The sequence below is a fragment of the Paraburkholderia caffeinitolerans genome, from assembly GCF_902859945.1.
GTDB classification, from domain to species: Bacteria; Pseudomonadota; Gammaproteobacteria; order Burkholderiales; family Burkholderiaceae; genus Paraburkholderia; species Paraburkholderia caffeinitolerans.
The window spans coordinates 57672-100063 of the sequence record NZ_CADIKL010000029.1 but is presented as its reverse complement, the minus strand read 5'-3'; the positions used below and the strand labels follow the sequence as shown (position 1 = coordinate 100063).

The 42392-nt window shown below is 65.6% G+C and carries 38 protein-coding genes and 1 tRNA gene (1 of these 39 only partly in view); 16 read left to right on the top strand and 23 right to left on the bottom strand.

Annotation, left to right across the window (positions count from 1 at the left end):
* Positions 1-261 precede the first annotated feature (261 nt).
* Positions 262-435, bottom strand: a complete 174-nt coding sequence (locus HV773_RS24805; protein WP_174220040.1) for a hypothetical protein — start codon at positions 433-435, stop codon at positions 262-264.
* A 143-nt stretch (positions 436-578) separates the two neighbouring features.
* Here HV773_RS24805 and HV773_RS24800 point away from each other — a divergent pair, with 143 nt between their 5' ends.
* Positions 579-746, top strand: a complete 168-nt coding sequence (locus tag HV773_RS24800) for a hypothetical protein (RefSeq protein ID WP_174220041.1) — start codon at positions 579-581, stop codon at positions 744-746.
* A gap of 27 nt (positions 747-773) precedes the next feature.
* Here the strand turns inward: HV773_RS24800 and HV773_RS24795 are convergent, their stop codons facing one another.
* The 4 genes from HV773_RS24795 to HV773_RS24780 form a co-directional block, all read right to left on the bottom strand.
* Positions 774-2129, bottom strand: a complete 1356-nt coding sequence (locus tag HV773_RS24795; RefSeq protein WP_227875373.1) for an MATE family efflux transporter — start codon at positions 2127-2129, stop codon at positions 774-776.
* Complete coding sequence (locus tag HV773_RS24790) at positions 2126-2449, bottom strand: DUF2288 domain-containing protein (RefSeq protein WP_129561631.1); 324 nt, start codon at positions 2447-2449, stop codon at positions 2126-2128. Before HV773_RS24790 ends, HV773_RS24795 begins: the two co-directional genes overlap by 4 nt.
* Positions 2450-3154: 705 nt before the next feature.
* Entirely contained in the window at positions 3155-3829 is a 675-nt protein-coding gene (locus HV773_RS24785) for a peptidoglycan DD-metalloendopeptidase family protein (RefSeq protein WP_343052378.1), read from the bottom strand.
* A 170-nt stretch (positions 3830-3999) separates the two neighbouring features.
* Positions 4000-4911: an aldose epimerase family protein gene (locus tag HV773_RS24780; protein ID WP_129561633.1), complete on the bottom strand. Its 912-nt coding sequence runs from the start codon at positions 4909-4911 to the stop codon at positions 4000-4002.
* 136 nt (positions 4912-5047) lie between these two features.
* On the opposite strand from HV773_RS24780, the gene HV773_RS24775 reads away from it, so the two are divergent.
* The 3 genes from HV773_RS24775 to HV773_RS24765 all read left to right on the top strand — a co-directional run bounded on the left by HV773_RS24775 (position 5048) and on the right by HV773_RS24765 (position 6582).
* Entirely contained in the window at positions 5048-5224 is a 177-nt protein-coding gene (locus HV773_RS24775; RefSeq protein WP_160113446.1) for a hypothetical protein, read from the top strand.
* Between the two features lie 313 nt (positions 5225-5537).
* Positions 5538-6368, top strand: coding sequence for an undecaprenyl-diphosphate phosphatase (locus HV773_RS24770; protein WP_129561635.1), 831 nt, complete (start codon positions 5538-5540; stop codon positions 6366-6368).
* A 137-nt stretch (positions 6369-6505) separates the two neighbouring features.
* A tRNA-Arg gene (locus HV773_RS24765) sits at positions 6506-6582 on the top strand.
* A 226-nt stretch (positions 6583-6808) separates the two neighbouring features.
* Here the strand turns inward: HV773_RS24765 and HV773_RS24760 are convergent.
* A complete protein-coding gene (locus tag HV773_RS24760) occupies positions 6809-8392 on the bottom strand; it encodes an acid phosphatase (RefSeq protein ID WP_129561636.1) in 1584 nt (527 codons plus the stop codon).
* Positions 8393-8664: 272 nt separating this feature from the next.
* Between HV773_RS24760 and HV773_RS24755 the strand changes: the two genes are divergently transcribed.
* Complete coding sequence (locus tag HV773_RS24755) at positions 8665-10077, top strand: cytochrome-c peroxidase (protein WP_129561637.1); 1413 nt, start codon at positions 8665-8667, stop codon at positions 10075-10077.
* Positions 10078-10096: 19 nt separating this feature from the next.
* On the opposite strand, the gene HV773_RS24750 is transcribed toward HV773_RS24755, so the two are convergent.
* Positions 10097-10336: a hypothetical protein gene (locus tag HV773_RS24750; protein WP_160113447.1), complete on the bottom strand. Its 240-nt coding sequence runs from the start codon at positions 10334-10336 to the stop codon at positions 10097-10099.
* Positions 10337-10382: 46 nt separating this feature from the next.
* Between HV773_RS24750 and HV773_RS24745 the strand changes: the two genes are divergently transcribed.
* Together HV773_RS24745 and HV773_RS24740 are read left to right on the top strand one after the other, a co-directional pair.
* Positions 10383-10958, top strand: a complete 576-nt coding sequence (locus HV773_RS24745; RefSeq protein WP_227875374.1) for a hypothetical protein — start codon at positions 10383-10385, stop codon at positions 10956-10958.
* Between the two features lie 7 nt (positions 10959-10965).
* Complete coding sequence (locus HV773_RS24740) at positions 10966-11415, top strand: NUDIX hydrolase (protein WP_129561639.1); 450 nt, start codon at positions 10966-10968, stop codon at positions 11413-11415.
* Between the two features lie 177 nt (positions 11416-11592).
* Here the strand turns inward: HV773_RS24740 and HV773_RS24735 are convergent, their stop codons facing one another.
* Positions 11593-13317: a glutamine--tRNA ligase/YqeY domain fusion protein gene (locus HV773_RS24735; protein WP_129561640.1), complete on the bottom strand. Its 1725-nt coding sequence runs from the start codon at positions 13315-13317 to the stop codon at positions 11593-11595.
* 177 nt (positions 13318-13494) lie between these two features.
* Between HV773_RS24735 and HV773_RS24730 the strand changes: the two genes are divergently transcribed.
* Entirely contained in the window at positions 13495-14073 is a 579-nt protein-coding gene (locus tag HV773_RS24730; RefSeq protein WP_129561641.1) for an RBBP9/YdeN family alpha/beta hydrolase, read from the top strand.
* 33 nt (positions 14074-14106) lie between these two features.
* Here the strand turns inward: HV773_RS24730 and HV773_RS24725 are convergent, their stop codons facing one another.
* Positions 14107-15327 carry a CaiB/BaiF CoA transferase family protein gene (locus HV773_RS24725; protein ID WP_129561642.1) on the bottom strand — a complete coding sequence of 407 codons (1221 nt, stop codon included), beginning with the start codon at positions 15325-15327 and terminating at the stop codon, positions 14107-14109.
* A 356-nt stretch (positions 15328-15683) separates the two neighbouring features.
* On the opposite strand from HV773_RS24725, the gene alaS reads away from it, so the two are divergent.
* Entirely contained in the window at positions 15684-18308 is a 2625-nt protein-coding gene (gene alaS / locus HV773_RS24720) for an alanine--tRNA ligase (protein WP_175197019.1), read from the top strand.
* A 123-nt stretch (positions 18309-18431) separates the two neighbouring features.
* Here alaS and HV773_RS24715 read toward each other — a convergent pair whose 3' ends face one another.
* A complete protein-coding gene (locus tag HV773_RS24715; RefSeq protein ID WP_129561643.1) occupies positions 18432-19361 on the bottom strand; it encodes a LysR substrate-binding domain-containing protein in 930 nt (309 codons plus the stop codon).
* 117 nt (positions 19362-19478) lie between these two features.
* On the opposite strand from HV773_RS24715, the gene HV773_RS24710 reads away from it, so the two are divergent.
* From HV773_RS24710 to HV773_RS24680, 7 genes are all read left to right on the top strand, one after another.
* The gene (locus HV773_RS24710) at positions 19479-20711 is read left to right on the top strand and encodes a YbfB/YjiJ family MFS transporter (protein WP_129561644.1); all 1233 of its coding nucleotides are present in this window, start codon (positions 19479-19481) and stop codon (positions 20709-20711) included.
* A gap of 165 nt (positions 20712-20876) precedes the next feature.
* Positions 20877-21407, top strand: coding sequence for an NUDIX domain-containing protein (locus HV773_RS24705; protein ID WP_129561645.1), 531 nt, complete (start codon positions 20877-20879; stop codon positions 21405-21407).
* Positions 21408-21480: 73 nt separating this feature from the next.
* Complete coding sequence (locus tag HV773_RS24700) at positions 21481-21942, top strand: acyl-CoA thioesterase (protein WP_129561646.1); 462 nt, start codon at positions 21481-21483, stop codon at positions 21940-21942.
* Positions 21943-21987: 45 nt separating this feature from the next.
* On the top strand, positions 21988-22962 hold the full coding sequence (locus tag HV773_RS24695; protein WP_129561647.1) for a branched-chain amino acid ABC transporter permease: 975 nt from the start codon (positions 21988-21990) through the stop codon (positions 22960-22962).
* A 6-nt stretch (positions 22963-22968) separates the two neighbouring features.
* A complete protein-coding gene (locus tag HV773_RS24690; RefSeq protein ID WP_129561648.1) occupies positions 22969-24297 on the top strand; it encodes a branched-chain amino acid ABC transporter permease in 1329 nt (442 codons plus the stop codon).
* On the top strand, positions 24294-25082 hold the full coding sequence (locus HV773_RS24685) for an ABC transporter ATP-binding protein (protein ID WP_129561649.1): 789 nt from the start codon (positions 24294-24296) through the stop codon (positions 25080-25082). The genes HV773_RS24690 and HV773_RS24685 overlap by 4 nt, the downstream gene beginning before the upstream one ends.
* Positions 25079-25783, top strand: coding sequence for an ABC transporter ATP-binding protein (locus HV773_RS24680; protein ID WP_129561650.1), 705 nt, complete (start codon positions 25079-25081; stop codon positions 25781-25783). Before HV773_RS24685 ends, HV773_RS24680 begins: the two co-directional genes overlap by 4 nt.
* On the opposite strand, the gene HV773_RS24675 is transcribed toward HV773_RS24680, so the two are convergent.
* The 13 genes from HV773_RS24675 to HV773_RS24615 form a co-directional block, all read right to left on the bottom strand.
* The gene (locus tag HV773_RS24675) at positions 25769-26722 is read right to left on the bottom strand and encodes an ATP adenylyltransferase family protein (protein WP_129561651.1); all 954 of its coding nucleotides are present in this window, start codon (positions 26720-26722) and stop codon (positions 25769-25771) included. The two genes, HV773_RS24680 and HV773_RS24675, sit on opposite strands and share 15 nt — an antisense overlap.
* 6 nt (positions 26723-26728) lie before the next feature.
* Positions 26729-27214 carry an adenosine-specific kinase gene (locus HV773_RS24670; protein ID WP_129561652.1) on the bottom strand — a complete coding sequence of 162 codons (486 nt, stop codon included), beginning with the start codon at positions 27212-27214 and terminating at the stop codon, positions 26729-26731.
* A 177-nt stretch (positions 27215-27391) separates the two neighbouring features.
* Positions 27392-28636: an MFS transporter gene (locus HV773_RS24665; RefSeq protein WP_129561653.1), complete on the bottom strand. Its 1245-nt coding sequence runs from the start codon at positions 28634-28636 to the stop codon at positions 27392-27394.
* A 247-nt stretch (positions 28637-28883) separates the two neighbouring features.
* On the bottom strand, positions 28884-30479 hold the full coding sequence (locus HV773_RS24660; RefSeq protein ID WP_129561654.1) for an FHA domain-containing protein: 1596 nt from the start codon (positions 30477-30479) through the stop codon (positions 28884-28886).
* Between the two features lie 57 nt (positions 30480-30536).
* Entirely contained in the window at positions 30537-34184 is a 3648-nt protein-coding gene (tssM, locus tag HV773_RS24655; protein ID WP_129561655.1) for a type VI secretion system membrane subunit TssM, read from the bottom strand.
* Complete coding sequence (gene icmH / locus HV773_RS24650) at positions 34181-35443, bottom strand: type IVB secretion system protein IcmH/DotU (protein ID WP_129561656.1); 1263 nt, start codon at positions 35441-35443, stop codon at positions 34181-34183. The genes tssM and icmH overlap by 4 nt, the downstream gene beginning before the upstream one ends.
* 51 nt (positions 35444-35494) lie before the next feature.
* Positions 35495-36889: a type VI secretion system baseplate subunit TssK gene (tssK, locus tag HV773_RS24645; protein WP_129561657.1), complete on the bottom strand. Its 1395-nt coding sequence runs from the start codon at positions 36887-36889 to the stop codon at positions 35495-35497.
* Positions 36886-37452, bottom strand: a complete 567-nt coding sequence (tssJ, locus tag HV773_RS24640) for a type VI secretion system lipoprotein TssJ (protein ID WP_129561658.1) — start codon at positions 37450-37452, stop codon at positions 36886-36888. Before tssJ ends, tssK begins: the two co-directional genes overlap by 4 nt.
* Entirely contained in the window at positions 37452-37838 is a 387-nt protein-coding gene (locus HV773_RS24635) for a PAAR-like domain-containing protein (protein WP_129563304.1), read from the bottom strand. The genes tssJ and HV773_RS24635 overlap by 1 nt, the downstream gene beginning before the upstream one ends.
* A gap of 5 nt (positions 37839-37843) precedes the next feature.
* Positions 37844-38509 (bottom strand): DUF3540 domain-containing protein, encoded by a 666-nt coding sequence (locus HV773_RS24630; protein WP_160113448.1) that lies wholly within the window; start codon positions 38507-38509, stop codon positions 37844-37846.
* Complete coding sequence (locus tag HV773_RS24625) at positions 38506-39591, bottom strand: pentapeptide repeat-containing protein (RefSeq protein WP_129561660.1); 1086 nt, start codon at positions 39589-39591, stop codon at positions 38506-38508. The genes HV773_RS24630 and HV773_RS24625 overlap by 4 nt, the downstream gene beginning before the upstream one ends.
* On the bottom strand, positions 39588-41972 hold the full coding sequence (locus HV773_RS24620) for a DUF2169 family type VI secretion system accessory protein (RefSeq protein ID WP_129561661.1): 2385 nt from the start codon (positions 41970-41972) through the stop codon (positions 39588-39590). The genes HV773_RS24625 and HV773_RS24620 overlap by 4 nt, the downstream gene beginning before the upstream one ends.
* Before the next feature lie 15 nt (positions 41973-41987).
* A protein-coding gene (locus HV773_RS24615) for a type VI secretion system Vgr family protein (protein WP_129561662.1) crosses the window boundary here: on the bottom strand, positions 41988-42392 show its end. The gene runs 1632 nt beyond the window's last position; only the last 405 of its 2037 coding nucleotides appear in the window; the start codon falls outside the window, past its right edge — the gene reads right to left on this strand; its stop codon occupies positions 41988-41990.

Genomic DNA, 42392 nt, shown 5'->3' with positions numbered 1-42392 from the left:
CCGATGATAGTGCGGATTGCCCGTGTGAAAGTAGGTAATCGTCAGGCTCCCTATGCAGTACGTCCAGAACCCCGGTGGCTCCGAAAGAGCGCCGGGGTTCTGGCGTTTACGTGCGTGGAAAATGCAACGCGCGCTTAGTCTTCCCAGACTAAGCGTCAGAGCGTGACAACAAAAAGACCCTCCCGGCTGGAAAGTCCAGCCGCGCCAAGAGAAAGCTCACTGCGACGTATGGAGACCGTTCGGCGGCCCCGATATGTCAGTTCAGTGCCTGCGACGCATGCGGTCGAGCACATGATGCTCGGCCAGCCAGTGGTGCATCATGCCTTCGCCGTCGTGCTCCTGCTTGTAGGCGCGCGATTCAAAAATCGATAGCCCGAGCAGAACCAGCAGACCGACAGCAAGGCCGATCAGACCCGCAATAGTTTCGGCATCCATGGCAGCCTCCTTCGGTTGCAGCCATGTGAGTATCTTAGGACAGAGACAGGCAGGAAAAAAATAGCAATGTTCGCGAGCCGTCAAATGCGTCTCGCACGCGTTAGACTGCTGCACAGCAACATTATTTGAAGGAGTTTGCGTTGATGTCACGTGCCTGGCTGGCCATAGCGATGATTGCACTGCTTTCTGCATGCGCCGACGATGCAACCACCAAGCATCATGGGCCGCCGCCCCACGATCCGGCCGATTATCACGGCGTTCCGACCGATGATCGTCCCCCGATGATGAGCGAAACGCCGCCGGCGCAGTAAGCGCGCCAGCGGACGAAAGCAGGCGCCTCAGGGCGCCTGCTTCACTTTGGCGGCTTGAATGGCGCCAGTGATCCGGGGTAGGAGCGGGGACAGGGTCAAGCCGCGCGCTGCCATGAAGATCAGCAACGCCATCCAGAGACCGTGATTGCCGAATGGGCCAACAAGCGCCCACGAGGCGACGAGGAAAACAAGCAGCGAGGCAGCCATGGCCTGCATCAATTCGCGGGTGCGGGTGGCGCCGATGAAAACTCCGTCGAGCAGGAAACCCCACACGGAAATGAGTGGCGAGAGTGCCGCCCATGGCAGAAAGGTTTGCGCGGCTGCGCGCACGGCAGGCTGGTCGGTCAATTGTGTGATGATCCACGTACCGGCGCCCCAGTAGACCACTGAAAACCCGAGCGCACCCAGCACCGCCCAGAACAGGTTCACCTTGACCGCTTGCCGAAAAGCGTCGCGGTCGCGTGCGCCAATCGCCGCACCCACGAGTGCTTCGGTGGCGTGAGCGAAGCCATCGAGCCCGTATGCCATGAAAGTCTGGAAATTGAGCAGCAACGCATTGGCTGCAAGGATCGCATCGCCTTGTCTTGCGCCTACGTGCGCGAACCAGCCGAACGAACCCAGCAGGCACATCGTGCGCAGAAAGATGTCACGATTGATTGCCACGAGACGCTTGAGCGCGGCCGGCTCGACGATCGTGCGCCACGCTAGCGGCGCGAGATTGCGCGGCCGCAGGTGCCACAGCACGGCAGCGCCGAACGCGAAGCCCATCGTGTCGGCGGTTGCCGTCGCTGCGCCAATCCCCGCAATGCCCCAGCCGAATCCATAAACGTAGGCGAGCACGGCAATCACATTGACGACGTTGATGAGCACCTGCGAGATCAGTGCGATACGTACGCGTTGTGTGCCGAGCAGGTAGCCGAGCACGACATAGTTCGCCAGCGCAAACGGCGCTGAACCAATGCGGGCATGGCAATAGATACGCGCATTGCGCTGGACTTCGTCGCTGCCACCGATCAGTTCGAGGACATAGTGGATCAGCGGGGACTGCATCAGCAAGATCAACGCGCCTATGCCGAAAGCGAGCAGCAAGGCTCGCACGACGTTTGCTCGCAAGCTGGGTTGATCGTCAGCGCCGAATGCTTGTGCGACGAGCCCGGTGGTGCCCATGCGCAGAAAGCCGAAGCCCCAGAACACACAGTTGAAAAAAAGGCCTCCCAGCGCGACGCCGCCGAGATCTGCGGCACTGCCCAGATGGCCAGCGACAGCCGTATCGACGGCGCCCAGAATGGGCTGGGTGAGATTCGCGAGGACGATCGGAAAAGCCAGCACCAACACGCGCCGATGCCAGCCACCGCGCGTCGGAAGTGCCAGATTCTCGCTCAACTGCGTTCCTGCACGCAGATCCACGGAGAAACTACAACGGCCCAGAGTTCGGGCTTGCGTTCGGCGTAGTCGGCGGCAGTCGAAGCCTGCATGCGTTCAATGAGGCCGGCGGAGAGCCATTGCGTCACTTGCTCGCCGTTGTCGCTTGCAATGGCTTCGGCGATGCTCACGAGGTCGAGGTCGCGTGCGACCGCGAGCAGCTTGCCTTGGGCGAAAAATCGTTCGAGGTCCTGCCAATCGATCTTGGCGGTCTCGCCAAGCAACTTTGCGTAAAGCGGGCTAGGGGCGTCGTCGTGGGGAGTCGTGGCGTCGGTAGTCATGGTCTTAGGTATTGAGTTGCGGGCGTTACTATAAACGATAGGTTGCGGATGGGCGGCCTGCCGCCCGACATGGTGCCGAGTATCGAGCGGAAGATCGGGCCCACTCGCGATTCATGCAAGCGGACTAGTCGGATGCGTGAATGCGCAGTAGAAAGAACGCATAGGAAATTCGACTTTCGATGATTAATCGGACAAAAAGCGCCAACAGCCGGATGAGCAAAAAGTCTGATAAAAGATGGCAATCTCGAAGCCGAAATTCGGTGTTTCAAAAATTCCACTCTCGCGGATAATTGCATTTATTTGTGCGCTTGCACACCAAATAGAAAGGTGAGCGAACGGCTTCGACATGCAGTATTGCGGTGCGGGATAATGCAGCGTGCAATGCTTCTTCGGGCGCACTTGTTAACACGCCGCTACGCCCGTCCCACAAGCCTTTTCGGCATTTTCAGCCGACTATGCATAGCGCGCTGCAATGCGCACATTTATGCTCGAATGCTGTAACGCCGGCGGGTCGATTCGTCATCGGAAATTGATGCGACACATAATCCGTGCGCCGCGACACATTTTCGATCTAATTAAGTGATTGCGCCGTCAGAGGCGCGTTGATAGATTGCCACTCGGCGCATGGTAAACCGGTCCTTTGCCGATATGCGCCAAACCCCCGTTAGCCCGGCATCATGCCGGGCTTTTTTTTGCCGAAACCAGTTAGCGCGGCGGCAAGTCTCGAGCCGGATCGATCGAGCGTCCTTGATAGCGCAGTTCGAAATGCAGCATGACGCGATCACTGTCGCTGCTGCCCATTTCGGCGATCTTTTGCCCCTGCGTCACGGTCTCGCCTTCCTTCACGAGCAACGCCTGATTGTGCGCGTAGGCAGTCAGGTATTCGCTGTCGTGTTTGATGATCAGCAGGTTGCCGTAGCCGCGCAGGCCATTGCCGGCATACACGACCGTGCCCGGTGCAGCGGCGACGATAGGCGTGCCGGCGCTGTTGACCATGTCGATGCCCTTGGAGTCGCGTCCATCAAAGTTGCGGACGACTTGGCCCGTGGTCGGCCAGATGAGCGAAATGGACGAAGCGGGCGCGGCGGCCGTGCTCGCGCTGTCCGCAGTGTCCTGGCGCGGGGCGGTGCGCTGGGCGCTGGCCGACGAGCCGCCCGGCGGCGCGACGCGCAGCACCTGGCCGACTTCGATCGAGTCGGGGTTCGGCAGATTGTTCCAGCGCACGATATTCGAAACCGACTGGCGGTTGCTGCGTGCGATTTTGCTGACCGTGTCGCCGCGCTCCACGCGGTAGAACCCGGGGCCGACCGGTGCCGATCCGCACGCCGCGAGCAGCGCGACGAGCGCCGCGCATGCAAAACGTCTAAATCCCTTTGCCAACGTTGATCCTCGCAAGACGCTGCCGGCGGTTCGCCTCGGGGAGGGGCACCGTTCCGGCAAAACAAAACGTTCAATTCTAGCGAATTTGGCGCCACGCCTGCGTTTTTCCCCTGACGAATCGGCTGGCGCAATCACCCATCAGAGGCTGTAGGGCGGCAACGCGCCGCATATCAGGCGAGCGCTTCGAAGCGCAAGCGCAAGGCCGCGGCTTCGGTGGTGCCTGGGGCGAGCCAGCGCAGGCCGAGGCCGTTGTGAATGGCATCGGGCAGGCCGAGCCATGGTTCGACGCAGTAAAAGTCAGAGTCGGCCGCTTCGGTCCAAGTCGTCACCGCGTACCAGGGGAGCGAGCCCGGCCGGTCGAGGTCGAATGTGACCGCATGCTCGAGCCCAGGCGCAACCAATCGTACCGGCCCCACCGGCGCTGATCGTTCGAGCACGTGAAAGCGGTCCTGAATGCGCGCATCGTCGAGGCAATACTGCTGCTCGCCAGACTCCGGCGCGCTGATCGAACCATCGGGCAACTGATGGCGACGCTGTGTCGGTGGCAGGTCGAGCGTGCTCTGCGCGCGCTGCTCATGCGGCAACTCGAAGTAGAAGTGATGGCCCGCATACCAGGGCATGGGCGCGTCGCCGGTATTCGTCGCGGTGAGTACGACATCGAGTGTGTGATCGTCGGCGAGCCGGTAGGCCGCTTCGAAGCGAAATGCGAATGGGTAGCCACTGTGAGTGGCCGCGGAGTCCACCAGTGTCATGCTCACGCCGCGCCCATCGGCATCGACTTTGGCGGTGAACGGGAGATCTCGCGCGAGGCCGTGCGTCGGCAGATCGTGCACGACGCCCTGAACATCGCGCCAGCGGCCGATCTGGCCATCGACGAAATGGCGCCCAAGAAACGGGAAGAGCAGGGGATTGCCGCCGCGCACGCGTGCTGGCTGATCCCAGTTCGCGTTGTCGGGCCAGCGGATGACCGGCCTGCCGTCAACGTGCCACGACAGCAGCCGCGCGCCGGCCCGCGGTGCCAGACGCAAGGTCGAGGCGCCGCGGGTAAGTTCGAGAATATCGTGTTGAGGGCTTGATTCCATGGGCGGGCGTTGAGTCGAAAGGAAGGAGAGGGCAACGGCGAGATGGGTTCAAAGCCGGGACTGCGTCGGTGTTCGATGCGCCCAGGGATTGTGCGCCGCTTTCGGATGCGTGGAAACCCTTGTCGGGAAATCGTGGGTGTTGCGCAAGCTTCTGCAAGCCCATAATCGCCCTGAATCGTGCGATTGCGCACGTGGCAACGAAGAAACGAAGAAGGAGGGCGCCAAAATGGATCTCGCCATGGCGATGGGAATGGGACTGTTCAGTTTGTTTATCGGCAGCAGCGCGTACTTCTTCTATAAGGTCGCCCGCTGATCGATCATTCACCTGAGCAACAGGTCACAACGCTTTCATTATTCTTTCGTGTTTCTTCGCTCCGACTTTCGGTTCACATCTTCCATCTTGCGAACAGGTTACCCATAGGGTTTGTTCGCGCTCGAATTTTCCATTCCTTTGTTACGCGAATTCGATTTTTCTCCGCACAATTTTGTTGCGACGCGGTAACTTTTCAGACAAATGAGTCTCGATGCTTGGCGCTGTAATACGGCCCCGGCATAATCGGTGCGCCTTGCCGCACCGTCCCCCGTGATGGTCCGGCACTCTGTCCAACCATCTCGAGGATCCCCGCGTGAGTCTCTCGTTTCTATTCTTCCTGAGCGTGCTGCAGGGTGTCACGGAGCTTTTCCCGGTCAGCAGTCTTGGCCATACCTTGCTCGTACCGGCGCTCTTCGGCATGCATATCGACAAGCATGCTCCGCAGCTCCTGCCGTTCCTCGTTGCGCTGCACCTGGGTACGGCGGTCGCGCTGCTCTGGTATTTCCGTGCGCGCTGGGTCGCGCTCATCAGCGGCTTTTTCGCTTCACTCGGCGGGCGCAAGAATGACGACGGTCACATGATGTGGGCGCTCATCATCGGCACGATTCCGACGGGTCTTGTTGGTCTCTTGCTCGAAAAGCGCATCGAGGCGATCTTCCATGATCTGCGGATCGTTGCCGCGGCGCTGATGGTGAACGGCGTGCTGCTGTGGTTCGGCGACCGCTTGCAGCGTGCGCGCACACATCGTCCGCCCGAGAAACTCACGTTCCGCCAGGCATTTCTCGTTGGCCTCGCGCAGATTGGTGCGCTGATTCCTGGCTTCTCGCGTAGCGGCCTGACGATGATCGCGGGCAACGCCGCGGGTCTCACCGCAGAGAAGGCCGCTGAGTTCTCGTTCCTGCTCGGCACGCCTATCATCTTCGCGGCAGGCGTGCTCGAACTGCCGAAGCTCTTTCATGCGCACGACCAACTCATGACCGCCCTGGTGGGGGGCGTGCTGACCGGCATCGCTGCGTGGCTGAGCGTGAAATTCCTGATGCGATATTTCGAAGGGCGCGGCCGTCTCGCATCGTTCGGGTTGTACTGCGTGATCGCGGGCGCGGTCTTTCTCGGTTGGTTCGTGACGCATCAGCAGCCGGTTTGATGATTTGACTGTGTTGGTGCCGCGTTGCTGTAGACGCCGTGGGACCACAATCGGGCAGGGCCGGTGCGGGCCGGACGAGGTATAATCCACGCCCGTCTGCGCCGTGCCTGCGGCGCATAGCCTTGCAGACCACTCACGCGACAGTAGCTCAGCTGGATAGAGCATCGGCCTTCTAAGCCGAGGGTCGGGGGTTCGAGCCCCTCCTGTCGCGCCAATGAATTCAAGCACTTAGCCCGGTTTCTAAAGCCGGGCTTTTTGCTTTCTGGACTCCGTGTAAGCGCTGGTGTAAGCATTTTTCAGCAATGCTGGAGCGCCAGCGCGGTCGATGGACTGGCTGCGAGATATCGTCTACAGATCTTGATCCAAAAAAACGGGCAGCCAACGCTGCCCGAGAAAAAAGCCGAACGCTCTCGACGCCCAGCCATCGTGGTCACAATGGCTTAAAGCTTCAAATCAAGCGAATTGGTCAAATCGCCCATCGCCGGCGCGCCGTTGGTCTTGAGCGCGACGTCGCGCGCGGTGAGGCCCGGCAGCGCGGGCAGCGCAAAGCGTCGCGTGATGAGGCGCAGGATCGAAGTCGTGTCGTACTGCGTATGATCGACGTAACCCTTCTTCGCATACGGCGAGATGACCAGCGCCGGAATGCGCGAGCCCGGGCCCCAGCGGTCGCCCTTGGGCGGCGCGACGTGATCCCAGAAGCCGCCGTTCTCGTCATACGTGACGATCACGACCATGTTGTTCCACTGCGGGCTCTTTTGCAGATGCGCAATGACGTCGGCGATGTGCTGATCGCCGCTCGTCACGTCGGTGTAGCCCGCGTGCTCGTTGAGGTTGCCCTGGGGCTTGTAGAACGCCACTTGCGGCAGCGTGCCCGCGTCGATCGCCTTGATGAACTCGCTGCCGTCCATGCCGCCGTCGAGCAGGTGTTTCGCGCGCGCGTCGGTGCCCGGCGCGTAGTTCGCGAAGTAGTTGAACGGCTGATGGTGCGGCTGAAAGTTCGGCGCCGTCATGTTTGCGCCGTAGATCACGTTCGACGTGCTGTTTTGCGCTGCGCTCAAGGCCGCGCCCCATGCGCCGCCGTACCACGCCCACGAGACGCCCGCGTTCGAGAGCAGGTCGCCGATGGTTTGCGAGGTTTGCGGTGGCAGCGTCGATGCCGCATTCGGGTCGGCCAGATTTGTGTCGCCGCCGGAAGCGGCCTTGTTGCCGCTCGGCTGGTACGGCGGCTGCATTGTGTTGATCGCGTAGAAGTCGGGCGTGAGGTTGCCCGACTTCACGAATTTCGGTGCGCCGCCGAGCGCCGACGCCGGCGAGTTCGAGGCGAGCGTGAGCGAAACGCCATCGGCGTTGACGGCCGAGATCGAACTGGCTGCCGGGCTCTTGTCCGCGCTCGCGTAATAGGGCGTGCACGCGCACACGAGCCACTGGTGATTCAGGAACGAGCCGCCGAACGCGCCCATGAAGAAATTGTCGGCAAGCGTGTATTGCTGCGCGATTTTCCAGAGCGGCAGCGTTTGCGCGTTCGTCGTGTAGTGGCCCATCACGAGGCCGCCTGAGTCGGCCCACGCGGCGAACATGTCGTTCTTGCCGCCGTGGATCTGCATCTGGTTTTCGTAGAAGCGGTGATAGAGGTCGCGGGTCGTCACCGAGAGCGGCACGTTGAAGCCCTTCGGATCGTCGATGGCGAACGGCGCGTTCGGCATGTTCTCGGTCATCGCCGCCGTCACCACGGGCGTGACGCCCGTTTGCGTGAGGCCATTCCAGACGGTCGGCAGCGTGGCGAGCGCCGAGCCGTCACGGTCGAGCTGCTGCGCGCTTTGCGCGCTCACGTTCTGCAGGCCGTTGGCGCCGGGGAAGTTGCCGTACAGATTGTCGAAGCTGCGGTTTTCCGCGTAGATCACGACGATGTTCTTGACCGACGACAGGTCGGCCTTCTTGTCGTCACTGCCGCCGCATGCCACTACGCTCAGCGTCGCCGCTGCGATCGCAATCGGCGTTGCGTAGAACCATTTTTTCTTGAGCATTCTTTTCTCTCTCGCGTTGGGGGCCTCATGGCGGCCAGCGCGCGGACATTGTCGCGAAGCCGGCCATCGGGCGACGCGCAGTGTCTCAGCGTAATTTGACAGTCGTATGTAAATAATTACGTTTTGCTTTTTTGATCCCTGTGATTGCATGACTTCGTGCTTACGTGGAGTCATCTGTTCGTCATGTGATTGACATACGCTTTCGCGATTTCGATGCGCGATGGCGTTTGGCCATACGCGTGCCGCAGCGAGCGAGTTTTGGGGATCCCTTCATGTTGCAAAGATTGGCGCGTCAGTCGACGCAGACACAGTTTCAGACGCACGCCCCGGCAGGGCGCTCAAGCCGTTATGGCCGTCTGTTGCTGGTAGTGGGTGTGCTGGCGTCGCTGACAGCGTGCGATGGCGGCACGCCCCGGACGGAGAACACCGGTGGCGTCGATCAAGGCGTGAGCGGAGCGAATGAAGGGCGCGGCGCGAAGCCAATGAAGATCGCCATGTCCGTGCCTGGTTCGACGGCAGCGTCCACCGGCCAGCCGCACGGCCAGTCACGCGCCGAGGTCTACGCCCAGGTGCGCCGCATGACGGCGCTCGGCAAGCAGATGTTCTTTGATCCCTCGCTCTCGGGCTCGGGCAAGATGTCGTGCGCGACCTGTCATAACCCGGATCGCGCCTTCACGCCAGCCAACGCGCTCGACGTGCAGATCGGCGGTGCGGATATGCACCGCCCCGGCATGCGCGCCGTGCCGACGCTCAGGTATTTGCAGGCGGTGCCGCCGTTTGCGGAGCACTATCACGACTCCGACGACGAAGGCGACGAGAGCGTCGACGCCGGTCCAACGGGCGGTCTCACCTGGGATGGCCGGGTCGATCGTGGCGCGGACCAGGCACGTATCCCGCTGCTTTCCTCGTTCGAGATGGCCAGCACGCCGCGCAAGGTGGCCGATGCGGTGCGCGCGGCGCCTTACGCGAACGCGTTTCGCGAGGCATTCGGCGAGCAGGTCCTCGACGACGAGGAGGCCACCTTCAAGGCCGTACTGAAGTCGCTGGAAACCTTCGAGCAGACGCCGGAGGTGTTCTATCCGTACACGAGCAAGTACGACGCGTACCTCGCGGGCAGGACGACGCTCACAGCGGCGGAGTTGCGCGGCCTGCAGTTATTCAACGACGAGACGAAGGGCAATTGTGCGAGCTGCCACATCAGCCAGCGCGCGAAAGATGGCTCGCCGCCGCAGTTCAGCGACTTTGGGCTGATTGCGGTTGGCGTGCCGCGCAACCGCGCGCTCGCGGTGAATCGCGATCCGCGCTTCTTCGATCTGGGCGCGTGCGGGCCGGAACGCACCGATCTGGGCGGCCGCGCCGAATTTTGCGGACTGTTCCGCACGCCGACGCTGCGCAACGTCGCGCTCAAGAAGACGTTCTTCCACAACGGCATCTATCACTCGCTGGAGGACGTGATGCGTTTTTACGCGCGGCGCGACACGAATCCGGACGAGTTCTATCCGGTGGTGAAGGGCAAGGTGAAAAAGTTCGATGATCTGCCGCGCCAGTATTGGGCGAACCTCAATACCGAGGCGCCGTTCGATCGTAAGCCAGGCGATGCGCCGGTATTTACCGACGCGGAGATCAAGGACGTGGTGGCGTTTCTAGGTACGCTCACCGATGGCTGGCAGCCTTCGGCCCATTGAGCGTGTAACGAGTGCCAGGTCAGTTGCCCGCAATCAGGATGCAGGTGGCCGTGAGCACGACGAACGAGGCGAGCAGGCACAGGACGCCGCCGCGCAACATGGTTTCGGGCCAGCGCGGCCCGCTCTCGAAGTGAATGGCGAACGGCACATTCGCCTCGGGCCGAGGCTTGTGTGTGTGCTGGGCGATCATGGCCATGAGCCCAATGGCCAGTAGAGACAGCATCACGGCAAAGATCCGTAGGGCGATGGCGTAAGTCATGACGGGAAATGCCTAGCGGTGCGTAAGTGATTGATAGGCAAAGCTTATGGACCGCCTGCCTGAATCGCTATCGGATCAATCCGAAACGCTTGCGGAATTCAGTCGAAAATTCACCCTTGTGATGGGTGAGGCGCACCGTGGCCTCGCCGCGCTGGGGCAGGTAAAAATTGGGGTGCGTGTTATTCTTTTCGGCAATTTCACATCCCATTTAACACTCCATCAGGGAGAACGCTCAATGCTGAAGTCGCCCCGTATTCTGTCCGGCCTTGCTGCCGCATTCCTGCTGTCGGCGGGTTCGGCCGCTCAGGCTGCCAATCTGGGTTTCCTCAATGACACGCCGGCTAGCTGGATGACGCCGGCGGACTACAAGTCGCTCGCCAGCGCGGTGCGGGATTCGATTGCGAACAAGTCGGATGGCGAAACCTCCAACTGGAATAACGATGGTCTTCGCAACCCCGTGAAGATGGAAGCCACCATTACGCCGAATAAGACCCAGAAGGACGGCGACAAAACCTGCCGCGATTCGGAAGTGGTCGTGACCGCGAAGGGGCAGTCGATGACGCTGCGTCCGCAGTTCTGCCGTGTCGGCAGCGGCGCCTGGGTCTATCAGAAGAAGCACTGAGCACGCAGTGAACGGCAAGACCGTCTCGTGCGGCATCGTGCTGCTCGACCCGATCGGTCGCGTGCTGCTCGCGCACGCGACCGGCACCGGTCACTGGGACATTCCGAAGGGGCAGGGCGAGCCCGGCGAAACCGAGGCGCAAAGCGCATTGCGTGAAATGGTCGAGGAGACCGGTATCGCGATCGACGCGGCGCGGCTTGTCGATCTTGGGCGCTTCGTGTATCGGCGCGATAAGGATCTGCATCTGTTCGCGGTGCGTGCCGAAGCAGGGGAGCTCGATCTGTCGCAATGCCACTGCGTGTCGCTTTTCCCGCGTCGTTACGACGGCGTGATGATTCCCGAGATGGACGCCTGGGCATGGGTCGCGCCCGCCGACGTGGACCAGTACGCAAGCCGCAGTCTCGCGCGGCTCTTCGGCACAACGCTCTCGCTCGCCGGGCTGCACGGCCAGCTTTGACTGACGCATACGGCTGCCGCGCTGGCGGACCCGGACAAATAAAAAAAACCGCACGTGTTGAACTGACCTGCACCCCAAAGGTTGGATCGGTGTCCAACTTAAGGGGTTCAGTTCAGAACGTGCGGGTTTTTTGCATCTGGAGCTGAAGCGGCAATACCTTCTGCCGCTTTTGCTTGCTTACTTGCCCCAACTGTCGCGCAGGCCGACGATGCGGTTGAACACCGGTGCACCCGGCTTTGAGTCGTAGCGGTCGGCGACGAAGTAGCCATGGCGCTCGAACTGATAGCGGTCTTCCGGCGCCGCGTCGCGCGCGCCCGGCTCCAGATACGCCTGCGTCACGCGCTTGGAATCCGGGTTGAGCGCTTCGAGGTAGTCGCGACCGCCCGCGTCGGGCTGCTCTTCGCGGAACAAACGGTCGTAGAGGCGCACTTCCGCCGGGCACGCATGCGGCGCGCTCACCCAGTGGATGTTGCCCTTGACCTTGTAGTTGTTCGCGCCTTCCGTGCCAGACTTGCTGTCCGGGAAGTAATTGCAGTGCACGGCGATCACGTTGCCGTTCTCGTCCTTGTCCGCGCCCGTGCATTCGATCACGAAGCCATAGCGCAAACGCACCTTGTTGCCCGGGAACAGGCGGAAATAGCCCTTGGGCGGCGTCTCATTGAAGTCCTCGCGCTCGATCCACAACTCGCGCGAGATCGGGAACGTGCGCAGGCCGCGTTCCGGGTGATGCGGATGCACGGGCGCAGTGCAGTCTTCGCTTTGACCTTCGGGATAGTTGTCGATGATGAGCTTGAGCGGGTCGAGCACGGCGGCCGTGCGCGGCGCCTTGTCGTCGAGATCGTCGCGCAGCGCGCCTTCGAGGATGCTCATGTCGATCCACGAATCGACCTTGGTTACGCCGATGCGATCGCAGAACAGGTGAATCGCTTCAGGCGTGAAGCCGCGCCGGCGCACGCCGACGATGGTGGGCATGCGCGGGTCGTCCCAGCCGTCCACATGGCCTTCGGTCACGAGCTGCAGCAGCTTGCGCTTGCTGGTGATCGCGTAGGTGAGGTTCAGGCGCGAGAACTCGATTTGCTGCGGCAGCGGGCGCGTGAAGACGCCGGCGTCGGCGAGTTCGTTGAGCACCCAGTCGTAGAGCGGACGATGGTCTTCGAACTCCAGCGTGCACAGCGAGTGCGTGATGTTCTCGAGCGCGTCCGAGATGCAGTGCGTGTAGTCGTACATCGGATACACGCACCATTTGTCGCCGGTGCGGTAGTGATGTGCGAAGCGGATCCGGTAGATCACCGGGTCGCGCATGTTGAAGTTCGGCGACGCCATGTCGATCTTCGCGCGCAGCACGTGCGCGCCTTCCTCGAACTCGCCAGCCCTCATGCGGCGGAACAGGTCGAGGTTTTCATCGACGGAGCGGTCGCGGAACGGCGAGTTCTTGCCGGCTTCCGTGGCCGAGCCGCGGTTCGCGCGCATCTCTTCCGGCGACTGGCTGTCCACGTAGGCTTTGCCGCGTTGGATCAGCAACTCGGCGAACTCGTAGAGCTTGTCGTAGTAGTCGCTCGCGTAGAAGAGGTAGTCGCGGTCGTCGTTGTCCTTCTTCCACTCGAAGCCGAGCCAGGTGACGGCGTCGATGATCGAATTGACGTACTCGACGCTTTCCTTTTCAGGATTGGTGTCGTCGAAACGCAGATGGCACACGCCACCATAGCTCTTCGCCACGCCGAAGTTCAGGCAGATGCTCTTCGCGTGGCCGATGTGCAGATAGCCATTCGGCTCCGGCGGGAAGCGCGTTTCCACGCGCTGCGCCCACTTGCCCGAGCGGTTGTCGTCGTCGATGATGTTGCGGATGAAATTGGATGCCGCAGGCGCGTCCGTGCGGTCGGCGTCTTTACGTTCGGTATTCATGCGAAAAGGGAAGTCGTTCGAGGGCGCGGTACATAAGGAAAGGCTCAATCCGGCGCCCAGTGGTGTCTTCCATTCTACCTGACGAGGTGGGGCCTGCCAGTCCCGGCTCGCGGGCGTTGCGCCGGCGCGTTGCGCGGGCTGCTGCGTGGCCTGGAAAGAACCGAAGGAAAAACGACGATGAACAAACCACGGATGCTGGTGTTGCCGGGCTATATGAACTCGGGGCCGGGGCATTGGCAAACGCGCTGGGAAGCCACACACGCGGGGTTCGAGCGAGTGCGCATGCCCGACTGGATGCATCCGGATTGCAACGCATGGTGTCGCACGCTCGAAGCCACATTGAATGCCGATGCGGCGGGCGAGGGCGGCGTACTGCTGGCGGCGCACAGTCTCGGCTGTCTCACAATCGCGCACTGGGCGGCGCATCACGCGAGCGCGGCGACGCTCGCGAAGGTCGCGGGCGCGCTGCTGGTGGCGGTGCCCGACCCGGACGGTCCCGAATTTCCGCGCGATGCGAGCGGCTTCGATCCGGTGCCGCTCGAACCGGCGCCGGTGCTGCCGTTCGCGAGCATTGTCGTGGCGAGCAGCGACGATCCTTATGGCGGGCTCGCATTTGCCGAGCGCTGCGCGCGCGCGTGGGACAGCCGCTGGATCGAGATCGGCGCGCGCGGGCACATCAATGCGGAAAGCGGTTTGGGGGACTGGCCGCAGGGCTTCGAATGGCTAATGTCGATGCGCAAGGGCGGGGTGGGTTGACGCCCACCTCACGCCCACCTCGTTACCCGCGCTTCAGGCCACGCCCTGGCCGCGCAACGCCGCCACCTGCTCCTCGCTATAACCGAGCACGTCGCGCAGTACCTCCACGGTGTGCTCGCCCAGCGTCGGCGGATGGCTCGTCACGGTGGGCGGCGTCTCGCTCATGCGGATGGGGTTGCGCACGAGCCGCGCCGTCGCGCCCGAGGGGTGCGGCACATCGACCTGCATGCCGCGTGACACTACCTGCTCGTTCTCGAACACTTCCGCGAGGTTGTTGATCGGCCCGCACGGCACGCCCGCGCCTTCGAGCGCGCCGATCCAGTCGGCCTTGCTGCGCGTGCGGATCAGCTCGGCGACGATCGGCACCAGCGTGTCGCGATTGCGCACGCGCGCGGGATTGGTGGCGAAGCGCTCGTCGTCGGCGAGTTCGGGGCGGCCCGCGACCTCGACGAACTTGCGGAACTGCCCGTCGTTGCCCACCGCGAGAATGATCCAGCTGTCGGTCGTCTGGAACGCCTGATAGGGCACGATGTTCGGATGCGCATTACCCCAGCGCGCGGGCGGCGTGCCGCTCGCGAGGTAATTCGTGTTCATGTTCGCGAGCATGGCCACCTGCACGTCGAGCAGCGCCATGTCGATGTACTGGCCGGCGCCCGTGCGGTCGCGGTGCGCCAGCGCCGTGAGCACGGCGATGGTCGAGTACATGCCGGTCATGAGGTCGGCGATCGCCACGCCGGCCTTCTGCGGGCCGCCGCCCGGCAGGCTGTCGCGCTCGCCCGTGATGCTCATGAAGCCGCCCATGCCTTGCACGATGAAGTCGTAGCCCGCGCGCGGCGCGTAGGGCCCGGTCTGGCCGAATCCGGTCACCGAGCAGTAGATGAGATCGGGCTTCACGGCGCGCAGCGACTCGTAGTCGAGCCCGTACTTCTTGAGCTGCCCGACCTTGTAGTTCTCCAGCACGACGTCGCTTTGCGCCGCGAGCTCGCGCACGATGCGCTGGCCCTCGGGCGTCGCGATGTCGAGCGTCACCGAGCGCTTGTTGCGGTTCGGCGCGAGATAGTAGGCGGCTTCGGCTGTGTCCTGGCCGTCCGGGGTCTTCAGGTACGGAGGCCCCCAGTGGCGCGTGTCGTCGCCGGCGCCCGGGCGTTCCACCTTGATCACGTCAGCGCCGAAGTCGGCGAGGGTCTGCGCGCACCACGGTCCGGCAAGGACGCGGGTGAGGTCGAGTACGCGGATATGACTGAGAGCGCCCATGCTTGTGTCTTCCAGTGTCGTTCTGTGGCCTGTAGCCGCCCATGCGGGCAGCGCGGCGGCCGATCCAGGCATCTTAAGCGATCTGTCCGCAGCGATGTTATTTTTCGGTACAAAGTTTCGCTGTGCGGAACTCGGAAGGCGAGGTGGACTGGCATGCCGGCGCGCTGTCGCGCCCGCGCACACTATGGAGCAGGCTGCCTGAGCGCGCTGCCGCGAGCGCGCGGCGATCCCGTATAATCGTTCGATTCAGCATCGCCGATTCCGCGCGCATCCGGGAGTAATCCAGGCCCATGCGCGGGCTTCGACGACCTCACAAGATTCAGCACTGAACGCCCCGAAGGTAAATACAGTACGCCATGAAAGCCGCCGAAATCCGCGAGAAATTCCTCAAGTTCTTCGAGTCGAAGGGCCACACGATCGTGCGCTCGTCGAGCCTTGTGCCGGGCAACGACCCCACGTTGCTGTTCACCAACTCGGGCATGGTGCAGTTCAAGGACGTGTTCCTCGGCACCGAATCGCGCCCGTACTCGCGCGCCACGACGGCGCAGCGCAGCGTGCGCGCGGGCGGCAAGCACAACGACCTCGAAAACGTCGGCTACACCGCGCGCCACCACACGTTCTTCGAGATGCTCGGCAACTTCTCGTTCGGCGACTACTTCAAGCGTGATGCGATCCACTACTGCTGGGAACTGCTGACCAAGGTCTACGGCCTGCCGGCCGACAAGCTCACGGTCACTGTCTACAAGGAAGACGACGAAGCCTTCGACATCTGGGCGAAGGAAGTGGGCGTGCCGGCGGAGCGCATCATCCGCATCGGCGACAACAAGGGCGCGCGCTACGCATCGGACAACTTCTGGCAGATGGCCGACACCGGCCCCTGCGGCCCGTGCTCGGAAGTGTTCTACGACCACGGTCCGGAAGTGTGGGGCGGCCCCCCGGGGTCTCCTGAAGAAGACGGCGACCGCTTCATCGAGATCTGGAATCTCGTGTTCATGCAGTTCAACCGCGACGCCCAGGGCAACATGACGCCGCTGCCCAAGCAGTGCGTCGACACGGGCATGGGCCTGGAACGCCTCGCCGCCGTGCTGCAGCACGTGCACAGCAACTATGAGATCGACCTGTTCCAGAACCTGATCAAGGCCGCTGGGCGCGAGACCGGCACCGCCGACCTCACGAACAATTCGCTGAAGGTGATCGCGGACCACATCCGCGCGTGCTCGTTCCTGATCGTCGACGGCGTGATTCCGGGCAACGAAGGCCGCGGCTACGTGCTGCGCCGTATCGTGCGCCGTGCAATCCGCCATGGCTACAAGCTCGGCCGCAAGAACGGCTTCTTCCACAAACTCGTGGACGACCTCGTCACGGAAATGGGCGCGGCCTATCCCGAACTGAAGGAAGCGCAGCAGCGCGTGACTGATGTGCTGCGTCAGGAAGAAGAGCGCTTCTTCGAGACCATCGAGCACGGCATGTCGATTCTCGATGCCGCCTTGGCTGACCTCGACGCCAGGGGCGGCAAGACGCTCGACGGCGAACTCGCATTCAAGCTGCACGACACCTACGGCTTCCCGCTCGACTTGACGGCGGACGTCTGCCGCGAGCGCAACGTCACGGTCGACGAACCGGCCTTCGACGACGCCATGGCGCGCCAGCGCGAGCAGGCGCGCGCGGCGGGCAAGTTCAAGATGGCGCAGGGCCTCGAATACGCGGGCGCGAAGACCACGTTCCACGGCTATGAGGAAATCGTCTTCGACGACGCGAAGATCGTCGCGCTCTATGTGGATGGCGCATCGGTCAATGAAGTGAAGACCGGGCAGGACGCCGTGGTCGTGCTCGACCACACGCCGTTCTACGCGGAGTCGGGCGGCCAGGTGGGCGACCAGGGCGTGATCTCGAACGCAAGCGTGCGCTTCGCCGTGGCCGACACCCTCAAGGTTCAAGCCGACGTGAGCGGCCACCACGGCACGCTCGAGCAGGGCACGCTCAAGGTGGGCGATACCGTGAAGGCGGAAATCGACGCCATCCGTCGTGCCCGCACCGCGCGCAACCACTCGGCCACGCACTTGATGCACAAGGCGCTGCGCGAAGTGCTGGGCCAGCACGTGCAGCAGAAGGGTTCGCTCGTCGATGCCGACAAGACGCGTTTCGACTTCGCCCACAACGCGCCGATGACCGATGAGCAGATTCGTCGCGTCGAAGAAATCGTCAATGCGCAAGTGCTGGCGAACGCGCCCGGCATCGTGCGCGTGCTGCCGTACGACGAAGCCGTGAAGGGCGGCGCGATGGCGCTGTTCGGCGAGAAGTACGGCGACGAAGTGCGTGTGCTCGACCTTGGCTTCTCGCGCGAGCTGTGCGGTGGCACGCACGTGAACCGCAGCGGCGACATTGGCCTGTTCAAGATCGTGGTGGAAGGCGGCGTGGCCGCAGGCATCCGCCGCGTGGAAGCGATCACGGGCGATAACGCCGTGCGCTTCGTGCAGGAACTCGACGCGCGGGTGAATGCGGCGGCGGCGGCTCTGAAGGCGCAGCCTTCGGAACTCACGCAGCGTATCGCGCAGGTGCAGGATCAGGTGAAGTCGCTCGAGAAGGAGCTGGGCGCGCTCAAGTCGAAGCTGGCATCGAGCCAGGGCGATGAGCTCGCGGGCCAGGCCATCGAGGTGAATGGCGTGCACGTGCTGGCCGCCACGCTCGAAGGCGCGGACTCGAAGACGCTGCGCGAAACGGTGGACAAGCTCAAGGACAAGCTCAAGAGCGCGGCGATCGTGCTGGCGGCCGTCGACGGCGGCAAGGTCAGCCTGATCGCGGGCGTGACGGCCGAGGCCAGCAAGAAGGTCAAGGCTGGCGAGCTCGTGAACTTCGTGGCCCAGCAGGTGGGCGGCAAGGGCGGTGGCCGTCCGGACATGGCGCAGGCGGGCGGCACCGAGCCGGCCAACCTGCCGGCCGCGCTCGCGGGCGTGAAGGGCTGGGTCGAAGCGAAGCTGTAAGGCTCAAACGCGGCTGAGAAGCCGCTGCGATCGATGTGATCAATGCAAAAGGGCTGTCCGAGAGGGCAGCCCTTTTTGTTTGGGCGCGCGCCGCGGGCGTGGTTTGGTCGCCCTCGGCTGCGCTCAGGCATTCGTCGACAAACGCACCGCCTTGGCCGTCTCCTCACGAGCGCGTGCTTCGCTTTGCGCATGCTCCAGCAGCGCCGTTTTCAACGCGTCCAGCGCGGGTGAAAAGTGCCCACGCCGCCATACGAGCAGCGTGTCGACCTGGCCGAGTTTTCCGAACGAGTGAATGGCCACTTCGTCGGTGTTGCGCTGCAGCTCGAGCACGGCGCGAGGCGCAACGGCCACGCCGGCGCCCGCCGCCACGCACGCGACGATCGCGTGATACGAGCCGAGCTCCAGCACGCGCGTGGGCCGGATGCCGTGCTCCAGATACCAGGCCTCCACATAGTTGCGGTAGGCGCAGCCGCGCTCGAACGCCACGAGCGTCGAGAGCGCGACGTCGCCGGGCTGGCGGATCGGCCGGTGGCCGCGCGGCGTGATCATCACCAGTTCCTCGCGGTACACCTTCACGTAGTCGAACGTTTCGGCGTCGGGCGGGCCGGCGAGCGGTGTAGCGATCAGCGCGGCGTCCACTTCGAATTCGCGCAGACGTTCGATCAGGCGGCCCGTGGTGCCGGTCTCCAGTTCGAGCGTGACCTCGGGCCAATTCTGGTGGTAGCGCGCGAGAACGCTTGGCAGACGGGTGGCCGCCATGCTTTCCATGGTGCCCAAGCGCAGACGTCCGCTCGGCGTGCCCGCCTTGACGGCGTGGCGCGCCTCGTCGGCTAGGGCGAGCAGGCGCTCGGCGTAGGGCAGCAGCGTCTCGCCCGCGGGCGTGAGCACGAGGCGGCGGCCGTCGCGCGTGAAGAGCGGCGTGCCGAGCTGGTCTTCGAGCTGCTTGATGCGCGTGGTGACGTTCGATTGCACCCGGTTGAGCTTGGCGGCGGCCCGCGTCACGCCGTTTTCGCGGACGACGGCGCGAAAGATCGCGAGTGCGGCGAGATCCATAATTCTCTCCTCGGGATGGATTCATTCATCATAATTCATTTTTAGTGAACGTTTGCGGCGACTACCATGCTCACACCGGCGTCCTGTGCGACGCCTTCCACGGAATCGCAGCCGATCATGAACGACATTGCTTCCCGCGCCGACGTCTCACGCGTGCTTCCCACCCATCCGGCCCATCGCCCGCACGCGGCGCGGCGCGCCGCGCTCGCCTGCATGGCGGTGCTGGCGGTGGCGCTCGGCGTCGGGCGCTTCGCGTTCACGCCGCTGCTGCCGTTGATGCTGCATGGCGGCGCGCTCGATTTGCGCCATGGCGGCTGGCTGGCGTCGCTCAACTACGCGGGCTATTTTGTCGGCGCGGTGGGATGCGTGGCGCTGCGCTTCGCACCCGCGCGCATCGTGCGCGCCGGGCTGGCGGCAACGGCGCTCCTGATCGTGGCGATGGGCCTGACGCATTCGTTCTGGATCTGGGCCGTGGTGCGCTTCGCGGCGGGCGCGGTGAGCGCGGCGACTTTCGTGTTCGCTTCGCAGTGGGGCCTGCGGCGCCTCGCGCAGCTCGACGCGAACGCGTGGGGCGGGGTGATCTTCACGGGGCCGGGCGTCGGCATCGTCGCGACGGGGGTGATGGTGAGCGCGGCGGGCGGCCTGGGCGCGCGGGCGGGCTGGATCGGCTTCGGGCTGATCTGCGCGCTGATCACGGTGCTCGTGTGGCCGGTGTTCGACGACGAGGCCAGCGATTCTCCTGTTGCAGCAACAACGCCATCGGCCCAAACCGCCACGCTGGCGACGCCCGCAGATGGGTCGCGCGCCGACGCCTTCTGGCTCGTGCTGCTGTACGGCGTGCCGGGCTTCGGCTACATCATTACCGCGACTTTCTTGCCCGTGATCGCACGCCACGCGCTGCCGGGCTCCGTGTGGCCCGACCTGTTCTGGCCGATGTTCGGCGTTGCGCTGATCGTGGGCGCGCTCTCGGCGGCGCGCGTGCCGCTGCACTGGGACAACCGGCTCATTCTTGCCGCGTGTTATGTGCTGCAGGCGCTGGGCATCGCGCTCGGCATCGTCTGGCCGAACGCCGTGGGTTTCTCGCTCGGCAGCGTGCTGATCGGCCTGCCGTTCACGGCGATCACGTTGTTCGCCATGCGCGAGGCGCGCCTGCTGCGCGGCGATCACGCGGCCGCGCTCATGGGCTATGCGACCGGCGCGTATGGGATCGGCCAGATTGCGGGACCGCTCGTGGCCGCGCCGCTGGCGGCTTCGACGGGCTCGTTCTCGCCGTCGCTCGGGCTCGCGGCGCTGGCGCTGCTTTCAGGCGCGGCGGGACTGGTGTGGCGCGCCATGCGAGCGCGTGGCTGAGGGAACCATCCCTTGCCGGGATGCCAGAGATAGAGATCGGCGCTGCACGCCGCCCGCGATGGCGCACTAAAATAGCCGTTTCGTGCCGTTTTTTGCCATTGCACGCCGTTGCGGAGTACTCGCGCAACGGCCGCCGTGCCCCCTGCCTGCGATCCCTACCGATTCATGAGCGAATACCAGTTTTGCCCGCGTTGCGCGTCGCGTCTCACCGAACGCGCCGATCCCGAACATGAGGGCGGCCGCGTGCGCCTCGCCTGTCCCGACCTCGCCTGCGGCTATGTCCATTGGAACAACCCGTTGCCCGTCGTGGCCGCCATCGTCGAGTACGAGGGGCGCATTCTGCTCGCGCGCAACGCGGCCTGGCCCGAGGGCATGTTCGCGCTCATCACCGGCTTCCTCGAAAACGGCGAAACGCCGGAAGAGGGCATCGCGCGCGAGGTGTTCGAAGAGACCGCGTTGCGCGCGCAAAGCGTCGAACTCGTGGGCGTGTACGAATTCGTCCGCAAGAACGAGCTCATCATCGCGTATCACGTGAAGGCGGCGGGCACCATCGCGCTTTCGCCGGAGTTGCTCGAATACCAGCTCGTCGAGCCCGCGAAGCTGCGGCCATGGCGTGCGGGCACGGGCCCGGCGCTCGGCGACTGGATGCGCCGGCGCGGCCTGCCGTTCGAGTTCGTCGAGCGGCCCGGACAGTGAGCGCGCATCGCGACGTTACCCGAATCCCGGTTGTTATCTCGAACCCCGCCTATTCGTTGAATCGACTCCCCAGATGAACCGACCCGTTGCCATTGCGCGTTCCGACTATCGCCATTTCCTGTCCATCACCACACGCTGGATGGACAACGACGTCTACGGCCACGTCAACAATGTCGTCTACTACAGCTACTTCGACACGGTCGTGAACGAGTATCTGATTCGCGCGCAGGCACTCGATATCGAGCACGGCACGACCATCGGGCTCGTGGTCGAAACGCAGTGCAACTACTTCGCGCCGCTCGTATTTCCCGATCGCGTGGAGGCGGGGTTGCGCGTGGCGCGGCTCGGTTCGTCGAGTGTGCGCTATGAAGTTGGGCTGTTTCGCGAAGGCGAGTCCACGCCCGCGGCGCAGGGGCATTTCGTGCACGTCTACGTCGATCGCGTCACGCGCCGCCCCGTGAGCGCGCTGCCTGGCGCCCTGCATGCCGCGCTGGCGCCACTCGTGGTTGCAGGCGCCGGCGTGCCGCCGGCCTGAACGCGCGCGTTCACCCGACACAACCACACCGCACAGGGCGCCTCCGTGCAGGCTTTCTTGATCGACATGCTCAACGGCGCAAGCTACGGCCTGCTGCTGTTCATGTTGTCCGCCGGACTCACGCTGATCTTCAGCATGCTCGGCGTGCTCAACTTCGCGCATGCGAGCTTCTACATGCTCGGCGCGTATCTGGGCGTCACGCTTGGGGCGACGCTGGGCTTCGGCTGGGCGCTTGTGCTCGCGCCGCTCGCCGCCGGCCTCGCGGGCGCCGCGTTCGAATGCACGCTGCTGCGCCGCGCGCACTCGGCCAATCCAGGTACGACGCACACGGCAGGCAATCCGCTCAATGCGCTTTTGCTGACCTTCGGCGCGGCGCTCGCGATCGGCGAACTGGTCAAGCTCGTGTGGGGATTACAACCGCTCGCGGTGAGCGTGCCCGCCTGGCTCGACGGCGCGCTCTTCCGGTTCGGCGGCGCGGCGTTCTCTCGCTATCGCGCGTTCGCGATGCTCGTGGCCATTGCGATGCTCGGCGCGATCCATGCGGCGCTGCGCGTCTCGCGCACGGGCCTCGTGGTGCGTGCGGCGCTTACGCATCGCGAGGCGGTGGAAGCGCTCGGCCACAATGTGCCGCGCGTGCAGACGATGGTGTTCGCGCTAGGCACGGCGCTCGCCGCGCTGGCGGGCGTGGTTGCCGCGCCGCTCTTCGTGGTCGAGCCGGCGATGGCCGAATCGATGGGCTCGATCGTGTTCGTGGTGGTCGTCACGGGCGGCCTTGGGTCGCTCTCCGGCGCGTTCGTCGCCGCGCTCGCGGTGGGCTTGCTGCAAACCTTCGCGGTGTCGAGCGACGTATCGTTGGGCGGTGTGGCCGCGCAGTTCGGCGTGACGCTCGCGCCAGCGTGGCGTGCGCTCACGCTGGCGCAGATTGCGCCGCTGCTGCCGTATCTGCTGCTGGTCGCGATGCTCGCGGTGCGCCCGCAGGGCCTGTTCGGCCAACGCGGCCAGCGTGGCGGGGACGCGTGACGCGACATGAGAGCCGATAAATCCAGTACACAGTTGAATATGACGCGCCTGCAGCCGGCGCGCTGGGTCCGCTGGGCGCCCTGGCTTGCGCTGGCAGCGTTGCTTGGCCTGCCGCCGCTCGTTTCCGCGTGGCTTTCGCCTGCTGGCGTGCCGCAGGGCTGGCTGCTCGCGTGTCTCGCCCAGGCGGCAACGATGATCGTCTTCGCGCTCTCATACAACCTCCTGCTAGGCGAAACCGGGCTGCTGTCGTTCGGCCACGCGGCGCCCGCGGGGCTCGGGGCGCTCGCCGCTGCACACGTCTTCAATCACTACGCGATTCCACTGCCGCTGCTGCCGCTCGCGGGCGGCGTGGCGGGCGCGGCGGTCGGCGCGGTCATCGCGCTGGTTGCCGCGCGCCGCGCCGGCACCGCGTTCGCCATGATCACGCTCGGGCTGGGCGAACTCGTTGCCGCTGCCGCGTGGGCGCTGCCCGACTGGTTCGGCGGCGAGGCGGGCGTGGCCATCGATCGCGCGAGCGGACCGACCCTGTCAATGGTGGCAACCGCGGCGCCCTGGACCTTCGGACCGGATCGTCAGGCGTACTGGGTAATTGCTGCGTGGTGTCTGGTTGCGAGCGCCACGATTCGCGTGCTGTCGCGCGCGCCGTTCGTGCGCCTCGCCAATGCGGTACGCGACAACCCGGTGCGCGCCGCGTCGCTGGGCGCGTCGCCGGCGCGCGTGCGGACCGCGATGATCGTGCTCGCGGCGAGTTTCGCCGGTGTTGCCGGCACGCTCACGCTCATCAATGTGGAACTGGCCGCCGCCGAAAGCGTCGGCATGATGCGCTCGGCCGCCGTGCTGATCGCGACCGTGACGGGCGGGACCGCGTCGTTCTTCGGGCCGGTGCTCGGCGCGCTGGTGTGGGTCGCGTTCAGCGTGGGCGTGGCAAGCGTGTCGCGGGCCTGGATGCTCTACGTGGGGCTTTTTTTCATCGTCGTGGTGCTGGCGGCGCCCGACGGGCTCGCGGGTCTGGTGGCGCGTCAGCGCGCGGCGCTCGCACGGCACGGTTGGCGGCGTTGCAGCGCGTATTGGGCGCTGGCCGCGCTCGCGGCTGCGTGCGGCGCGCTGGCGCTTGTGCTGGCGGTGCAACGGGCCTACGCGCTGCGCTTCGGCGACGATGCGGCCGGCGCGGGGCTCGCCATGCTGTCGACCCGCGCGGCGTGGGGGCTGGCCGCGGCGATCGTCGCGTTGATGGTCGTGGCGCTCTGGATGGCGCGCCGCGCGCGGCATGCGGTGCGCGTGCTCGATCAGCAAGAGCGGCTCGATCAACTCGACCGGCGCAAGGAGGCGACATGACGCCCGCGCTGCAACTCATCGGCGTCGAAAAGCGCTTTGGCGCGACGGCCGTGCTGCGCGGCGTCGATCTCGAGGTGCGCCGGGGCGAACGCCACGCGTTGATCGGTCCCAATGGCGCGGGCAAGTCCACGCTGTTCAGCCTGATCGCGGGCGAGCAGCGCGCGAACGCGGGGCGCATCGTGTTGCACGGCGACGATGCCACGCGTCTGACGAGCGCCGTGCTGGCCCGGCGCGGCCTTGCGCGCAGCTTCCAGACCACGAGCGTGTTCGAGCGTCTGCCCGTGCACGAGAACTTGCGCTGTGCGGTGCTGGCGTCGCTGCGCGGCGGCGCGGGACTGTCCGCGCGCTGGCTCGGCTCAGCGCGCGCCGACGCGCGCGTGGCCGAACTGCTCGACGCCCTTGGCCTCGCGCACGCCGCGCAACGCGAAGCCGCAGCGCTGAGCTACGCCGAACAACGCGCGCTCGATCTTGGCCTCGCGCTCGCTGGCGGCGCGCATACGTTGCTGCTCGACGAGCCCACCGCCGGCATGAATCGCGCCGAGGCCGCGCGCGCCGTCGATCTGATTCGCGCGACCACGGCGGGAAAGACGGTGTTGCTGATCGAGCACGACATGGACGCGGTGTTCGGCCTTGCCGACCGCGTTTCGGTGCTGGTGCAGGGGCGCGTGATCGCCACCGGAACGCCCGAGGCGATTCGCACCGATGCGGCCGTGCGCGACGCGTATCTGGGCGCACACTTCGATGCCCGCTTCAACGCCCCCGGACACATGAGGCGCGCGCCATGAACGCGCTGCTCGAAGTCGGGAATCTGCGCGCGTGGTACGGCGCGAGCCAGGTGCTGCATGGCGTCGATCTGTGTATCGGCGCGGGGGAGATCGTCGCGCTCGCGGGCCGCAACGGCTCGGGGCGTTCGACGTTCGCGAAGGCGTTGATGTCGATGGTCGAAGCCGAGGGCGTGCGCCGTTTCGCCGGCATGGATCTCGCGCCGCTGCGTACCTTCGAGATCGCGCGGCTGGGCTTGGGCTACGTCGCGGAGCAGCGCGACGTGTTCCCGACACTGACCGTCGACGAGAACCTGAGCCTCGGTCTCGCGAAACGTGGCGCTTCGCGCTTCACCATCGACGACGCGCGCACGCTGTTTCCGATCCTGCTGGAGCGTCGCGGCGCGCGCGCGGGCGTGCTCTCGGGCGGCGAGCAGCAGATGCTCGCGCTGGCCCGCGCGCTCGTGGGAGGCCCCAATCTGCTGATCGTCGACGAACCTGCCGAAGGGCTTTCCGCGCAGATGGCCGCGCGCGTGGGCGCGTGTCTGCGCGCTTGCGCCGCGCGCGGCATCGCGGTGCTGCTCATCGAGCAGCGGCTCGAACTCGCGCCCGGGCTTGCGGACCGCGTCGCGGTGATGGGGCATGGGCGCATTGTGTTCGAGGGCGCGCCGGGGGCGCTCGCGCAGCGCGAGGACATCGTGCGCGACTGGCTAGGCGTGGGCTGATGCCGGTGGCGCATCGGATTTCGCGACGCGTGCGAGCGCCGTCATCGGACCGATGCGCGCGAGCGTTTCGCGTTGTGCCGCATCGCGCACGAACAGCGAGCCCGCGAAGCCGAGCGCGTTCACGGAGATGCCCGCGACGCGCTCCGTTTCGCGCGGCACGACCAGCATCCAGCGGCGCGTGACGAGCAGGTTGTAGGGGGTATGTTGATGCGGCACGCCATCGACGTCGACGATTCCGACGCCCGCTGCATGCAACAGCGCACGGTAGGCATCGAGTGCGCGGTGTGCTTTCTGATCCTCGGCTTCTTCGGCAGCATTGCTGGCCAGATCGAGCCGCGCGAAAGCGTGCGCGAAGGGCAGCCCCGGCACACGGCCGCTATGGGGCGCAACCGCGTCGAGCAGCGTTTCGATTGGCACCGATGCGCCGGCCCCATCGAGCGGCAGTGGCACGGCCTGAAGATGCTTGTGCGGCTGGCTCGCGCCGGCCTCCGGGCCGCCGTTGTAAAACCCCAGCGCAGCGTAGCCGCGCAGCACGACGAACAGCGCCGCGAAATCGGCATGATCGAGCAGCGCTTCCTGCGGCACGAAGTGGCGCGTGACGATCAACAGGTGCTCGTCGAGCACGTTGTATTTGTTGAGCAGAGCTACATGTGTCGCCGAAAGATCGCCCACGCACAGGTCGTCGTCATAGGGCAGAAAGGGGTTGCGTCGCGGTGGCGTCGGCGTTTTCAGCGCGCCTTGCGAAGGTGCATGCGCGTGCCGCGCCGCCTCCTTGCGCGCGAGACTCGACACCTCGCGAACGGCAAAGCGCATGCCGCCATCGTCGATATGCGTGAGCGTGGTTTCGATGGGCTGCAGCGCGCCGCACTGCAACGCGTGGCGCGTGCGTTGCGCGATCGCGTCGCGCAGCGTGCGTGCCGTGAGCAGGCGCGCGGCCATCGGCGCTCAAGCCTTGTAGCCGATCGCGCGCAGCAGGTCGAGGCGCCAGCGCACGTCTTCCCCAGTTTCGACGCCGAGCGGCGGCTCGCCATCCACCACGCCGATAATGCCGCGCCCCTTGTCGGTCTCGGCGATCAGCACTTCGGTCGGATTGGCGGTCGCGCAAAAAATGCGGCAGACCTCGGGCACGGCTTTCACGGCATTGAGCACGTTGACGGGGAAGTAGCCGTCGCCGAGAAAAATGATGAAACTGTGGCCCGCCGCGATGCGCAGCGCGTTGTCGGCGGCCATTTCGATGAGCGCGTCGCTGGTGCCCGAGCGGCGCACGAGACGCTTGCCCGAGGCCTCGCAGAACCCGAGGCCGAACTGAATGCCGGGCACCGCGCCGTAGAGCGCTTCGTGCAGGTCTTCGACCGTTTTGATGAAGTGCGATTGGCCGAGGATGAAGTTGGTGGCTTCGGGCTTGACGATTTCTACCGTGGACAGTTGCATGGCGGACCTCCCGCGCGGCAGCGGTTTGATTCAAGAAGCCTAGTACGAAGTCGCCGCGTGTCCAAGGCGAGGGCCTTTGGCCATTTCATGCACTGCCGCAATGGAAAACGGCCGGCGCCCCTGCGGGCAACCGGCCGTGGTTCACGCCTGTCGTTGATCCATTACGCGCTTTGGCCCTCAGGCCGCTTTCTTCGCGCGCTTGCCCTCCACATCGGGCAGGAGCACCGTGAGGATGCCGATGAGCGGCAGGAACGAGCAGACCTTATAGACGAAGTTGATGCTGGTGGCGTCGGCCAACTGGCCGAGTACCGCCGCGCCAATGCCGCCGAGGCCGAACGCGAAGCCGAAGAACAGCCCCGCGACCATGCCCACCTTGCCGGGAATCAGCTCTTGCGCATAGACGAGGATGGCCGAGAACGCCGAGGCGAGCACCACGCCGATGATCACGGAGAGCACGCTGGTCCAGAACAGATTCGCATAGGGCAGCAGGAGCGTGAACGGCGCGACGCCCAGAATCGAGCCCCAGATCACGTACTTGCGGCCGATGCGATCGCCCACCGGGCCGCCGATGATGGTGCCGGCCGCCACCGCCGCGAGGAAGATGAACAGATGAATCTGCGCGGTCTGCACGGACAGATGGAAGCGGTCGATCAGATAGAACGTGAAGTAGCTGTTGATGCTCGCGAGGTAGAAGTACTTTGAGAACACCAGCAGCACGAGAATGCCCATGGCTGCGGCCACATGGCGGCGCGAGAGCGCGGCGTGCGGAACCTCGGCGCGCTTCTTCTTCATCGCCGGATGGGCCTTGTACCAGCGGCCGATTTGCGTGAGCACGACGATTGCGACGAGCGCTGCCACCGAGAACCACGCGATGCTGCGCTGGCCGTGCGGAATCACGATCGCGGCGGCGAGCAGCGGCCCAAGCGAGGTACCCGCGTTGCCGCCCACCTGGAACAGCGACTGTGCGAGGCCGTGGCGGCCACCCGAAGCCATGCGCGCGACACGCGAGGATTCCGGATGGAACACCGAGGAGCCGCAGCCCACCAGCGACGCCGCGACCAGCAACACCGGGAAGCTCGGCGCCACTGACATCAGCAGCAGGCCGCACAGCGTGAAGCCCATGCCGACGGGCAGGGAGTACGGCATCGGCCGCTTGTCGGTAAAGACGCCCACGAGCGGTTGCAGCATCGAGGCCGTGATCTGGTAGGTGAGCGTAATGAGGCCGATCTGCGTGAACGACAGCGAGAAGTTGTCCTTGAGCATCGGGTAGATGGCCAGGATCAACGACTGGATCATGTCGTTGAGCAGATGCGAAAAGCTGATCGCGCCGAGCACGGAGTACACGGTGCGCTGCACGCTGGACGCGGGCGTCGCCGATGGCGCGGACGCAGGCGCGGCGCGCTTGTCGAGGCTGGTTTCCATATTGTCGATAAGCGAAAAGGCTTCACGCGGGCGCAGCGTCCGGAGCGGGGTTCATGAACGCATGAAGCGCCCGGCGCGGCGATGGCGTGAAAAGGTCATGTATATGAGTTATGAAGCGCAGTGTAATGTGTCTCGACTGAACAGTCCGGACATATTTTGTCGAGAATCGGTCATTCATGGCCGATTCTCTTCCATGACCTTTCGTTCACATTTCGCCCATCGGCCCTCGCGGACCTTGCCTGTCTTGCTATGACGACCCGATACGCCTCGCGAGCAGCGTGCGCGCCACGCCGCCGAGCGTGTACATGAACTCGGTGTCGAGCCCGGCTGTCGCGGCCTCGTGGGGTGCAATCCCGGCACCCGCAAAGAACGCCGCGACGAGGGCCGCGACAGTGTCCTCCTGCGTCATGGGCAAAGGCTGTGCGGTGCTCGCCGCGTGACGCTCCAGCGGGTCGATGATGTCGGCGGGCATGGGTGCGGCGCGGTTTTCGGATCGTGCCGGCGCGGTCGCTCCGGGGAACGAGGCGCGCAGTACCGCGAACCGGTCGTCGGCCGCCTCGGGCGTTTGGCGCGGCGCGGGGCGTGCCCGCGAGTCGACGGCTTCATGCCGCCTTGGCTCGGAGGGAGGCGTGGTTCTGGGCGTCGCTACGTCGGGCGTCACTACGTCGGGCGTCGCTACGCCGGACATCGTCATGCCGGACATGGCGCCGCTCGCACCAGACGCCGCAGCGCGGGCGCCGGGCGCAGGCATGGGCGGCGCCATTGCGGCTCGCGACACGGCTGCGTTGTTGGATCGAAGCGACTGTCCGGCGAATGTCATCGGCGTCACATCGTGCAGCCCGGCGCCGAAATGCGTGTCGTAGCGGACTTTCATGGGTACGGACGCTTGTTCCGCAGCGGCGTTCCACTGGGTGTCGCCGGGCTGCTGATCGACGGCAGGGTTGGCAGGGGCGGCGGGAGCGGCTTGGTCCGGCGCGTCGGCCAGGCCGTGGATCTCGAAGGGGTCTCGCGATAACGGCGCGATGTTGGGCGCGATGTTGGCCGCATGACCCGCCGCGCCCGTTCGCAGGGCGTCGTCATGATGCTCTGGCATGAGCGTCGAGACATTCATCGAGAATGCACTGTGCAGTTCGTTCGGCATGCGTCGTTCATTCATATGAGAACGGGGCTCCAAAGGGGCGGGCGGGCTGTCGGCCCGTGGGGTCAGGCTGACTTCTTCGCCAAAGAGGTCGGCGGCTTGCGGATTGTGCGTGCCTGGCCATGCGCGGTTGACGGAGCCGAACAGCGCCAGCGGGTCCACCGGCATATCCGTCAGGTCGCCGAACGCGATCGGCGACTCGAGCAGCGTGCTGCCGTCCGAGAGCCAGCCGGCCGAGGGCGCACCGGAGAGCGGGCCGGTTTCTTGACGCGGCAGGTGTAGCGCTTCCGGTGCCGTTGCTGGCGCCGATGCGGCTTTGGTGGCGTCCATCGGCCGGGAAGGGATGTCGGCGCGCCAATCGGGGGCCACGAGTCCAGGCGCCACGCGCAGCACGTACGGGCCGAGACCGATGAAGTCGCCCACGCCCACGCGCATGTCGCCGCCGGGCATGAGTGGCTTGCCGTTGACGGTCAGCGTGCCGCGCTCGCTGATGTTGCGCATGCGCCAGCCGCCGCTCACGCAGCGCAGATCCGCGTGGTGGGCAGCGACGCCGCTCGTGTCGTCGGGCAGCACGAGGGTATTGGCGGGCCCGGCGCCGATGGTGCCTCCGGTCGCGCCGAATTCGGTGCCGATGGCATTAACGGGGGCAGCGCCATTGCAGGTGAGCACGGAAATCTTGATGCCGAAACTGGATTGTTCAGTCATGGGATGGGCTCGCAGAGCAGAACAGGGGAAGTGCCGCGGGCATGCCAGCGCGCCGCGTCAAGCGGGGCAGCGGAAGGCAAGCAGTTCGGCGCGGTGCAGGGGGTCGCCGCCGGCCGTGCCCGCTGCGAGGCGAAGCGTGAGCTTGTGGCCGCCGATGTCGAAAGTGGCGCTCTGGCTGTCCGCAGTATCGCCAGCGGCGATCTGCGCTTTGTCGAACAGGCGCTGCAGGGCCCACGGCCCTTCGCCCTGCAGCGTCTGCGGTCCGCCTACGGTGTTGATCTCCAGCGTCACGCGCTGGGTGCTGTCGGCGGACCATTTGACAAGGAGCGGCGCGGACGGCCCGTGCGCGTAACGCAGCGTCTGTGCGCCCACGGTGAGCGAGTACTGCAGGATGTCAGGATCGGTTTCCTGCGGCGTGAGCACGACTTCGAAGGCCGGGCTGCGGCCGTTCGATCCGAAGTAGATGTCGCGGATCTTCGCGGCCTGGCTGAAGGTGTCGAGTATCCGGGCGTCGCGCGGGGCGGCGGACGCGGCGAAACCCATGCCGTCTGCGCTCGCTACGGCGAGCGGCCGGAAGCGCCAGCGCGGGCCGTTCGCATCGGTCTGGGCGGCGAGATTTTTCTGGAAGTAGTCGTCGAGCACGCCACCAGAAGCGAACAGCCGCGTGAATTCGTCAGGTGGCATGTCGCGGGCGACGTTGCGCACGAATGGGTAGCGTCCGGCGATCATCTGCCGGCAGACGTTGCCGACGCCATTGGTGGTTTGCTCCGTGAGCGTTTGCCGTGCCGACGCGCTCACGCCTTGCACTGCGTTGCGCGACAAATCGCTCAGGAGCTCGCGCAAAGGTACGGGCAGCCGGCCCGCATCGGCCTGCAATTTGGCGAACACGTCGGTCGCGGGCGGTACGCCGCCGCTTGCGAGTGCGGCGCTCGCGGAGGTCAGGTAGCTGTACAGCGCATCGACGTTTTGCAGGACTGTATCGAGCGGCGCGCCGCCGCGCCCGTCCGGGCCCTGTCCGGCAACGAGCTGGCGCAGCGCGGCGAAGTGCGCATCGACGATGGTTTCGGTCGGGGCATCCTGGCCGGCCGGTACGCTATCCGCCGGATTCTTGCCGAATACGGCTTCGAGCGAATGGCGCGCGACGTCCATGCGTTGTCGCCAGCGCGCGGCAAGTTGCGGCTTGCCCGCTTCCGTGCGCAACAGCTGGGTTTCCTTCGCGGCGACCTGTAACAGGTTGCGCAGCGGAGAATCGGGCGCGGAGAGCACGCGTGCGCGCTGGATGCTCTGCTCCATCGACGGTGCTGGCGCGAGCCGTAAATCGCCGAGATAGCTGTCCCATGTCGCCACGTATTCGTTTAGATAGAGGCGCCGGGCCTGCTCTGTCCATCCCGCGAGCTTGGCATTGTCCGCTTTCGCAGCGCCCGCGATGCCGAGTACCCAAGCGTCGTCGCGGGCGAGCGAGGCTGTCACTTCGCCAAGCCGCTTGTCGACGGTGTCCCAGTAGCCGCGGTAGGTGTAGAGCGGCGCGATGCCGTCGGTCAGCGGCTTGCCGCTCGCGCGCACGAAGACCAGCGCCGCTTGCGGGCCGCCGGCTTCGGCGAAAGTGACTGGGGGCGCGCGCATCGTGCGCAGCAGTTCGCGGCGCAGAACGCGCCAGGTCCGCTCGGGCAGCGGGACCTGGGCCACGCGCGCGCGCACGGCGTCGACGAGCGCCTGATTGACCGGCTGTGCGAACGGCCCCGCAGCCGCAATGCTGCGCGAGGCGAACAGGTTCGACAAGTGCGTGTCGATCTGCGTGCGCTCGGCCTGCGTCGTGCTGGCGGGCAGGGTGCGCTGGATGTCGAGCGAGAGCCAGGCGGCGACGAAGCTGCCGTCATAGTGCTCCGGATCGTGCAGCATCAAATACGCCTTCAGCGCGGCGTAGTCGTACTCGATGTCGTTGGTGGGCGCGCCGGAGAGCAGTTGCTCCAGGTGAGCCGAAACGAGCGGCAGCAGCTTCTCGTGAAGCGCGCGCTGATAGGCGTCCTCGGCGGCTTCGCGGATGCGCGTTCCCTGAAAGAGCCCCAAGCGATAGCGAAAGAAGGGCGGCGACTCGGCATCGAAGCGTGGCGAGTCGGGCAGCGCTTTCAGCGCGTCGAGCATCGGCGCGAGGATTTGCGGGTCGGCGGCTTCGAGCGGCTGGGACGAGTCGCGCTTGAAGGTGGCGACGCGCGCATCGATTTCGTCAAGGTAGGCACGGTTATTCGCATAACTGAATATCAAGCCGGCCGCGAGCGACGCGAGCATCACGATGGCGATGGTCGCCAGCACGGTTTGCCAAAGCGCGTTGCGGCGGCGCTCGGCGCGGCTCACGCCTGCAAAGCCGGTGTCGGCGAACAGCACGTCGCGCAACAGCGACTTGATGAAAAAGCCGTTGCGCTCGGCGGGTCCGGCCGGCACGGCGGGTGCCGCGAATTCGCGCTGCGGCACCGACATGCCGGGCGAGGCGCTCAGCACGCAATCGGTGGTCGAGGGGCCATTGCGCGCAGCGGTGAAGTAAATGCCGCGCAAATGCAGCGGCGCATCGAAGCGCGACTCGCGAAAGAGGCTTTCGCAGAACGCCGCGATGGCCTGCCGTACGACGTCGAACTGCTGCGGGAACAGATACGCGTGGGCGCGTGCGTCGGCGTCCGGCTCGGCATCGAGCGCGGCGCACAGTCCGTCGTCGAGACGCTTCGCAAGTTCCGCGAGGCCGTTGTGGGCCGACCACAGCGGGTTGCCGGGGCGCGGATCCGAGAGCGCATAACCGATGCCCCACGCCGCCTCGCGCGCTTCATCGCCAAGGTTGCGGAAGTAGTCGGAAAACCCGCGCAGCCGGTCCATCCGCGTGACGCAGACATACACGGGCACGCGCACGTCGAGCCGCGTCTGCATGGCGCGCAGCGTCCGCGCGAGCCGCTCGGCGCACGCCGTGCGTTCGGGCGCGCTCATGGTGACGAGCGTGTCGGCGGCCACGGTCAGCAGCACGCCGTTGAGCGGCTGGCGGGGCCGATAGCGCCGCAGCAGCCCGGTGAGCGTGGTCCAGATGCCGTGCGGTTCCGGCGTGCCGTCCTGGCGCGTCTCCAGCGTGTCGCGCGGGGTATCGACGAGCACCGCTTCGTCGGCGTACCACCAGTCGCACTGCGTCGTGGGCGGCACCAGCGCGCCTTCGGGAAGCGGGCCATGCAGACGCAATCCGCTGCCGGCGAGCAGGCTCGTCTTGCCCGAGTCGGCGCTGCCCGCGACCACGATCCACGGCAGGCGGTATTTGCTGCGACCGGTCAGGTGGTCGATCCACACCGCCACGCGCGATGTGGACGGCGCGCAGTCGCGCAGCCGCTTGAGCGCGTCGAGCAGACGCGCGCGCAACTCGACGAGACGCTCTGCGTTGGGCCCGATCTCGGCTGCAGCCTGCTCGCGGCGCAGACGGCGGCGTTCGCGCCAGCGTGCAATCGGCCCGGTTTTGCCCGCGCGCGAGCGCAGGCGCCGCCAGAGCCACCAGAGCCAGCAGGCCAGCAATACGGCGATTACGATCGCGCGTGCGCGCCGGCTTTGCAGCGGCAGGCTTTCGCCGAATGCGACGAGCGGCCCGTCGAACCAGATCCACGCGGCGAGGAGTAGCACGGCAATGCTGATCCACAGCAGCGAGGAGGTGAGGAATTGGAAGAAGCGTCTCAGTAAATTCATGAAGAGCGGGAAGGCGAGGGAGCGGATGTGCCGCGCTTGAGGAACAGCACGATGTCCACGCGACGGTTATGCGCGCGGCCTGCTGGCGTGGCATTGGTGTCGATCGGTTGCGAGTCGCCGGCGCCTTCGGCTTTGATTGACCGGTTGCCGGCAAGGCCGGCGGCGAGGAGCGCATCCTTGACCGAGTTGGCGCGGGCCACGGAGAGCGCCGTGTTCGAGCCGATCGCAGCCGTGCGCACGGGCTGGTTGTCCGTGTGGCCCGTGACGCTCAGGTCGCCCGGAAAGCGGTTCAGCGCGTCGGCGATCCGGCCAACGGTGGGCTGATAAGCCGGCACGATCGCGGCAGCGCCGGAGGCGAATGCGCCGTCGCCGCGAATCGCGATGATCGTGCGGTCCTCCGTGCTGCGCACAGTGAGCCGGCCCGAGGCGATGTCGGTCGCGAGCCAGCGGGCGATGTCGTTGGACACCGGAGCCACCACCTCGGGCAGGCGCAATGCGGAGATGGCTGCCTCGGTGCGGGTCGCGCGTGCGTCGATGGCGAAGCGGAACCCCGCGAGGCACAGGGCGGCCAGCAGTGCGGCGCTGGCGACCCACACCCACGGCGGCAGACCGAAGCGCAGGCGCGCCGCAGCCGCGGCGTCCGGCGCGCGCGATTGCGCGGACAGCGCCTTCGGCACGGGCGCGCGCGTGGTGCTGAGCAGGCGATAGAGGCGGTGGCGCAGCCCTTCAAGCTTGACCGCGCCATCGCGCATCACGTGGTAGCGCCCCTGGAAGCCGAGCGCGAGGCAGACATACTGCAGCTCCATCAGGTCGACGTGCAGTTGCGGTTGCGCCGACAAGCGTGCGAGCAGCTGAAAGAATTTCTCGCCGCCCCAGGTTTCGTTATGAAACGCGACCAGCAATCCGTAGGATGACCAGGCATGTGCGCGGCCCCAGGGCGTGAGCGCAACCGCTTCGTCGAGCGCCGTGCACAGGCAGTAGCGCGCGGCGACGATGGTTTCCGGCGACAACCCGGCTTGCTGGGCATGGGACTGGAACGCCCGCATTTCCCGCATCAGTTGCTCGCGCAGCGCACGCGGCTCGGTTGGGGTTTGCAGCCGGATCTGCACGATGGCGTCGAGCAGCCGGCTGGCGAGCGACACCAGCCGATTGCGCGGGGACGGGTCGCGCACGGCGGACGTAGGTATGGGGGAGGGCGCTTGAGGGTTGCGCGCGGCATCGAGAGGCATATCGTTGGGCGACGAGGCAACGGAGTTCATGGCTCAGTGAAGAGGGCGAGGGCAGCACCAGGCGCGATGTCCTCGGGCGCGCTAACGGCGGATCGCCCAGCAGGTCATCGTGAGCCCGGGCAACTCGCCGGCGACATGCAGCGCGAGCCCGGCCGACTGTTCGAGCTGCTTCCACAAATCGCCGGCCGATTCGAGCTCGAAGTAGTGAAAGCCCGCGTGATAAGGGATCTGGCGTGGCGCGGCGGGCAGCAGACGCAGGCCGATGCCGGGCAGTTGCAGGTGCACGAGATCGGCGAGACGTTCCACCGGGCCGATCTTGATTTGCGCGGGAAAGCGCGAGCGCATCGTCTCGGCGGGCAGTTCCGCCTGGACTGCGAGCACGAAGCCCGCGTCGCGCAGCAAGTCCAGCGACGGCACTTCGGCGACCCATACGCGATGGGCCCGCTCGTGCAGCGGCAACGCCACGGCATGCTGCTCCAGCACGATCGAAAGGGCCGTGCGCAACTGCGCCATCAGCGGCGCGAAGCTACCGTGCAAATCGTCGTGTCGATAGACCGGGCGCAACGCGGGCGTGCGCGCGTCGCTCGTATAGGTGCTGAGTTCGAACGCGAGCCGCAGCCATTCGCGGAACCAGCTATGCGGATGGCTGTGGTTGTTGGAGAGCGCGCGCGAGGTATCGGCGAGCGCGCGGTTGACGAGCGCCAGCAGCAGGAATTCCGCAACTTCGGCCACGCCCGCCCGCGCCGGCTGCGCGATGCGCTGCGCGAGCGCCTGGGCGCGCTGTTCCAGCAGCCCGTGCAGCTCGCCCGCATAGCCTTGCAGCACTGGGTGACGGCTCGCGACGAGCATAGGCGGCACGTAGCGCGGATCGAGCACTACGCGGTTGTCAGCAAGCCGCTCGCGCACGCGCGCAACGCCGAGCGTTTGCCACTCGCCGCCAAGCTGCGAGGCGAGCGCGAGCCGCACGCGCGGGCGGGCGAGGTCCAGCGTGGCGGGGCCGAGCGCGACGGCGTTGGTATCCGCGACCTCGGAAGTGCAAACACCGTATCGCGCGATTGACTCGTCCTGCTCTTCAAAGATGATGTCTTCGGCACCGGCGCGCTGGACCGGCCAAGCGAGCACGACGAGCTCGCCATCGGCGCTCGTCGGAATGTCGAGCGGGGCGGGCAGGTCATCGGCATTCGTCAGGTCGAACGGCGTACCGTCCGGGAAGATGCCTTGTGCGCCGAGGACAGCGATTTTGCCGAGCGCAAGGGCATCCGGGTCGAGCCCGAGTGCGGCGAATCCCCAGAACGGCCCCTCGAGCGCGCCGCAGCGCTGCTGCACATAACCTTCGAGATAGCGCTCGAGTTGCTGGAAATGCTGGGGCCGTAGATACATGCCTTCCGACCAGACAACCTTGCTGCGCGAGGTGTGCGGATTGCGTAGGGGCGGGGCGTCAGGCGCTGCATCATGCAATGCATCGTAGGTGCTCATTGATTTTTTCCGTTCAATTCTGAAACGAGACTGCGTTCGCCCACGCTCAGCGTAATGGTGGGCGGATCGGGCGCGAATGGCCAGACGATCGAGACCAGCATGCCGCGGCGCTGGGCGTGCACTTCCACCGAGCTGCGCCACGCGCTTTGCTCCAGTTGCCGATAACCGGCGACGAAGCCCACCGCGCGAACCATTTCGTTGGCGCGCCGCTTGACGATGCGGCGCTCGCCGGGTACGACCACCATCTGTTCGAGCGATACGAGGTCTTCGCCCAAGGTCTCTTTCGCGCGATCCTGGAGCGCCGGGAAGCTCGCGAGGTCGAAGGCGTCGGTGGACTTGAGTTCGTAGACACCGACGAGAATCGGCGCGGGCCGGCCGCGGCTGTCCAGGTTCACGAGCTTGTCCACCGAAATGTGCACGCTGTAGGCCGTGGCGTCGCTCGCGGGCGGCTTGGTGGACGAGCAGCCGGTCACGGCGAGCGCGCCGAGCGTGGCGATCCAGCGGCGGCGCGCGGGATCGGCGAGGGACGTGGCCGCGCCGGGCGGAGGGTTGGGAGTGCTCATCAGCTAAAGACGTAGACGATGTATTGACTCGCCGAGGTGCCGGTGCCCTGCGTGTTCGTTGAGTTTTGCGTGGTGGGGTCGGTGTTGCGTGTCACCTGACAGCCGCATACGAACACCTTGCTTGAGCCGTTGGTGTTGCGGTTGGATGACTGAACCGTGCCGGACGCGACGCCGCCCATCGAGCCACCCGCATCGCCCTTGGTGGACGGGATAACGGTTGCCGTGTTGTGGATCGGGCCGCCTCCCACCTGGATGTGGGGGACGTTGGGAATTGCCTCGCTGCGGGTTGCGTGATTGCCGTAACCGACCGGCGTGCCGAAGGGCGGCGTGGCGTTTACGCTGACTGCGTCGTTGCCGCCGCCGGCACTCGAATTGACCATGACCATATTGTTCACCCCAGATGGATTTGTTCGGCATCGACCTTGGTTAGCTGCTCTGCTGTCAGGACCATGGTCGAGCCATGCAGGCGCATGCTCGCGCTAGCCGCATGATCGACATGCGCGGCGCGCAGATGATCGACGGTCTCGACACTGCGATACGTGGTGCGGCTCACCTGGGTGATGCGCTTCGCCACGCTTTCGAGCACGTTCGCGACAACGCGCATGAGCCCCGTATGCAAGCGCGCTTCACCCGCATGCATTTCGACATCCTCACCGGTTAGATGGGCTGTTCGCGTGCCCACATGCAACTCCTGCGTGTCGAGCCGCAGTGTCTGCTGCGCTGAGCTGCTTAGTTCGCGGCCCGCGCGCATTTGCAGATCGTGCGTCGCTTCGAGTAGCAGATCGCCTTCCACGCGCAGGTGCGTGACAGAGTTCTCGATCGCGCGCTCGAGCACGGCGAGCACAAAGGTTTCGCCGCCGCTCTCGCAGATCGCGACGCGGTCACCGGGCTGCGGATCGATCAGGCACGAGAAGGCGCGCCGGCAGGACACGCTTGCGTGATGCGTGGCGACAAGCCAGAGGCCGTCGGTCAGCGGTGCGAGGACTGTGCCGGCGGGAAGTGGCCCGGCGGCGCCTGATCGGTTCACAGGGAGTGCGGCGATGTTCGTCTTCATCATGATTCTCCGTAGGTGTCGGTGCCGAGGTGCGCGTCGCGCTCGCGCGACCATCGTTCGGCGGCCAGTTGCGCGGCGTCGTCGGGCGCGATGGCGGGATGTCCCGCGCAGGGGGCGTCGACAGCGCCCTGGCAGCGCAACCCGTCGATGCGCGCATCGTGCATGTTGGCGTCCGTGAGGACGGCGTCCGAAAAATCGGCGCGCACGAGGTACGCGCCCTCGAACGAGGCGTGGCTTGCATCCGCACGCTGAAACTGCGCGGCCTCCAGCGATGCGCCGCTGAAGTCCGTGTGTTGTGCGCAGGCCTCGATCCACATCGTGCTGGGCAGATGCGCCTGGCGGAACCGGGCTTGTGGCAGGCGCGCCTGATGGAAGACCGCGCCCGGCGCGTGTACGGCCACGAACGATGCGCCTGCGAGGTCCGTGTCCTGAAAATTGCAGTTGGGCAGCGATGTGCGGTCGAAGACGGCGTTCGTCAGCGAGCATCGGGCGAACTGGCAGGCTTCCAGCCTCAGGTCGTGAAGCCGCTGGTCGTCCAATTGGCAACCGATGAATGCGGTCTTGATCAGTCGCGCCTCGGTGAAGGCCACATCGCGCAGGTCGATCTTGTGGAACACCGTTTTCTCGATATGTGCCTGCTCGAACGAGACGCCGGCCAGCTCGGTGCGTTCGAACATGGCGCGGTCCACCTCGGCGGCGTCGAATCGGCATCGTTCGAGCGTGCTTTCGATGCAGGCCAGTTCTTGTGCGCGTGCCGAGCTGAAATCGCAGTCGCTTGCCTTCGAGCCGTGCAGCCGGACCTTGGCGAGCGTGCTGTGCGACGCGTCCACCGAAGTTAAGCGGCAGTCGAGCCAGACACTGCCGCTGAGGACCGCGTGCGCGAGCGTGACGTCGCGCAGTTCGCAACGCTGGAACAAGCATTCGCGCAGCGATGCGCGTGTGAATGTCGTACCAACGAAGGTCACGCCTTCGAACCGCGTGCCGGCAAGATCGCAATCATCGAGAGAGAGCCCTCGCAGTTCGACATCGCGCACGGGTGCGCCGTCGCGCACATGCTGGAGCAGGGTGTCACGTGTGAACATCATGCCGCTGCCCTCGCGCGTGGGACCCACGTAGTCTGAACTGTGTAGGCAGCGTCGAGTCCGGCGAGATCATCGAGCCGCGCCTCGGCGAGCAGCGCGCGAAACAGGTTCGCCCCGGCGAGCTTCGCGCGTGTGAGGTTCGCACCGCGCATGAACGCGCCGATCAGGTCGCTGTTCGACAGATCGGCATCTGTGAGGTCGGTGCGGATCATCATGGCGTCGCGCAGGTGCGCACCGCGCAGGTTCGCGCCCGTGAGCATGGCGTCGGAGAAGTCGCATTGTGCGGTTCGTGCGCCTGCGAGGTACAGGCCCGGTGCCGTGGTTGAGCGGAAGTTGACTTCCGTGAGCGCTGCACCGGCGAAGCGCGTGGCGTCGAGCCGGGTGTCCTTGATGAAGCACGCCTTGCGGATCATTGCGCCGTCGAAGCGCAACTGGCTCGCGCGGGTGCTCAGAAAACCGAATCCCTCGATATTCGCGTTGTCGAACGACGTTTCCTGCAGCGTGCATTGGACGAACGACATCTTGCGGATCGTCGTTCCGCTGAAGTCGGCGCCCGAGAATGTTTGTTCAGCAATCACGAGATCGTTGAGCGCCGCCCCGGCGAAGCGCGGTGCTTCCCATTCGCACTCGCGTAGAGCGGTTCGCTCCAGATGCGCGGCACTGAAGTCGCAGCGGCGAAAGATCGCTTTTTCGCACGTCGCGCGGTCGAGTGTTGTGCCTTTGAACGAGGTTTCTTCGCAGTTGGCGAGCGACAGGTTGGCCTCGCTGAGGTTCGCGCCCGTGAGCTGCGTGCGATGCAGGGTGGCGCGCACGAGTACCGCGCCCGCGAGCGTGGCTTCACTCAGGTCGGTGCCGCTCAGGTTGGCGCTTTCCATGAGTGCATTGCTCAGGTCCGCGCCGCGCAGATCGAGTCCGCTCAGATCGATGCCTGTCAAATCCTCGCCGGCCAGCGATTCGCCGCGCACCAGCTTCTCCCGCAAGCGTATCCTTGCGGACTGCGAAGCTTCTGGCGAAGCGGTAAAAGCGGCATCCTGGTGCTGAGCCGACTGACGGTACATGGCAAGCAGCTTGCCCTCGAGGTCAGGTTGCAACAGTGGCGTGGCGGCCGGCGTGGCGCGCAGGGTATCCATCAGCCGCTTGATCTGGGGCGGCCCGCGGCGTCCTGCGCCGGCGCCTTGCGGCACGCCGGGTTGCGCGGCCATGCGCGTGCGTGCCGCAACTGCGTTCGCGCGGGCCTGCGCCGTCGCTTCGTCGGCCATGGCCAGATTTTTCGCCACGAAGTCGGCGAGTTCGCTCATGCGCGGCAGGGCGGGAGCGGTGCTGGGCATGTTGAGCGCGCCAAAGCTGACGGAGGGCTGCGCGGCGGCGCCGGCGAGTGTTGTCGGCTGCGCTGCGTGCGCACGCGCCTGGGCTTCGTGCATGAGTCGCTCGCCGTAACGCTGCATGGAATTCTGCCAAGCCGGGCCGGACGGCGTGGGATCGGGGAACGAGGCCGTGGAATTCACCTTCGAAGGCATCAGGTCCGCATCGACCAGCGAGTGCAGGGCCGCGTCCTGCGCATGCGTGCGCTTCGCATGAACCTGCGCGTAGTGCTCCATGCTGCGTGGCTCGTCCGGCGTCTCAATGGCGAGCATCAGACTTTCGATGTCGTTCGCATCGAATTGCTCGACGGGGGTTTCACCGTGGAAGACGAGGATGGCGCGTTCCCGGTCGGGCATGAACCAGACTGTAGACAGGCGCATCGGCACCGGTTCGAGGCACGCCGCACCTTGCCGTATCACGAAGCATCGGCCGCGCAATGGCAGCAAGGTACCCTGCTGCCGGGCGTGAATCGGATGCATGCCGGCGATGCGCCACGGCACCGCGTCAGGCCAGGCTTGCAGATCGTGGCGCTGCTGATCGGGGGGCGCCACGTTGAACCATGCACGTTCGAATGCCGGGGGAAAACCGAACGGATCGGCGGCGGCGCTCGCCTGGTCCCATTCGCCGTACAGCGCGCGTCGCTCGGGCGTGTCGATCGCGAGCGGCATGAACTCGTCGAGCGCAATGCTCGCTTCGTCGAGCGTTTCGGGAAAGGCGACGGCCAGATGCTTCGCGCAGCCGCCGAACTCGACGCCGACGCGGCTCGTGCGCTGCGCATCGCAATGCGTAGCGAAGGCGTTCGCGGCAACAAGGAATTCCGCATGCGGCTTGGCGTACCCCGCGTCGAGCATGGCGGTGCGCAGCACCTCGGGCGCGAGTCGCATCAATTCCTGCTCGCCCATGATGCAGGGGGTCTCTTCGAGCGTCGTCATGACCGGCATGGCCACGCCGAGCCGCTCAATGCCGTCGAGCCGGTAAATGCGTGTCACGATGCCGGCGGCCATGGGCTTGATGATTTTCATGGAGGCACCTGTGCGTCAGTACGTGCAGGAGCAGCCGACGAGGGTCACCGACGTATCCGTCGAGGCCACGGCCATGTGAGTGTTGCTGAGACTAAACGCAGTCTGGCTCATTGCGGCGCCGGTGGTCTGGATGACCGTGCCCGTTGCGGCGACCGCGAGGCCGGTGGCCACAGCTTGCACACCGGTGACCATTTCCAGGACGATGTGGGCGAGAAGTCCGTTGATGGCCATGATTTCCTGGGAACCGACGCAACCGATCAGCGAGTTGCCGACGACCAACTGGGTCGACGTGCCGTTGATCATCCCCGCCACATTGCCGTTTTGCAGGGCGCCCGAATTGCCGTTGATCAGCGAGGTTGTGTTGCCGTTGATGGTCGAGCACGAGTCGCCGTTGATGGTGGTGCAGGAATCGCCGTTGAT

What these genes read in the sequence shown, in the direction of transcription:
- HV773_RS24670 (WP_129561652.1), bottom strand. Translation starts at nt 27,214, where the DNA reads ATGCAACTGTCCACGGTAGAAATCGTCAAGCCCGAAGCCACCAACTTC.
- HV773_RS24735 (WP_129561640.1), bottom strand. Translation starts at nt 13,317, where the DNA reads ATGAATACCGAACGTAAAGACGCCGACCGCACGGACGCGCCTGCGGCA.
- HV773_RS24760 (WP_129561636.1), bottom strand. Translation starts at nt 8,392, where the DNA reads ATGCTCAAGAAAAAATGGTTCTACGCAACGCCGATTGCGATCGCAGCG.
- icmH (WP_129561656.1), bottom strand. Translation starts at nt 35,443, where the DNA reads ATGAACTCCGTTGCCTCGTCGCCCAACGATATGCCTCTCGATGCCGCG.
- HV773_RS24700 (WP_129561646.1), top strand. Translation starts at nt 21,481, where the DNA reads ATGAACCGACCCGTTGCCATTGCGCGTTCCGACTATCGCCATTTCCTG.
- HV773_RS24745 (WP_227875374.1), top strand. Translation starts at nt 10,383, where the DNA reads ATGGACCGCCTGCCTGAATCGCTATCGGATCAATCCGAAACGCTTGCG.
- HV773_RS24715 (WP_129561643.1), bottom strand. Translation starts at nt 19,361, where the DNA reads ATGGATCTCGCCGCACTCGCGATCTTTCGCGCCGTCGTCCGCGAAAAC.
- HV773_RS24750 (WP_160113447.1), bottom strand. Translation starts at nt 10,336, where the DNA reads ATGACTTACGCCATCGCCCTACGGATCTTTGCCGTGATGCTGTCTCTA.
- HV773_RS24730 (WP_129561641.1), top strand. Translation starts at nt 13,495, where the DNA reads ATGAACAAACCACGGATGCTGGTGTTGCCGGGCTATATGAACTCGGGG.
- HV773_RS24630 (WP_160113448.1), bottom strand. Translation starts at nt 38,509, where the DNA reads ATGATGAAGACGAACATCGCCGCACTCCCTGTGAACCGATCAGGCGCC.
- HV773_RS24800 (WP_174220041.1), top strand. Translation starts at nt 579, where the DNA reads ATGTCACGTGCCTGGCTGGCCATAGCGATGATTGCACTGCTTTCTGCA.
- HV773_RS24805 (WP_174220040.1), bottom strand. Translation starts at nt 435, where the DNA reads ATGGATGCCGAAACTATTGCGGGTCTGATCGGCCTTGCTGTCGGTCTG.
- HV773_RS24705 (WP_129561645.1), top strand. Translation starts at nt 20,877, where the DNA reads ATGAGCGAATACCAGTTTTGCCCGCGTTGCGCGTCGCGTCTCACCGAA.
- HV773_RS24625 (WP_129561660.1), bottom strand. Translation starts at nt 39,591, where the DNA reads ATGATGTTCACACGTGACACCCTGCTCCAGCATGTGCGCGACGGCGCA.
- HV773_RS24660 (WP_129561654.1), bottom strand. Translation starts at nt 30,479, where the DNA reads ATGACTGAACAATCCAGTTTCGGCATCAAGATTTCCGTGCTCACCTGC.
- HV773_RS24690 (WP_129561648.1), top strand. Translation starts at nt 22,969, where the DNA reads ATGAGAGCCGATAAATCCAGTACACAGTTGAATATGACGCGCCTGCAG.
- HV773_RS24725 (WP_129561642.1), bottom strand. Translation starts at nt 15,327, where the DNA reads ATGGGCGCTCTCAGTCATATCCGCGTACTCGACCTCACCCGCGTCCTT.
- tssK (WP_129561657.1), bottom strand. Translation starts at nt 36,889, where the DNA reads ATGAGCACCTACGATGCATTGCATGATGCAGCGCCTGACGCCCCGCCC.
- HV773_RS24665 (WP_129561653.1), bottom strand. Translation starts at nt 28,636, where the DNA reads ATGGAAACCAGCCTCGACAAGCGCGCCGCGCCTGCGTCCGCGCCATCG.
- HV773_RS24710 (WP_129561644.1), top strand. Translation starts at nt 19,479, where the DNA reads ATGAACGACATTGCTTCCCGCGCCGACGTCTCACGCGTGCTTCCCACC.
- HV773_RS24780 (WP_129561633.1), bottom strand. Translation starts at nt 4,911, where the DNA reads ATGGAATCAAGCCCTCAACACGATATTCTCGAACTTACCCGCGGCGCC.
- HV773_RS24790 (WP_129561631.1), bottom strand. Translation starts at nt 2,449, where the DNA reads ATGACTACCGACGCCACGACTCCCCACGACGACGCCCCTAGCCCGCTT.
- tssM (WP_129561655.1), bottom strand. Translation starts at nt 34,184, where the DNA reads ATGAATTTACTGAGACGCTTCTTCCAATTCCTCACCTCCTCGCTGCTG.
- HV773_RS24620 (WP_129561661.1), bottom strand. Translation starts at nt 41,972, where the DNA reads ATGAAAATCATCAAGCCCATGGCCGCCGGCATCGTGACACGCATTTAC.
- HV773_RS24675 (WP_129561651.1), bottom strand. Translation starts at nt 26,722, where the DNA reads ATGGCCGCGCGCCTGCTCACGGCACGCACGCTGCGCGACGCGATCGCG.
- HV773_RS24635 (WP_129563304.1), bottom strand. Translation starts at nt 37,838, where the DNA reads ATGGTCATGGTCAATTCGAGTGCCGGCGGCGGCAACGACGCAGTCAGC.
- tssJ (WP_129561658.1), bottom strand. Translation starts at nt 37,452, where the DNA reads ATGAGCACTCCCAACCCTCCGCCCGGCGCGGCCACGTCCCTCGCCGAT.
- HV773_RS24755 (WP_129561637.1), top strand. Translation starts at nt 8,665, where the DNA reads ATGTTGCAAAGATTGGCGCGTCAGTCGACGCAGACACAGTTTCAGACG.
- HV773_RS24685 (WP_129561649.1), top strand. Translation starts at nt 24,294, where the DNA reads ATGACGCCCGCGCTGCAACTCATCGGCGTCGAAAAGCGCTTTGGCGCG.
- HV773_RS24680 (WP_129561650.1), top strand. Translation starts at nt 25,079, where the DNA reads ATGAACGCGCTGCTCGAAGTCGGGAATCTGCGCGCGTGGTACGGCGCG.
- alaS (WP_175197019.1), top strand. Translation starts at nt 15,684, where the DNA reads ATGAAAGCCGCCGAAATCCGCGAGAAATTCCTCAAGTTCTTCGAGTCG.